48 protein-coding genes and 1 riboswitch (1 of these 49 running past the window's edge) are annotated in these 57,671 nt (G+C 43.3%); of the genes, 23 read left to right on the forward strand and 25 right to left on the reverse strand.

Annotated elements, in window-relative coordinates; genetic code table 11:
* Positions 1 to 39: 39 nt before the first annotated feature.
* A complete protein-coding gene (gene recA / locus F0145_RS02325) occupies positions 40 to 1,071 on the reverse strand; it encodes a recombinase RecA (RefSeq protein ID WP_150086467.1) in 1,032 nt (343 codons plus the stop codon).
* 148 nt (positions 1,072 to 1,219) lie between these two features.
* On the opposite strand from recA, the gene F0145_RS02330 reads away from it, so the two are divergent.
* The gene (locus tag F0145_RS02330) at positions 1,220 to 2,356 is read left to right on the forward strand and encodes a hypothetical protein (protein WP_223815770.1); all 1,137 of its coding nucleotides are present in this window, start codon (positions 1,220 to 1,222) and stop codon (positions 2,354 to 2,356) included.
* 17 nt (positions 2,357 to 2,373) lie between these two features.
* On the opposite strand, the gene F0145_RS02335 is transcribed toward F0145_RS02330, so the two are convergent.
* The 10 genes from F0145_RS02335 to F0145_RS02380 all read right to left on the reverse strand — a co-directional run bounded on the left by F0145_RS02335 (position 2,374) and on the right by F0145_RS02380 (position 14,032).
* A complete protein-coding gene (locus tag F0145_RS02335; RefSeq protein WP_150086469.1) occupies positions 2,374 to 2,949 on the reverse strand; it encodes a GNAT family N-acetyltransferase in 576 nt (191 codons plus the stop codon).
* Between the two features lie 54 nt (positions 2,950 to 3,003).
* Positions 3,004 to 3,432 (reverse strand): hypothetical protein, encoded by a 429-nt coding sequence (locus F0145_RS02340; protein ID WP_150086471.1) that lies wholly within the window; start codon positions 3,430 to 3,432, stop codon positions 3,004 to 3,006.
* Between the two features lie 175 nt (positions 3,433 to 3,607).
* Positions 3,608 to 4,573: an AAA family ATPase gene (locus F0145_RS02345; RefSeq protein WP_150086473.1), complete on the reverse strand. Its 966-nt coding sequence runs from the start codon at positions 4,571 to 4,573 to the stop codon at positions 3,608 to 3,610.
* Between the two features lie 6 nt (positions 4,574 to 4,579).
* Complete coding sequence (locus tag F0145_RS02350) at positions 4,580 to 5,953, reverse strand: peptidylprolyl isomerase (protein ID WP_150086475.1); 1,374 nt, start codon at positions 5,951 to 5,953, stop codon at positions 4,580 to 4,582.
* A 175-nt stretch (positions 5,954 to 6,128) separates the two neighbouring features.
* The gene (locus F0145_RS02355; protein ID WP_150086477.1) at positions 6,129 to 8,402 is read right to left on the reverse strand and encodes a peptidylprolyl isomerase; all 2,274 of its coding nucleotides are present in this window, start codon (positions 8,400 to 8,402) and stop codon (positions 6,129 to 6,131) included.
* 338 nt (positions 8,403 to 8,740) lie between these two features.
* The gene (locus tag F0145_RS02360) at positions 8,741 to 9,160 is read right to left on the reverse strand and encodes an ATP-binding protein (RefSeq protein WP_150086479.1); all 420 of its coding nucleotides are present in this window, start codon (positions 9,158 to 9,160) and stop codon (positions 8,741 to 8,743) included.
* On the reverse strand, positions 9,153 to 9,497 hold the full coding sequence (locus F0145_RS02365) for an STAS domain-containing protein (RefSeq protein ID WP_223815771.1): 345 nt from the start codon (positions 9,495 to 9,497) through the stop codon (positions 9,153 to 9,155). Before F0145_RS02365 ends, F0145_RS02360 begins: the two co-directional genes overlap by 8 nt.
* Before the next feature lie 9 nt (positions 9,498 to 9,506).
* A complete protein-coding gene (locus F0145_RS02370; RefSeq protein ID WP_150086481.1) occupies positions 9,507 to 11,573 on the reverse strand; it encodes a PP2C family protein-serine/threonine phosphatase in 2,067 nt (688 codons plus the stop codon).
* A 199-nt stretch (positions 11,574 to 11,772) separates the two neighbouring features.
* Positions 11,773 to 13,242, reverse strand: a complete 1,470-nt coding sequence (guaB, locus tag F0145_RS02375; protein WP_146894416.1) for an IMP dehydrogenase — start codon at positions 13,240 to 13,242, stop codon at positions 11,773 to 11,775.
* Positions 13,243 to 13,711: 469 nt separating this feature from the next.
* Positions 13,712 to 14,032 carry a rhodanese-like domain-containing protein gene (locus tag F0145_RS02380; RefSeq protein ID WP_223815772.1) on the reverse strand — a complete coding sequence of 107 codons (321 nt, stop codon included), beginning with the start codon at positions 14,030 to 14,032 and terminating at the stop codon, positions 13,712 to 13,714.
* Between the two features lie 65 nt (positions 14,033 to 14,097).
* On the opposite strand from F0145_RS02380, the gene pnuC reads away from it, so the two are divergent.
* Positions 14,098 to 14,670, forward strand: a complete 573-nt coding sequence (pnuC, locus tag F0145_RS02385) for a nicotinamide riboside transporter PnuC (protein WP_150086483.1) — start codon at positions 14,098 to 14,100, stop codon at positions 14,668 to 14,670.
* A gap of 3 nt (positions 14,671 to 14,673) precedes the next feature.
* On the opposite strand, the gene F0145_RS02390 is transcribed toward pnuC, so the two are convergent.
* The 4 genes from F0145_RS02390 to F0145_RS02405 all read right to left on the reverse strand — a co-directional run bounded on the left by F0145_RS02390 (position 14,674) and on the right by F0145_RS02405 (position 21,767).
* Entirely contained in the window at positions 14,674 to 15,339 is a 666-nt protein-coding gene (locus tag F0145_RS02390; protein ID WP_150086845.1) for an ABC transporter ATP-binding protein, read from the reverse strand.
* A gap of 126 nt (positions 15,340 to 15,465) precedes the next feature.
* A complete protein-coding gene (locus F0145_RS02395) occupies positions 15,466 to 16,407 on the reverse strand; it encodes a DUF4097 family beta strand repeat-containing protein (protein WP_150086485.1) in 942 nt (313 codons plus the stop codon).
* Between the two features lie 508 nt (positions 16,408 to 16,915).
* Positions 16,916 to 19,327: an ABC transporter permease gene (locus tag F0145_RS02400; protein WP_150086487.1), complete on the reverse strand. Its 2,412-nt coding sequence runs from the start codon at positions 19,325 to 19,327 to the stop codon at positions 16,916 to 16,918.
* A 61-nt stretch (positions 19,328 to 19,388) separates the two neighbouring features.
* Entirely contained in the window at positions 19,389 to 21,767 is a 2,379-nt protein-coding gene (locus tag F0145_RS02405) for an ABC transporter permease (RefSeq protein WP_150086489.1), read from the reverse strand.
* A 621-nt stretch (positions 21,768 to 22,388) separates the two neighbouring features.
* Here F0145_RS02405 and F0145_RS02410 point away from each other — a divergent pair.
* The 5 genes from F0145_RS02410 (at position 22,389) to F0145_RS02425 (ending at position 25,241) form a co-directional block, all read left to right on the forward strand.
* The gene (locus F0145_RS02410; RefSeq protein WP_150086491.1) at positions 22,389 to 23,507 is read left to right on the forward strand and encodes a fatty acid desaturase family protein; all 1,119 of its coding nucleotides are present in this window, start codon (positions 22,389 to 22,391) and stop codon (positions 23,505 to 23,507) included.
* Positions 23,508 to 23,722: 215 nt separating this feature from the next.
* Positions 23,723 to 23,875, forward strand: a complete 153-nt coding sequence (locus F0145_RS26060; RefSeq protein WP_190277448.1) for a hypothetical protein — start codon at positions 23,723 to 23,725, stop codon at positions 23,873 to 23,875.
* A 195-nt stretch (positions 23,876 to 24,070) separates the two neighbouring features.
* Positions 24,071 to 24,250 (forward strand): DUF2158 domain-containing protein, encoded by a 180-nt coding sequence (locus tag F0145_RS02415; RefSeq protein WP_190277449.1) that lies wholly within the window; start codon positions 24,071 to 24,073, stop codon positions 24,248 to 24,250.
* 56 nt (positions 24,251 to 24,306) lie between these two features.
* Positions 24,307 to 24,564 carry a winged helix-turn-helix domain-containing protein gene (locus tag F0145_RS02420; protein ID WP_150086495.1) on the forward strand — a complete coding sequence of 86 codons (258 nt, stop codon included), beginning with the start codon at positions 24,307 to 24,309 and terminating at the stop codon, positions 24,562 to 24,564.
* A gap of 110 nt (positions 24,565 to 24,674) precedes the next feature.
* A complete protein-coding gene (locus F0145_RS02425) occupies positions 24,675 to 25,241 on the forward strand; it encodes a hypothetical protein (protein WP_150086497.1) in 567 nt (188 codons plus the stop codon).
* Between the two features lie 109 nt (positions 25,242 to 25,350).
* Here the strand turns inward: F0145_RS02425 and F0145_RS02430 are convergent, their stop codons facing one another.
* Entirely contained in the window at positions 25,351 to 25,794 is a 444-nt protein-coding gene (locus F0145_RS02430) for a hypothetical protein (protein WP_150086499.1), read from the reverse strand.
* Positions 25,795 to 26,060: 266 nt separating this feature from the next.
* Here F0145_RS02430 and F0145_RS02435 point away from each other — a divergent pair, with 266 nt between their 5' ends.
* The 4 genes from F0145_RS02435 to F0145_RS02450 all read left to right on the forward strand — a co-directional run bounded on the left by F0145_RS02435 (position 26,061) and on the right by F0145_RS02450 (position 30,447).
* Positions 26,061 to 27,440, forward strand: coding sequence for a sigma-54-dependent transcriptional regulator (locus F0145_RS02435; RefSeq protein WP_150086501.1), 1,380 nt, complete (start codon positions 26,061 to 26,063; stop codon positions 27,438 to 27,440).
* Complete coding sequence (locus tag F0145_RS02440; protein WP_150086503.1) at positions 27,430 to 28,788, forward strand: sensor histidine kinase; 1,359 nt, start codon at positions 27,430 to 27,432, stop codon at positions 28,786 to 28,788. Before F0145_RS02435 ends, F0145_RS02440 begins: the two co-directional genes overlap by 11 nt.
* Before the next feature lie 44 nt (positions 28,789 to 28,832).
* Positions 28,833 to 29,357, forward strand: a complete 525-nt coding sequence (locus tag F0145_RS02445) for an AAA family ATPase (protein WP_223815773.1) — start codon at positions 28,833 to 28,835, stop codon at positions 29,355 to 29,357.
* 217 nt (positions 29,358 to 29,574) lie between these two features.
* Entirely contained in the window at positions 29,575 to 30,447 is an 873-nt protein-coding gene (locus F0145_RS02450) for an aldose 1-epimerase family protein (protein WP_150086505.1), read from the forward strand.
* 165 nt (positions 30,448 to 30,612) lie between these two features.
* Here the strand turns inward: F0145_RS02450 and F0145_RS02455 are convergent, their stop codons facing one another.
* Positions 30,613 to 30,867, reverse strand: coding sequence for a hypothetical protein (locus F0145_RS02455; protein WP_150086506.1), 255 nt, complete (start codon positions 30,865 to 30,867; stop codon positions 30,613 to 30,615).
* 216 nt (positions 30,868 to 31,083) lie between these two features.
* A riboswitch (TPP riboswitch) is annotated at positions 31,084 to 31,180 on the forward strand.
* 58 nt (positions 31,181 to 31,238) lie between these two features.
* Here F0145_RS02455 and F0145_RS02460 point away from each other — a divergent pair.
* The 4 genes from F0145_RS02460 (at position 31,239) to queG (ending at position 37,225) form a co-directional block, all read left to right on the forward strand.
* Positions 31,239 to 33,650, forward strand: a complete 2,412-nt coding sequence (locus F0145_RS02460; RefSeq protein ID WP_150086507.1) for a TonB-dependent receptor — start codon at positions 31,239 to 31,241, stop codon at positions 33,648 to 33,650.
* 121 nt (positions 33,651 to 33,771) lie between these two features.
* The gene (locus tag F0145_RS02465; RefSeq protein ID WP_150086509.1) at positions 33,772 to 34,950 is read left to right on the forward strand and encodes an acyl-CoA dehydrogenase family protein; all 1,179 of its coding nucleotides are present in this window, start codon (positions 33,772 to 33,774) and stop codon (positions 34,948 to 34,950) included.
* A gap of 162 nt (positions 34,951 to 35,112) precedes the next feature.
* Entirely contained in the window at positions 35,113 to 36,150 is a 1,038-nt protein-coding gene (gene ruvB / locus F0145_RS02470; protein ID WP_146894385.1) for a Holliday junction branch migration DNA helicase RuvB, read from the forward strand.
* A gap of 136 nt (positions 36,151 to 36,286) precedes the next feature.
* Positions 36,287 to 37,225, forward strand: a complete 939-nt coding sequence (gene queG, locus F0145_RS02475; protein ID WP_150086511.1) for a tRNA epoxyqueuosine(34) reductase QueG — start codon at positions 36,287 to 36,289, stop codon at positions 37,223 to 37,225.
* Here the strand turns inward: queG and F0145_RS02480 are convergent.
* The 3 genes from F0145_RS02480 to F0145_RS02490 form a co-directional block, all read right to left on the reverse strand.
* Positions 37,222 to 37,413, reverse strand: a complete 192-nt coding sequence (locus tag F0145_RS02480) for a hypothetical protein (RefSeq protein ID WP_150086513.1) — start codon at positions 37,411 to 37,413, stop codon at positions 37,222 to 37,224. The two genes, queG and F0145_RS02480, sit on opposite strands and share 4 nt — an antisense overlap.
* 230 nt (positions 37,414 to 37,643) lie before the next feature.
* Complete coding sequence (locus tag F0145_RS02485; RefSeq protein ID WP_150086515.1) at positions 37,644 to 38,471, reverse strand: ferritin-like domain-containing protein; 828 nt, start codon at positions 38,469 to 38,471, stop codon at positions 37,644 to 37,646.
* Positions 38,472 to 38,489: 18 nt separating this feature from the next.
* On the reverse strand, positions 38,490 to 39,224 hold the full coding sequence (locus F0145_RS02490; RefSeq protein ID WP_150086517.1) for a ferritin-like domain-containing protein: 735 nt from the start codon (positions 39,222 to 39,224) through the stop codon (positions 38,490 to 38,492).
* A 398-nt stretch (positions 39,225 to 39,622) separates the two neighbouring features.
* On the opposite strand from F0145_RS02490, the gene F0145_RS02495 reads away from it, so the two are divergent.
* From F0145_RS02495 to F0145_RS02505, 3 genes are all read left to right on the forward strand, one after another.
* Positions 39,623 to 41,071 carry a BatD family protein gene (locus tag F0145_RS02495; protein WP_223815774.1) on the forward strand — a complete coding sequence of 483 codons (1,449 nt, stop codon included), beginning with the start codon at positions 39,623 to 39,625 and terminating at the stop codon, positions 41,069 to 41,071.
* Positions 41,072 to 42,148: a chorismate synthase gene (aroC, locus tag F0145_RS02500; RefSeq protein WP_150086521.1), complete on the forward strand. Its 1,077-nt coding sequence runs from the start codon at positions 41,072 to 41,074 to the stop codon at positions 42,146 to 42,148. It begins immediately after the preceding gene.
* Between the two features lie 111 nt (positions 42,149 to 42,259).
* On the forward strand, positions 42,260 to 43,237 hold the full coding sequence (locus F0145_RS02505) for a YitT family protein (protein WP_190277450.1): 978 nt from the start codon (positions 42,260 to 42,262) through the stop codon (positions 43,235 to 43,237).
* Positions 43,238 to 43,476: 239 nt separating this feature from the next.
* Here the strand turns inward: F0145_RS02505 and F0145_RS02510 are convergent, their stop codons facing one another.
* Positions 43,477 to 44,820: a sodium:proton antiporter gene (locus F0145_RS02510; RefSeq protein WP_223815775.1), complete on the reverse strand. Its 1,344-nt coding sequence runs from the start codon at positions 44,818 to 44,820 to the stop codon at positions 43,477 to 43,479.
* 248 nt (positions 44,821 to 45,068) lie between these two features.
* On the opposite strand from F0145_RS02510, the gene F0145_RS02515 reads away from it, so the two are divergent.
* The 5 genes from F0145_RS02515 to F0145_RS02535 all read left to right on the forward strand — a co-directional run bounded on the left by F0145_RS02515 (position 45,069) and on the right by F0145_RS02535 (position 52,688).
* Complete coding sequence (locus tag F0145_RS02515) at positions 45,069 to 45,692, forward strand: NifU family protein (protein WP_150086525.1); 624 nt, start codon at positions 45,069 to 45,071, stop codon at positions 45,690 to 45,692.
* Positions 45,693 to 45,933: 241 nt separating this feature from the next.
* Positions 45,934 to 46,302, forward strand: coding sequence for a hypothetical protein (locus F0145_RS02520; protein WP_150086527.1), 369 nt, complete (start codon positions 45,934 to 45,936; stop codon positions 46,300 to 46,302).
* Between the two features lie 212 nt (positions 46,303 to 46,514).
* Entirely contained in the window at positions 46,515 to 48,089 is a 1,575-nt protein-coding gene (locus F0145_RS02525; protein ID WP_150086529.1) for an amino acid permease, read from the forward strand.
* A 95-nt stretch (positions 48,090 to 48,184) separates the two neighbouring features.
* Positions 48,185 to 49,720: an aldehyde dehydrogenase family protein gene (locus tag F0145_RS02530; RefSeq protein WP_150086531.1), complete on the forward strand. Its 1,536-nt coding sequence runs from the start codon at positions 48,185 to 48,187 to the stop codon at positions 49,718 to 49,720.
* A gap of 736 nt (positions 49,721 to 50,456) precedes the next feature.
* Positions 50,457 to 52,688, forward strand: a complete 2,232-nt coding sequence (locus F0145_RS02535; protein ID WP_150086533.1) for a cation:proton antiporter — start codon at positions 50,457 to 50,459, stop codon at positions 52,686 to 52,688.
* 619 nt (positions 52,689 to 53,307) lie between these two features.
* Here the strand turns inward: F0145_RS02535 and secDF are convergent.
* The 4 genes from secDF to F0145_RS02555 form a co-directional block, all read right to left on the reverse strand.
* The gene (gene secDF, locus F0145_RS02540; protein WP_150086535.1) at positions 53,308 to 56,331 is read right to left on the reverse strand and encodes a protein translocase subunit SecDF; all 3,024 of its coding nucleotides are present in this window, start codon (positions 56,329 to 56,331) and stop codon (positions 53,308 to 53,310) included.
* A 129-nt stretch (positions 56,332 to 56,460) separates the two neighbouring features.
* A complete protein-coding gene (locus tag F0145_RS02545; RefSeq protein WP_150086537.1) occupies positions 56,461 to 56,829 on the reverse strand; it encodes a hypothetical protein in 369 nt (122 codons plus the stop codon).
* A 49-nt stretch (positions 56,830 to 56,878) separates the two neighbouring features.
* Positions 56,879 to 57,517: a uridine kinase family protein gene (locus tag F0145_RS02550; RefSeq protein ID WP_150086539.1), complete on the reverse strand. Its 639-nt coding sequence runs from the start codon at positions 57,515 to 57,517 to the stop codon at positions 56,879 to 56,881.
* 90 nt (positions 57,518 to 57,607) lie between these two features.
* Positions 57,608 to 57,671 carry the end of a non-canonical purine NTP diphosphatase gene (locus tag F0145_RS02555; protein WP_150086541.1) on the reverse strand. The gene runs 521 nt beyond the window's last position, so only the last 64 of its 585 coding nucleotides appear in the window; its start codon lies off the right edge, out of view; its stop codon occupies positions 57,608 to 57,610.

A 57,671-nucleotide genomic window follows, 5' to 3' on the forward strand; every position in this document is an offset into this window, starting at 1 on the left:
CAGAGCACCTTTTAGTTTTTACCTAAATGTAATATTTAATTATTCATCGTTTAAAGCAGCGGCTACTTTTTCGGGCTCGCCTTTTACAATAGCCCGGATTTTACCTTCAATTTCTTCCATTAAGCCTTCATTGTCCAGCAACAGTTGTTTTACCGCATCGCGGCCCTGGCCTAATTTATCGCCGTTGTAAGAGAACCACGAACCTGATTTCTGAATAATACTTAATTCTACCCCTAAGTCCAGGATTTCACCTACTTTAGAAATACCTTCGCCGTACATAATATCGAACTCTACTACTTTAAACGGAGGCGCTACTTTGTTTTTCACCACCTTCACTTTGGTACGGTTACCGGTTACATTATCGGCACCTTCTTTAATCTGACCAATCCGGCGAATATCTAAACGTACCGAAGCGTAGAATTTAAGCGCGTTACCACCGGTAGTAGTTTCGGGGTTACCAAACATTACCCCAATTTTCTCGCGCAACTGGTTAATGAAAATACACAAACAGTTGGTTTTATTAATGGTACCGGTAAGTTTACGCAAAGCCTGCGACATTAAACGGGCCTGTAAACCCATTTTGCTATCGCCCATATCGCCTTCCAGTTCACCTTTAGGAACCAAAGCCGCTACAGAGTCGATTACAATAATATCAATAGCGCCGGAGCTAATCAGGTGGTCGGCAATTTCTAAGGCCTGCTCCCCGTTGTCTGGCTGCGAGATTAATAAGTTAGTGGTATCAATACCTAATTTTTCGGCGTAAACCCGGTCGAAAGCGTGCTCGGCATCAATAAAAGCGGCCAGGCCACCTTTTTTCTGCGCCTCAGCAATACAATGCAAGGTTAAAGTTGTTTTACCAGACGATTCCGGACCATAAATTTCAACCACCCGGCCTCTTGGAAGGCCGCCTACACCCAGTGCAATATCAAGCCCCAAAGAACCGGTGGATATAGCAGGAACTTCTTCCACTTTGTTATCGCTCAGTCTCATAACAGTGCCTTTGCCGTAGGCCTTGTCGAGTTTATCCATGGTTAACTGGAGAGCTTTTAATTTTTCGTTGTTTGCACTCATTTTTATCTTTTTATATTGCTTAATTTCAGGCCTAAATTACAATTTTTTACACTAATTTCCAAGCTTCGCCGTGCTAAGAAACCGCGGTAATTGAGGCTCATTTTTAACATACACGAGGGCTTTTTCGTGCCATACAGACCGCAATTTTATGAAGATATTTTATTCTTTTTTTCTCTTGATTTTAACCTTTTCGGGTAGAGTAGTTTATGCCCAGCTAGACAATTCGGCCCTTGAAAAAAAGCTTACCGTAAAGCCCGAGTACGACCAGGATTTCCGGATTGGGCTGGATGCTTTCGGCTTTTCGAAGAACAACGAATATTTTAATGACATTGCCGATGGTTATACTTTATTTGGTTATCACCTGAACCCCAAGCTGGTTTATTTTCCGGCCAGTTTTATTCGGGTAGAGGCGGGCGCCTTGCTTTGGCAGGATTTTGGAACTAATAACTTTAACCAGGTGCGGCCAACGTTTACCATAAAAATTCAGAAACCAAATTACCAACTCTTGTTCGGAAATTTGCAAGCCAACGTGAGCCACCGCTACATTGAGCCGCTGTACGATTTAGAAAAAGTAATAAACGACCCGCTCGAAAACGGCATTCAGTTTATCTGGCACCGCGACAAACTCTGGCTCGACTCCTGGATAGACTGGGAAAAAATGATTTATAAAGGCGATCCGTTCCGGGAAGAAATTGCCGGCGGCATTAGCGCGGAACAGCGCTTGTGGCAAGACGAGGTGCGGGGCTGGCGGCTAAGTTTACCGGTACAGTTTACCGCTCAGCACAAAGGCGGCCAGATAGATGCTTCTCCTTTACCGCTGGTAACGCTGTTTAATGGTGCCGCTGGGTTTAAACTCCGAAAAAATATTGATGGCAATTTCTGGAAAGCCTGGCACACTGAAAATTATTTGGTAGGGTTCAAAGATTTTTCTAATGTGTACCAATATCCTTATACCAGCGGAACGGGCATTTACTTAAACGCCGGCATTGATACGCGGGTGCAAAACGTGATGCTGAGTTACTGGCGGGGCAATGGCTACCTGGCCGAGCAGGGCGGACGATTATTCCAGTCGGCTTCGTCTACGTTTAAAAAACCTGATTATTTAGAAAAACACCGGGAGCTCCTGATATTAAGGTTTAGCCACGATATTAAATTAATTGACGATATGTTTTTGACTATCCGGCTGGAGCCGCTTTACGATTTTAACGAACCACAACTAGAGTTTTCTAACTCGTTTTACATTAGGTTTAATACCGATTTTTTTGTGGCTAAACGACAGAAGTAATTGACGTGTATAAATATTTAATACAAGGCGTTAAAATCGCTCCGGGTAAGGCCGTAATAATAAACATCAATTAATTGCCGGCTGTTGTCCCGGAAATCCTGCCGGATTAAGCCTTCGCGCCGGAAACCGCAACGCTCGGCTAACTCGTAGCTGCGGTTGTTTTGCAGCGAGCAACGGATGTATAATTTATTTATGCCGAGTTTACCGAATGCGAAAGTTACAACGGCGCGCAAGGCCTCAGTGCCGTAACCGCTGCCTTCCGATGAACCCGCCAAATAATAACCTACCTCGGCCTTAGGTACTGAATGATCGAAGTTTTTTAACGAAATATCGCCAATATATTGGTTTTGTTCTTTGCGCCAGATACCAAAGGCGTATACCTGCCCTAATTGCCAATCTACCCGGAACCGCTTTATTAAACGCAGGGCTTCTTCGTACCGGTTGGTTACCCGCACCCGGCTGGGAAAGGAGGGCGCTAAACGAATTTTATTTTCCTGAATTAAATCTAAAAAAGCTTTTGTATCTGGTTCCTGGTAAGCCCGTAACCGCAGGCGATCGGTTATTAACTCTGTTTCTACTGCTATTTCGGCCATACCGGTGAAAAAAGAAGTTAAACAAATAACCGATTTTTGCCCATCGGTGCCAGATTATTTTTTGGTTCCGGTATAGTTATATTGCAAAGGGCTGCCCAACGTTTTTTGGGTGGCCATTACATTCAGTACCCGGGCGGCTTCGTTAAAATATTCTAAGCGCCGAATCAGCAGTTCTTTAACCAGTACGGTACCTTCGGGCGTTTTCATGTAAGAGCGTTTGTCGTTCAGAATTTTTTGCATAGCCCGTGAGGCGTGGTCTTTCTGGTGAACGTACAAGTCATGAAACTCGCTTACAGCATTTAAATCATCGGCTTTTACCCCAAAATTTTCGCCGGTGGTGTTAAGCACGGTGCACAAAATTTTAATCTCAAGGGGCAACGATGTCTGAAACGGTGTGCGCTGTATTTCTACATCGCCGCGCAGAACTTCTAATATGATATTCAGGTTTTGTTCAAATAATTCGTAAAGGGCTTTGGCTTCCATGCTTCTTTTAAAAGAATGTATATATTATTAATACCGCTGATTTGGGGGTAAAGTTAGCCAAAAGCCATTTACTTTTTAAACAATGTTACAGCTACTTAAAACCAAAAGCTTGAAAAGTAAAAAAGCCTGTTTAATATTAAATTAAACAGGCCCATGCAATATTTTATAAAGGAGCTTACAGCAAGTTCTTGATAATGCTATCAACCGTAATGCCTTCGGCTTCGGCTTTAAAGTTCCGCACAATCCGGTGCCGCAGAATAGGATAAGCTACAGCTTGTACATCTTCTATATCCGGCGAATATTTGCCGTTGAGCAAGGCATTGCACTTAGCGCCCACAATTAAATGCTGTGAAGCCCGCGGGCCAGCGCCCCATTCTAAATATTGGCTGGCTTGCGGCGCACCCATTGGGGTATTGGGCCGGGTTTTATGCACTAAGCGCACAGCATAATCAACCACGTTATCTACTACCGGTACCCGCCTAACTAAGTGCTGATAGGCCATAATATCATCGCCGTGTAACACATTTTCGATGGTATTTCTGAGATCTGAGGTGGTGTTTTTTACAATCTGCAGCTCCGATTCAAAACTGGGATAATCCAGGTTGATGTTAAACATAAACCGGTCTAATTGGGCTTCCGGCAACGGATAAGTACCTTCCTGCTCAATGGGGTTTTGGGTAGCCAACACAAAGAAAGGCCGCTGCAAATCGTAACGCCGGCCAGCTACCGTAACCGAATATTCCTGCATCGATTCGAGCAAGGCCGCCTGGGTTTTTGGCGGAGTCCGGTTAATTTCATCGGCCAGAATAATATTGGCAAATACCGGTCCTTTTACAAACTGGAAGTTCCGGTTCTGATCCATGGTTTCGGAACCCACAATATCCGAAGGCATTAAATCGGGCGTAAACTGGATGCGGTTAAACGAAAGATCCAGCGACGACGCAATGGTTTGAATGAGTAGGGTTTTAGCCAAACCGGGCACACCTACCAACAAACAATGTCCTTGCGAGAAAATGGCGGTTAGTACTAAGCGTACCACCTCATCCTGCCCAATAATAATTTTAGAAATTTCTTTATTAAGGCCCAAGTAGGCCTGGTGCAGCGAATCGGCTGCTTCTTTGTCCGAATTAAATTTCCTCATGCGGCTTTAAAAGAGATTGCCTTGCAAGATATCACAATTATTAAATTCTGGATCGATATCGATGTAAACCGTGTTTTTATTTTTTTCGAACCAATCCGATAAGGCTTTTCTTCTTTTCTCATTTAAAGCATAAGTTGCCAGTTTCTGGTAATCGTCTTTTAGGTTTGCCTGATGTGGAGGCGTATTAGATTTCAGGTAAATAATGCGCATGGCCTGTTTGCCGTCTTCGGTGCGGTACTCCAATGGTTTGGTAATGCTGCCTACCTTCATGGTATCAATAATAAAGAAAATAGACGGATCTACCTGATCCAGGGGAATAAATGTACTCCGGTCGCGGGGGCTCATCATTAAACCACCGTTGTCTTTAGTAACTTTGTCATCCGAAAAATCCTTAGCTGCTTTCGAGAAAGAAATGCTATCGCTCTGGATACGGGCGCGGAGCTTATTTAGTTCGGCCGCAGTGGCTTCCATGTCAATATTGGTGCTGTTGGGCTTCAGCAAAATGTGCCGTGTATTGTATTCTTCGCCCCGACGTTCGATTAATTGAATCAGGTGGAAACCAAATTGTGATTCTATTACATCGGTTAACTGACCGGGTTCTAATTTAAGAGCGGCTGCTTCGTACTCCGGTACTAATTCGCGCTTCTTAAAAAAGCCCAGTTCGCCGCCTTTGGCCGCCGAACCCGGGTCTTCGGAATATTGCGTGGCTAAAGTGGCAAAGCTTTCACCAGCCTGAATGCGTTTTTTTAGTTCGAGTAAGCGGTTGCGTACTTCGTCTTTCTGCGTTTTACTTACGCCAGCTAACTTCACAATCTGACCAATTTCTACTTCGGTAGAAAAATATGGCAAGCTGTCCTGCGGAATTTTATTGAAGAATTTTTTTACATCGTTAGGCGTAACCGAAAGCTTCTGGGTAATTTCTCCCTGCATTTTTTCGGCGATTAACTGCTCTTTTATGGGTTTGCGCAAATCGTCTTTTATTTGCTTAATGCTTTTGTTGTAGTACTCTTCCAGTTTTTGTTCGCTACCAATCTGCGAAACAAAGTAAGCCATCCGTTGGTCCAGGGTACCTTCAATGGTTTCCTGGTCTACTACCACCGAGTCTATTTCGGCGCGGGCTACTAATAATTTTTGCTGCACCAGCGCCCGCAAAATATCACAACGGTCCTGATCGCTGAGTTTTTTCTGCGCTTGGGCTTCTTCCTGGGCAACTGCCGTTTGCAAATCGGAGCGCAAAATAATCTGGTTATTAACTTTTACAATAATGCCATCCAGGGCTTTGCTGCGTTGCTGCGCCCAGGCAACTGAAGTTACTAAAAGTAGAACCAGCGAAAAAAAAGTGTGTTTACTTAATATTTGTAAACCTGATTTAAATATCATCGGAATTAAATAAATATTTGGTAGCAGCTAAGCTTTTAATTTAAGCTAAAATCTACTGATATGTAACGTTTTATTTAAGAGAAAAATTTTATTTCCGTCAGAAAAGCAAAGGTACCTAAATATAAGCACAAAATAAAAACGCTGCGGATTAGGCAGCGTTTTAACATCCAGCTATTTATTTTTTTACTAATTTATCTACTTCGGCCTGGTTTACTTTTACCGGATAACGCTGGCGCAGTTCTGTTACCCATTGTTTTTCCAGGTAATTCTGGTAATCGGAGGTAGCTATGCCGCGGGTTTCGTTCAGGTTTTTGTAGCCCGGTGGCAATATTTTATGAACCTGCACCAGGTAAAACCGGCCATCTTGCTCCAGGGTATAGGTGCCTTCCTGCCAATTAACCTTATCCAGAATCTTACTTTCGCCTTTTCCAAAACGCCGGTTTGTTACCTGCAGCGCCAGCGGGTTGTTTTCGTTAAATACTTGTTCCAGCACTTTTACATCTTTAGAGTATAAATCTAAGGTAACGGCGCGTTGGCGATTACCGGCGGGCGTATTATTTATACTAACCTGCGCTGCCGGTACGCCTTTATTAAGTAAGTAGCTGCTTACTTGGCTGGCGCGCTGCTGCACCAAGGTATTTTTGCGGGTAGCTTCGCGGGCATCTGCCTGGCCGGTTAATATTACCGATAAATTTGGGTCGGCGGTTAACCGGTTGGCGAGTTCATCGAGTTGGGCAGTGGCTCTGGCCGAAAGCGTGGTGGCATTAGCTGCAAATAAAACAGGGGCTGGTTTATTTTTACGTGCCTCGTAGCGGCCAGCGTTCAGTAACGGTTGCGCCTTTTCCAGAATTTGTTTATTTGCGGCACTTAAAATAGTGGCTTCGGCCCGGGTATCCCATTTATAATTTTCCCGGTTCTGATCAAAAAATGTTTTTAGGCCAACCGTATCCTCAATGGCTTTAGACCAAACTTTTTCATCCATCAACTGAAAAAGTAAAATGCCTTCGCGGTATTCCTGTACCAGCATTTTATAATCTAGGTGTTTGTTTTCGAGGTTTTCTTTTTCGTAGTTCAGCAACGATTGTTCGGCAAAGCCATCGTAAAGCAATTGCATGGCGTGGGCCGGCGAAGTTTTAGGCTTTGGTTTCTGGTTTTGCTCGGCGTAATCGAAAAAATCTTTTACCCGGAAGTTTTTACCCTGAATGCTAAACAAAGGCGTATTGGTTTCTTTCTCCGGAAAGCGGTTTTTCCAGGAACCTTTTACCAAAGAAGAATCGGCTTTGCCCAGTGCATATTGTTTGGCTGCCGGTATTTCCAGAAAATTATTTTCGGTTTTAATGCGCTTAATAAAAGCGGCTTTGTTTAGTTCCGAACGCGAATCTTTGGCTACGCGGTTGCGCAAAGAAGTTTCCATGTCGTCGTAAGAAGGCAGGCTGCGCCGTTCAACCAGTTTAATAATATGCCATCCGTAGGGCGTTTGTACTGGTTTTGAGATATCGCCGGGTTTGGCTAGTTTAAAAGCTACTTCCTCAAAGCTAGGTAACATGCGGCCCGTACCAAACCAAGGCAGTTCGCCGCCGTTCTGGTTAGAGCTTACATCTTCCGAAAATTGCGCTACCAACCGGTCCCAGTTTTCTTTACGGACCACGCGGGTATATATTTCGTCAATTTTTCTTTTAGCAGCTACTGAATCAGCTTTGGGCATACCCGGTGTGGCCCGCACCATTATATGCGATACTTTTACTTCGCCCTGGGCCGGCCGTACGTTGTTTACTTTAATTAAATGGTAGCCAAAACGGGTGCGAACCGGGTTAGAAAGTTGCCCAACCGGCGTTTTATAAGCAGCATCCTCGAAAGGATAAACCATTTGCAGCGCCGTGAAATAACCCAGGGTGCCGTGGTTTTCTTTTGCAGATGGATCTTCGGAATAGGTTTGCGCGAGTTTATTAAAATCTTCGCCGGCCAGAATGCGTTTGCGCAGGTCTAATATTTTGTTGTAAGCCGCTAGCGTGTCTTTGGGTTCGGCATCGGGGGGCACGTTAATTAAAATATGCGAAGCATTAATTTCCTGCTTCATCCGGTCGTATGCTTCCCGGATTAATTTTTCGGTTACGCTTTTTTCGGTAAGGTAGGGCTGTGCCAGTTGCTGCTTGTACCCGTCCAGTTCCCGCCGGAAGGCCAGGGTGGTATCGAGCCCCCGGCTTTCGGCATCCATTACTTTTAGTTTAAAGTTGGTATAAAGGTCTAAATATTCCTGCACACTGGCCTGGGTGTAGGCGTTTTCGGCGCTCCCATTGTTTTTGTTATAAACGTATTGGAATTCCGAGGTATATACCGGTCGGTCGCCGAGGGTAAGAATAACAGGTTCTTTGCTGGCTTGCGGTTGCGCACCTTTACAACCCACCAGAAGCAACGCGGCAGCGCCAAAATAAAAAAAGCTTTTACGCATAGAAAGAAAAGGATACCCGATAAGCTGGGATAAATTAACAGAAAATAATGCTGACTGCAATTTTACTAAATATTTAATTATTATAAGTAATTAGAGTAGTGGTTAATGCCAGATAGGTAACGAAAAAATTAATGGAAAATTTAAATTTAATTGGCGTAGGAGTGAGTGGTAATATTTCTGACGGAAAGGTACTGAATTGTTTGGGGTAAATTAAATTATTGAGGTATAAAAAAATCCTTAAGCAAGCCCAACAAAAATATTGGTGTTTAAGGATATTTGTGAAAATGGTAAAGTATAGTGTAGAGAATTTTAATCAGTGGCAAGCTTACCTTTAAAATTTAAATAGTATAACTAACTTTTTTGTACAGCCGGCAAATATTGCTGGTGCCCTGGGTGGTAAATTCTACCTTATCCATTATTCTTTTAACCAAAGCTACCCCCATTCCGCCTTTGCCTCCTTCCGAAATAATTTTTTTTAAATCGGGTTCTTTGTAGTTTTTTTGGTTAAACGAGTGGCCATTATCTGATAACTCAAATAAAAAGGTATCTCCGGTCTGAAATATAGCCAGCTTTACGTACTTACTTTCGTCCTCCTTGTTGGCATGAATAATTAAATTGGCTGTAATTTCGTCTACAGCCAAAATAATCTGGTTTAATTCTTTTTCCGTCAGGGTATAAGGACTAAGGTAGTTTGTTACAAAATCTCTAACTACTTTCAGGTTACTCTTATTACTTTTAATCCTGATCGAGTTATTCATTCGAAACGGTCATGGCTTCGTCGTAGGTCGAGACAATGGTCATTAGCAGGTCGAGCCCCAGGATCTCGAAAACGTTTTTAACTTTTTCCTGCATGTTAAAGAAAATGAGTTTGATCTGCGCGTCTTCGAAACGCTGCAAATGAGAGATGAATACGCCCAAACCGGCCGAAGAAATGTAATTAAGATGCTCACAATCAACGAGTACCTTGTTGAAGAGCATGATTTCTGGTTTTGATAATTCTTCGTCTAATAATACAGAAGAACTTGCATCTAATTCACCGTTTAAGCTAATGGTGATCGTTTTGTCTTTGATTTCTTGTGTTATTTTCATGGCCATTTTATTACGTCAAGCGGAAAAGTTTGGTTGAACATTTCTGAACTTAATTACTAGTAGTGTCTGGTCATCGTGAATGGGCATATCCTGACTAAATTCAGTAACGTCCTGAACAACAGCGTTCTTTATGTCGTCTGCTTCCAGATGATAGGTCTGCGCAAGCATCTCGCGCAAGCGGTCTTCACCGTATTCCTCCTGGTTTTTGTTACGGGCCTCCACAATGCCGTCGGTATAAATTACCATTACATCGCCCGGGTTATAATCGTAGTGCATGTTATGAATGCGCTTGCTGTAGTTCTGATCCCGGATAATGCCCAAGCCCAATCCTTCGGTGTTAAAGTAAAAGGTTTCTTCGGTCATGGAGTTGTAATACAGCGTATGGCAATGACCGGCCCGGGCAAAAAATATTCCTTTTAATTTATAATCAATTATATATAACGAACTGGTAATAAACGAGGTTCTTTCGAGGCAGTGGGTAAGGGCATTATTGGCTTTTACCATAAATTTTACTGGCTCCAGATTATCCTGCATCAGGCCATGAAATATGCCTTTCATTTGGGCCATGTGGAAAGCCGCCGATATTCCTTTACCCGAAACATCGCCAATAATAATAGCAATCCGGCCTTCGCTTAACTGCAGAAAATCGTAAAAATCGCCGCCTACTTCTTTTGCCGCCTGAGAAAAGCAACTAATCTCAAACCAACTGTCGCTGGGGAAGGTTTTGGGAATAAGGCTCTCTTGTACGGTGCTGGCAATTTTAAGCTCTTCTTTGTAACGCTCGGTTTGCAGCGCTTCTTCGGCCAATTGTAAGTTCTCAATAGTAAGGTTGGTTTGGCTTACAAAAGTCCGGATTACATTAATGGTTTCCCGATCAAAGCCTTGCTCCACATCTTTTAGCAAATACAAAACGCCAAAGGTACGTTGCGCTGTGCGGAGCGGTGTTACAAACAAAGATTTATACGGCAAGCGGAGGCGCTTAAACTGGCTGTTATCTAAATTATTATTTACATAATCGAGATTACTGGCCACCGGGCTTTGTACTTCCTGCCGGATTTGGGCAATACTGTTTTCTGCTATGTTAAAGGTTTCTACAATTTCTACTTCTTCTTCGTGCAACAATTCCAGCCAGCCCGCATCGGTGTCGGAGGCGTTAACGGCGCTTTCAAAAAATGTTTTAAAAACCTGGGCCTGATCTTCGCCTTGCTGAATAAGTTGGGTTAAGCGCTGAAAGTTTAAGAGATCGGCTCTTTTTTGCTCAAAAACGGATGCCGTAGGTAAGCTAAATATGGCTACCAACAAAGAAAACGCCGGGTACAACACCACAAACAAAGTAATTAACCGGATAAAAGGATTATCCAGGAAAGTATTGTACACGGGTGTATTCAGGTGTAAATCGACGAATATTTTAATGAAAATTAAGGTGCTCGCCAGTATTACCAGCAGCAACAAAATAACCCGCCATTTTTTTGCACCAGGAACGTAAGCTACCCACTTTAAATGAAAGCTCAGGAAAACCACAAAAATGGCCAATAAAGGCTGCAGCGGAATAAAAATAAAATCCAGAAAATCTAACTGAAACAGCGACAGGAGCAGAATAACAAAAAGTGCACCTTCAAAAAGCCGCCACTCAAATACCAAAGCCTTTGTTTTCTGATACAAAAGTAACTCGTGCCAGATGTAAAATGCTTTGGCTATAAAGAATACAAAAAAGCCAAAGTTGAGGGCATATAACGTTGTAGAAAGGTAAAATTCGTAGCCGGTAAAATAATGATGTGCCCACTGGTAGCCAAAGTGCAGCACTGCGCAAACATAGGCAGTTATGCCCCCCCGGAAAAAGAGCTTCCAGAGGTAACCTAGTAAGTCCAGCCCCTTATAGCTATTTACCCGAATGCGCTGCAGCATAAAAACAGCCAGCACAAAAACAGCTTTTATGGCATACGAGAAAGTTTCGGTAAGGCTGGTGGCAGCAGTGCTCTGGCCAATTTTTACCGGATACAATAATGAACTTCCTACCAGCAACCCCCAGCTTAAAACCGCAATAAAAATAAGATATTTTTTAAGCTTTATTTGATCTGGCATGTATTACCGGCTCTTCTTTTTTTTGCGACAATTAAGTTGCTTAATATTTATTTAAAAAATTGAGGACATAAAAAATTATTTTTGGGAAAGGGGCAGTTTTGTAATAACCCAAACCCACCATACAGGAGCAGCCTAGGTAATCCGGAAAACTATCCTTCTCCCAAAAATAAGTCTAAATATATAATAAATTATCTATTTTTTAGCGACTATAATTTGGCGCTTCTCTAATTATCTGAACATCATGCGGATGGCTTTCGCGTAAACCAGCACCGGTAATTTTAACCATTTGGGCTTCCTGGAGTTTATCAATGGTAGCTGCCCCGCAATAGCCCATACCGGCCCGAACGCCGCCTACTAACTGATAAAGCACTTCGGCCACCGCGCCTTTATAGGGTACCCGGCCCACAATACCTTCGGGTACTAGTTTTTTCATGTCGTCTTCGGCATCCTGGAAATAACGGTCTTTCGAGCCATCTTCCATCGCTTCAATCGAGCCCATACCCCGGTAGGTTTTAAACTTACGGCCTTCGAGCAACAGCATTTCGCCGGGAGCTTCTTCGGTACCGGCTAGTAAAGAACCAATCATCACCGTGCTGGCGCCGCCGCCAATTGCTTTTACAATATCACCCGAAAATTTAATACCGCCATCGGCAATTACCGGAACACCAGTACCTTCCAGACCACGGGCCGCTTCCATTACGGCCGATAATTGAGGCACCCCAATACCCGCAATAATACGAGTGGTACAAATACTTCCGGGACCAACGCCAACTTTAACGGCATCGGCTCCGGCATCGGCCAGGGCTTTGGCACCTGCGGCAGTAGCTACGTTACCGGCAATTAAATCTAACTTCGGAAATTGTTTTTTTATTTCTTTTACCGCATCCAGTACGCCTTGCGAATGACCGTGCGCAGTATCTACACTAATTACATCTACGCCGGCTTCTACCAGGGCGGCTACCCGGGCCAGGGTATCGGGAGTTACACCAACAGCAGCGCCAACGCGCAAACGGCCAAACTCGTCTTTACAGGCATTAGGCCGATCTTTTCTTTTCAGGATATCTTTATACGTAATTAATCCTTCCAGTTTACCGTCGCCGTCTACAATCGGTAGCTTCTCAATGCGGTATTGCTGCAATATATCTTCGGCTTCGGTCAGGCTGATTCCTTTTTTTGCGGTAATCAGGTTGTCGCGGGTCATTATTTCGGCAATCGGCTGCGTTTTGTCTTTCTGAAACCGAATATCGCGGTTGGTTATAATGCCTACTAGTTTTCGGTCGCCGTTGGTAACCGGTATACCACCAATATTATATTCCCGCATCAGCTTTAGTGCATCGCCCAGCACCGCTTTTTCATCTAGTATTACCGGGTCCAGGATCATGCCGCTTTCCGAACGTTTTACTTTCCGGACCATGTTGGCCTGTTTTTTAATGGACATGTTTTTATGGATGATGCCGATACCGCCTTCGTGGGCCATTGAAATAGCCAATTCCGCCTCGGTTACCGTATCCATAGCGGCCGAGATTAACGGAATATTTAGCCGGATGTTGCGGGTGAGCGGGGTAGAGGTGTCGCAGTTGCGGGGTAAAACCTGGGAATAAGCCGGGAGCAGAAGCACATCGTCGTAAGTCAGGGCTTCAAAAATTATCTTGGATTGGGAGGAAGACATTGCAAATACGTTTTGTTATTTGCCGTGTAAAGTTACTATAAATTTTGGAATTGGCAGCATTTATGGAATAATAATGTTTGGAATTAAGAAAGTACTGGATTTCTTTTGAAAGATTACACCTTTCAATGTAGAGGTGCTAACTAATATTTACAGGTCTAAGTCGCCTCCTGCCCGGCGGGACCCGTTTGGTCATTCGGGCTGCTCATCTTTCCTTTGCTCGTACCTCGCAATGCTGCGCACCGGAAAGCTGAAAGGCCCTCATCGCCCAAACTGCTGTCAGTTACCCGTAGCCAAAGCTTTTCTCCCTTCAGCTAATACTATATACCTTAAATATTAAGCATAATAAGAAAAGCCAATTCTATAATCCACCGACTGGGCTTAAGCGTTGGCGGAGCTCCCCGCCTATTTTAGGAGGGGCTGGGGGTGGTAAAACCAACAACCAACAACCAACAACCAACAACCAACAACCTCAATACACCGGCATGGTAGGGTCTATTTGTTCGGCCCAGGCGTGGATGCCGCCTTTGAGGTTGAGCAGGTTTTTATAACCAAAACGTTGCTGTAAATATTGCAGGGCCTGGGCACTGCGGAAACCGTGGTGGCAAACCAAAACTACAGTTTTATCCTGGGGAATATTTTCGATATTTTTCGGTATTTCAGCTAATGGAATCAATACAGAAGGTAAGGCACAAATTTCGTACTCAATCGGTTCCCGCACATCTACTAATAAGATATCTTCGCCGGCGACCATTTTTTTACTAAGTTCAGTTACTGTAATTTCGGGCAGCATACTTCAATTATCAGGGAACAGTTAATCAATTAACGTTTAATAATAGGGATTCAATTAATTAGTAAATGAATAATTTCGAAATAGTGGGGGCAATAACCGGACTCTTGTGCGTGTGGTTGGCTGCCCGGCAAAATGTCTGGACGTGGCCTATTGCCCTGATAAGTGTTATTTGCTATTTCATTTTTTTCTACCAAATACAATTGTATGCCGATATGTGGCTGCAGGTATTCTTTTTGGGTTCTAATTTATACGGCTGGTACGAATGGCTTTACGGCGGCAAAAATAAATCGGAGTTGCCGGTTACGCGGCTGCAACCAAAGCAAATTGGATTGGTGGTAATTACCGGAATAATTACGAGTGTATTGCTGGCGCTGTATTTTCAAAGCTTTACCGATGCTTCTTATCCGTGGCTCGATTCAATATTGGCTGCTTTTAGTGTATTAGCCCAAATATTACTTACCCGTAAAAAAATTGAGAACTGGATAATCTGGTTGGTGGTCGATATTTTTTACGTGGGTTTGTACTGGAAAAAGGAAGCCCACCTCACGGCAGGCCTTTATTTTATATTCCTGATTATTGCGGTCCAAGGATTTTGGGAATGGCGGAAGTCGATGCGATCGCCGGCGCCGGTTGTTTAAATATTATGCTTTCACCACGGAGCCATCGAGCAAATCAATAACCCGGGAGCCGTAGGTGGCGTTCTTCTCAGAATGGGTTACCTGAATAATAGTGGTGCCTTCCTGGTTCAGGCGTTGAAAGAGTTCCATTATTTCTTCGCCCTGGCGGGAGTTGAGGTTGCCGGTAGGTTCATCGGCCAAAATCAATTTGGGCGAGGCTACTACTGCCCGGGCAATTCCTACTAATTGCTGCTGTCCGCCCGAAAGCTGCGTGGGAAATAAATCTTTTTTACCAACAATATTAAATTTATCCAGAATATCGGCCACTTTGGCTTTGCGGTCCGAAGATTTTACGTCCTGGTAAAGCAAGGGCGTCTCAATATTTTCGTAAACGGTTAATTCATCAATTAAATGATAACTCTGAAATACAAACCCGATAAAACTTTTGTGGAGTTGGGTGCGCTCTTTTTCCTTAATCTTATGTACCGGCTTGTCTAAGAAATAATATTCGCCGCTGGAGGGCTCTTCCAGCATACCAATAATATTCAGCAGCGTCGATTTTCCGGAACCCGATGGGCCCATAATGGAGATAAATTCGCCTTCCTGTACTTCCAGGTTAATGTTACGGAGCACGTAGGTGCGCGAGAAACCACTGGCGTAATATTTATCGATATCTTTCAGGGTAATCAGCATAGATTTATTTTGGTATATATAGGTAAGCGATGGTAAATTATATTTTCGAAACGGAATAAAAAAATACCCTGACCTAATAATTTTGGAATTTCGGGCCAGGGTATTTTAAATATAAATAGTTATTTACATCCGGTAAGCTAATTCGGTGGTGCCACCCGAAGTGCTTAGTTTTACCGGAATGCCGCCGCCATTTACCCGACCTTTCACCCGGTTGGTTTCGGATTCGCCGTCGAAGTTGGTAAGTGTAGTTTTTACGCGGTTACCGCTTAAATCTAAGTCCAGGCCCTGACCTTTAGGTACGGTAGCATGAACGCTGCCGCCGCTGGTGTGCAGGTTTAAATATTTGCCCAGTTGGGTTACATCGGCGTGAATGCTGCCGCCACTGGTGCGGGCATCAATATCGCCGGCTACTTTTTGCAGTTGAATGCTGCCGCCCGAAGTCCGGGCTTTTAACGTGCCCCGGGCATCCGATAACACAATAGAGCCGCCGCTGGTATTAGCATCCAGGTTGCCCTGGTATTGGTTTAATGTAATACTGCCACCGGAAGTGTTGGCTACCGCATTACCCTTAATATTTTTTAGGGTAATGCTGCCGCCGCTGGTTTTGGCTTCCTGCGAGCCGGTAAGGTTGGCCAGGCTAATGCTGCCGCCGCTGGTGTTTAATTTGGTAGCAATATTTTCGGGTATCTGTATTTCAAAAGAAACATTCAAAGCATCATCGTTATTCCATTTCCAGTTTTTTTCTTTGCGTTCGGCTACAGCGTAAACGGTATTGCCTTCCTGGCGCACATCAAACGTATATTTATCCAAGGCTTCTTTAGAAGGGGCTTCGTTGCGATTGCGCCAATTGGCCGGCCGCACAAACATTTCTACCTTAACCTGGTTGCCCGCACTACCGGTAACTTTAATGCTGCCACCCGAGGTTTTGGTTACCAGGTTGCCGCCGTTGTTTAAACTAAAGTTTTTAACCAGATAAGGTTTTTGTTTATCGTCTTGGGAAAAAGCTAATAGGGTAGTAGATAGTACCGCTGCCACAACAACCAGGGCAAAGATTAATTTTTTCATAGTGATTTATTTATGGTGTAAATATTTTATAAAATATTGTATTTCAGTAATTTATTTGGGAGTTAAGCTAAGTTGATATATTTATGCTCCAAAGTAAAGGCCTATTCATTCTGGTAGATGTACTACTAAGCACTTTGGTTGCCTGCGCAAACAAATATTTCTCCGGAGAGGGTAACCGGCGTTTAAATAAAAAGTAACAGACAACTTTAAAATAAATTATAGGGCTTGCCGATCTGCAATATTTAGTTGCTGGGTTGAACCATAGTTATTAGCTAAGAGAAAAGAATCACTACCTGCACCTTTGTCCAATCGACTGACTTTGCATTGCCCCTGACTTTAGTCAGGGGATACCGAAATAAATCCGGGGCTAAAGCACCCGTGCAATGCAAGGGCACTTTTATAATCTAGCTGAAAATTCTAAGTCAGATGTGCTAAAGTAAAAAAGCGGACTAGAAAATAATTTTCTTTCTGGTCCGCCAGTAAGTTGTTTAGGAGAATAGGTTAATTTTTATTCGGTGCGCAGACTTTTGATGGGGTTGGTAGAGGCGGCCCGGTGCGCCAGGTAACTAACGGTAACCAAAGTAAACAATAACGAAATAAAGCCGGCTAGTAAGAAAATCCAGGGGCTGATGGTAATGCGGTACGGGAAATCTTGTAACCAAGTATGCATGGCGTACCAGGCAATGGGGGTGGCAATTAAGATGGCAATTAGCACCAGTTTGGTAAAATCTTTGGTGAGGAGCAAGGTGATTTGGGCTACCGAAGCACCCATTACTTTCCGGATGCCAATTTCTTTGGTGCGTTGCTGCGCCGAAAAAGCCACTAAGCCCAGCAAACCTAAACAGGCAATAAATATAGCCAGCCCCGCAAAAATGGTAAATACCTGGCTGAGTTTACGTTCCGATTCTACCATTTTCCCAAAATATTCATCCAGAAAATTGTACTCAAAAGGATATTCCGGGGCAAAAGTTTTCCAGGTTTTTTCGAGGTGCGCCAAGGTAGCCGGAATATTACCGGGCCGCATCCGGATAGTTATTTGGTTGAAAGTACCGGGGTAAACGTGCATGATAAACGGCTCTATTTTCTGGTGCAGCGATTTAAAATGAAAATCTTTTACTACCCCCACTACTTTCCCTACTTTCAGTTTGTCCGGCTTCAGCCATTCATCCCAAATAATTTCATTTCCCAAGGCTTTTTCAGGAGTGCCAAAACCTAGCTCTTTTGCCGCAGTTTCGTTTATAATATAGGCTTGCTGTTCATCGGTTTTATAGCTTTTAGAAAACGGCCGGCCGGCTACTATTTGGAGTTTCAGGGTGGAGATATAATCGTAATCTACGGTAAACATGCTGATGGGCCGGTTGTCTTTATCACCCCGCAGCCGGATGCCGTCGCCGGCTACTACGCCGCCGGGTTCGCCGTATGAAGCCGATGCCGCAACAATATTGGGGTTGCGCAAAAGCTCGGTTTTTACTTGTTCGGAGGCTTGCTGCATTTTATCGCCTTGCATATTAAAAACCAATAATTGGTCTTTATCGAACCCCAAATCTTTCTGCTGCAGGTAATTTAATTGCCGGTATACAATAGCCGTAGCGGCAATTAAAGCCACCGATATCACAAACTGGGTAATGACCAGCACTTGCCGTAAAGCCGAAAGCCGAAAACCTTTACCGGTATTGTTACTTTTTAAAACATCGATGGGCAGGAAAGAAGATAAAAAGAAAGCTGGGTATAGGCCGGCCAACAAGCCGACCGGAATACTGCATAACAGCAACCCCGCTACTACCAGAAAATCCTGGCCTAAGTGCAGCCTCAAGGTTTCGCCGGAAAGTTCGTTAAAGTAAGGCAAAGCCAGTTCTACAATAGGAATAGCCAGTAAAAATGCTACCAAGGTCATCAGGATCGATTCGCCTAAATATTGCAGAATAAGCTGGCCTTTGTGGGCGCCGATTACCTTACGCACGCCTACTTCTTTGGCGCGTTTTAAAGAACGGGCCGTAGCTAGATTCATAAAATTAAAGCAGGCAATTACCAGAATAAACAAAGCAATAACGGCAAAGGCATATACAAAATTAATGTTACCCCGGTTAGGCTGGTCGTATTCTAAGTGGCCGGAATGCAGGTAAATATCTTTTACCGGCTGCAAATGGAAAACATCGTTAATTCCGGCTTTAGCTGTAATGGGGGCAACTTCTTTCTCCGTAAAGCGGGCCAATTTTTCTTCGAAGTCAGGGCCCGATGTATTATTTTTTAGGCGGACGTAGGTATAAAACTGGTGCCAGTTCCAGCTTTGCAGCCGTTCCGGAAAAAATTGCCGCGCAAAAGCAAAAGAAAGAATGATATCGGCTTTTAGATGCGTAGGCGTTTTAGGCTTCGCCAGCACCCCAGTTACTTTTAATTTTGTATCGTTGTTCAGGCTAATAATTTTGCCGATCGGGTTTTCCGAACCAAAATATTTTTGGGCAACAACATCCGAAATAATAACCGCATCCGGGGCGTTAAGCGCGGTTCGGGCATCGCCGTGCTGCAGTGGTAAGGTTAATACCTGTAGAATAGAAGAATCGGCGAGGTAAAGATTATCTTCATAAAATTCATGCGCTTTGTATTCTATCAGGTTGCCAGGTAATATTATCAGGCGGGCAGCAGCTTCTACTTCCGGAAAATTTTTGACCAAGGTTGGCGCTACCATGGGCGGTGTTAAGGTGAGCCATTGCTGTTGGTCACTTTTTTTATTTTCGGTTACAACGCGGTAAATATTATCGGCTTCTTTGTGGTGGGTATCGTAACTGAGCGATGTGCGCACGTACAAGAAGATAACCAAACAACAGGCAATGCCAATGGCCAGACCTATAATATTTATGAAAGAATAAAATTTATGACGGAACATGTTCCGGATAGCCAGTTTCAAATAATTCTTCAGCATAATAGTAGCAAATAGGAATTCCTAATTTCTTTTTAGTGGTAGCCTTTGTCTTAGGATTTAATTACTCTACCCGCAAGTTCTTTATGGGATTAGCAACGGCCGCTTTAAAGGTGCGGGCCGCAATGGTAAGCAGCGCCAGCAACAACGTAGCCAAACAGGGCAGCGCAAACAACCACCAGTTCAACGAAATGCGGTAAGGAAAATCTTGCAGCCAGGTATTAATAGCGTAATATCCTACCGGTACCGAGATGAAAAAGGCCAGGGCTACCACCTTTGTAAAATCGGTAGAAAGCATGAGCACAATATCCGAGACGGCCGCGCCAAATACTTTGCGGATGCCAATTTCTTTGGTGCGTTGCTGAATAGCCAAAGTAGCTAACCCGAATAAACCAATGCAGGAAATAAATATCGATAAAACAGCGCCCACGGTTATGAGTTGTTTCCACTTGGCTTCCTGCTCGTAATTTTTTTCGTTCAAGACATTTATAAAATCGAACTCAAAAGGTTTAAAAGGAAGAACTTTGCGGTGTGTTTGGGCCAGTACCTTCAGGGTTTGGGGAATATTTTGGGGCTGCATTTTCACCCAAACATCGCCGGAACCAACTACAAATAGCTGCGGACCAATTTTTTCTTTTAAAGAAGCATAATGATAATCTTTTACCACGCCCACTACGGTCATGGGGTTAGGATTGCCGTTTACGTTGTAGAGCTTTTTACCAACAGGATTACGCCAGCCGGCGGCTTGGGCAAAGGTTTCGTTTATGATAACTGCATTTTCGGCATCGGCCGGGAAATCTGGTGAAAAGTTGCGGCCTTTTACGATTGGAATTTGCAGGGTGGGCAAAAAGTTTTCATCAATCCGGCTAAAAGCAAATTCTATTTCTTTGCCAGCTACTTTAACTACCGTATAATTTTGGCCGGCATCTTTGGTAGCTACCCACTGGATGTTGGGATTCTGGGCTAATTCGTTTTTAAATAATTTAACCTCCTCAGCATGGGGCCCGCGGCCTAAATGAATAACCGCCAGATTTTCGTCGTGGTAGCCTAAATTTTTATGCGTTAAAAAATTAAATTGGTCGTAAACGGCCAAAGTGGCAATCATCAGAAAAGAAGTTACCGCAAACTGAAATATTACCAGACCTTTAGCTAAGTAGCCGTTGCCATTAAATTTATAGCGGTGTTGCAGCACCATGATAGGCTTAAAACTCGATAACACCAGCGCCGGGTAAAAACCTGCCAGAAATCCAGTTAACAGAAATAAACCCAGGTAACCGGCCACCAGTTTAGTATTGAGGAGGTAAGGCAAGCTCAGGCGTTTATTCGCTACTTCGTTAAAAAACGGCAACGATAGTTCTACCAATACCACGGCCAAAGCAAAAGCCAGGAAACACAACAAAAACGATTCGCCTAAAAATTGAAAAGTAAGCTGCAAGCGGTTGCCACCAATTACTTTCCGGATGCCAATTTCTTTGCCGCGTTTAAGCGAATGCGCTACGGTTAGGTTTACAAAATTAATGCAGGCAATAAGCAGCATAAAAATAGCGATACCGGTTAAAATATAAGCATAAACCGGGTTACTGCCGTACTTTAAGCCGTTCCGGACATCGGCATAAGCGGTATCGAGGTGAATTTGCAATAAGGGTTGCAGGCCAAATTGAATGCTGTTTTTAAAATCAAACTTTGCTTTGGCTTCCTGTAACTCTTCCCGGACTTGTTGCAGAAATACCTGGTTTAGTTTGGGTGCCACCTTCTCCGGATTGGCCAAAGGGTTTAAAACCACAAACGTGTTCATGTAAAAGCCTAGCCACGCGTTATCAGGAAAATGGGTTTCGGTATATTTAAAAGGCAGCAACACCTCGAACTGTAGCGATGAGTTTTGGGGCGGATTTTTAGCAATGCCCGTTACTACAAACGGCTTAAAGGTATCGCCCATTTTCAGCTCAAGGGTTTTGCCAATGGCCGTTGCATCACCGAAATATTTTTGGGCGGTTTTTTCGGTAAGCACCAGGGAGTTGAGGTTACTTAAGGCTTTTCTGGGGTTGCCGGCCAGTAGGGGTAAAGAAAAAACAGAGAAAATACTTTCGTCGGCGAATACTACTTCCTGGTTAAAAGTGTTTTCCTGCTGCCGCACAATGTAAAAGTCTTCCTGCATTCGCACAAAGGCTTCTATTTCGGGTATGGCTTGTTTAAACGATGGCCCTACTACCATGTTGGTACTGCCGGTTTTGGTTACTTCGCCTTCGTTAATAATATTGGCTGTTACCCGGTAAATCCGGTCTTTCTTCGCGTGAAAACGGTCGTAGCTGACTTCGTCTTTGATGTACAAAAAAATAAGCATGCAGCACGCCAACCCTAGACTCAGGCCCCCAATATTAATAAAGGAAAAAACTTTGTTTCGCCAAAGGTTGCGAAAAGCCAGTTTAAAGTAGTTGTGTAGCATCGCCTTGTTTTTACAATTTACTTATGCCGATAATCTTCCGGAAATAGTGCTTAAGCCAGTTTAATATTTTACTAAAACGGCCAAACAAGCATACTATCCTATATTAGAAAGCTTGGTCAAGATGGTTTCTTTTAGTCTTAATACTTAGGCCAATTTATATGCCATTAAAATAATTTATTGATTATCAGATATTTATTAAACAAAGCAGCTTGTTGCCTGTTCATAGTTGAACAGTTTGCTGTTCGGGCGTGAACAGGTTTTGTAATAGCTGGAGAAAAGTATTTATTTCTAAGCAGCCAGCGCGCGCTTTAGCAGCCATATTATTTAAATAAAACAAACTTCTTACTTCAAGCGAATTTAAATTACCCATAACTATGAATTAATACGTAGCTTTGCTCGTTACATAAGTAGTATTACGGATAGGGCTTCAGGGCTGGCTGTATTATTGCTTTTTATCCTAATATTCTATCGGTCAAAGATTTAGTTTGTGGCCGCCTGTAAAAAGACCTTCTGTTAATTTAATCTAATTCATTATCTGCTATGCCGGCACGGTAATATTTTTGATAACCTTAGTTGCGGGAATTTCTCTTTTTATTTTTTATTTATTCCCAACTATAGTATATGTCATCAAAAGTAAAATTCATAAACACGCATCAATCTCAATTTTTTGCAACTGTCCGGCAACGGGTCGATAACTATTTTAAAGAAAACAATATTTCGAAGCATGCCAATACGGCCATGTGGGGTAAAGTAATATTTTACTTAACCGGTTTTTTAACGCTTTATCTGCTTATTTTATCTAACCAGTTTAGCCTCTGGACCATGTTTGGGCTGGCTTTGCTGCTGGGCGTTTTTTGTGCCTTTATTGGCTTTAATATTTGCCACGATGCGGTGCACGGCTCTTTTTCTGCTAACCAGAAAGTAAACAAAGTATTTGGTTTTGTATTTAATCTCATTGGGGCTAGTCCGTACGTGTGGAGCATTACGCATAATGTGGTGCATCATACCTATACCAATATTCCGGGCCACGACGAAGATATTGATGTAGCCAAAGGCCTCATTCGGATTTCGGAAGAAGAAAAGGTAAATAAATTGCAGCGGTATCAGCACCTTTACGCTTTTGCCTTGTATAGTTTTGCTTCTATTTCCTGGGTGTTCCGCAAAGACTTTGTCAAGTTTTTTCAGAAAAAAATAGGAGAACATGCCAGCCCGAAGCATCCTAAAAAAGAATATTTTAACCTGTTCTTTTACAAGGCTATTTATTATTTTTTCTTTATCGGGTTGCCGTTGCTGGTGTTAAATATTACCTGGTGGCAGTTTCTGATTGGGTTTATTTGTATGCACCTGGCCGAAGGATTGGTAATGGGATTGGTATTTCAGTTGGCGCACGTAGTAGAAGGTACCGATTTTCCGGTGCCCAATGTACAAGGCAACATGGAAGAAGCCTGGGCCGACCACCAGATGCGGACCACGGCTAATTTCTCAACGCAAAGCAAAATGGCCGGCTTTTTACTTGGTGGCCTGAACCGGCAAATAGAGCATCATCTTTTTCCCAAATATTGTCATATTCATTACCCGGCTATTTCGGTTATATTAAAAAAAACGGCTCTGGAATTTAACTTGCCTTACCTCGAAAGCCCTTCATTTGGAGCCGCCTTGCGATCGCATTACCGGATGCTTAAAAAATTTGGTAAACACGCTTATTCAGAGCGCGAAAAGCAAGCTTTAATGGCTGCGTAGGTTTACCATAACATTCTTAAATTATTAATATTATTCTGGGCTTCGCAGCCGTAAAGTAACCTATTAATAATATTTAATTCCGGGTAGTTTTTTGCCTGGTTAAAGGTTGGCTGAAGCAGATGTTTTAGCCGGCCGGTTTAAAATAAATCTTTTATTTTGAACGAAGTACAGTTAAAAAAAATAGTTAACGTATACCTTAATATAACAACCAGCTTATGAACTTAATATTCTTGTTTTCTTTGTTGATTGTAGCCGGAATGGTTATTAATCTTAAATATATAGCAGAGGCAGTACGCAAATTGCTGGTGCCTCAGCGGCAGTTAGTGCCGCAAACAGCCCCGGTGGGAAATTCCATCGAAAAAAAGTAATAGGCCTTGTGCTTATACAATATTCCTGGTTAGCGAAGAGAATAAATTCTCTTTGCTAACTTTTAGTAATATATAACTTCTGAAACCAGGTACCTGGCTCTTCTAAATATTTCGGCCAGCCTCATGCTGCCTTGCTATTACCTGCCTTCATCTACCGCGCTAAATTTCTTATTAACCAACTTTTATTTTAAAAACATGCCTAAAAATTTCAAAACGGGTGATTCCGTAATTCTTAAATCTGGTAATAAAATGATGACCGTTGATTACCTAACCAAAACCGGCCTTTACAACTGCCGCTGGTACGAAGGCATGGCCTTGAAAGAGGCGACTTTTAACCCCGAAGACTTGTTGCTGAAAAATCGGAAGCATGGTTAAATAACCATTGTTTAGATAATATTTTTTATAATAAATTTTAAATTAAAGTGTAAAGTATGGTAGCGAGTAAAGAAATAATACCCCTGGACGATGTTAAAAAAGAGATGCTGGAGTTTTGTTTAGAACCGCAGAACCAGAAAACCATATTAGAACACATTCAGGTACCGGTTTCTACTGATAATTACAAAAGGTATGTGGCCGTGTTGTTGAAGCAACGATTTATTAAATCGGACCAGGATCGAAACCGGAATTCTATAAAACAACAATACGTAATCACCCAAAAAGGCTTAAACTACCTGAAAGCCATTTCCTGATAAACTACTCTCTCTTTTTTCTTACGCAATAATTTACTGCCGCAATATTTTTGCTTTCAGTAGTAGTTGCGCTGTTACTGCACCGGAACGCCGCCTTTTTTTCAATTCTTATGTCTACTGATTTCGTTAAAAGCCCTATGCAGCTTAAATATGAGCTGGATAAAATTAATATTGAACTTGTTTCGTTGCTGAAAAACTGGAAGAAGAAAAAGAATGAATATTTAGCCCGCCTCGTCGGGTACCGGGCCGAATTAAAAGAATTTAAAGCGGTTTTAGCAGCTACCGAAGAAGGTCATAAATCCTTTCTGGACCTGGTACATCCCATTCTGGAATTATCAATTCTGGAATTATCAAACGCATCTGACAATAACGTAAGTCCTGTTTCCGGTACAGAGCCGCCGGTGCTGGCTAAAGGCGAAACAAATTACCTGCGCCAATTAAAAGAATTTGTTAAGGCGGCTCAGGAAAAAGAAACCGCGCGTATAACGCAGGCCAGGAGCGTTTACAAAACCAACTCGGAGCATATATTGCGTAAAACAAAAGAGATTTATAGGGCTATGGAAGAAGAAAAAGGGCAAGTAGATGCTTATGCCGTTATTCTGACCAACAATTGTAAGGCTACCGAAAAGCAACTAGAGGTTCAATTAAAAACGAGCGGCATTGGTATTGGTTTATAGCCATGCCTAATATTTTATTAATCTTCGGGTAATGTATCGCTAATGTTTAACCAGCTGCTGGTTGCCAAAAAACTTAATATTGCTTACACAGTTGGTTCTGGGTAAAAAATCAGCGTTTAAAAACCTTCTGCATAATAGCAATACCGTCCTGAGTCGGGAAATCTAATTTTATTTCGGTAGAAGTAATTTTTAAGGTGCCGCTATTCCGGAACGTTTTGCCATTCAGTTCCAGCGTGTAATCACCGTTTTGTAAAGCACCTAAATCAATTTTGGCGCGGGCCGGCCCTAAAGCATTCGCGCAATAATTAATTTTATCGATGCCAGAAAAATTAATCCGGAAAAAATTTGGCTGAACTTCCTGCGTGGTAAGCAAATTGAAATTAGAGCAGGTGTACGTTTGTTCGGTAGCGCAGTACAGAAAAATTCTTTTTTCGTTAGCAATATTTACCTCAGCGGGTTCTATCTGAATGGTAGAACTAATGGGGTGCGTAGTTGCTGCTTCTTCGCAGCTCAGGAGCAGCAGCAATCCCAGAATATAGCCTATTTTGCGCATACAGTTAGCTTTATAAAAGTAATGCCTTTATAAAAACAGACCCTAACCTTTGGCGCTTGGTTGCAAGCCAATATTTATTTAATAGCTTGGCAAACCTAAACCAATATTTAAATTCCGCAGGTGTTCAGTTCTGAACACCTGTTTTGTTCACCGCCGAACACTTTTGCGCAATATTTAATACAAAAAAGCCTAAATTAAGCCAGGCAAGCCAATCTTAAACACTGGCATTATTTCGGATAAACAAACGTATATACTCCGGCACAACATTGGAAAATAACTTAGGCAAAATATTAATCATCGACGATAACGAGGACGTTTTGTTTGCGGCCAAAATGCTCCTGAAAAAGCACACGCCTACCATTTTTCTCGAAAAAAATCCCAAACGCATTCCTTTTCTGGTGAGCCAGGAAAAGTTTGATATTATTCTGCTGGATATGAATTTCAGCGAAGATATTTCGAGCGGCAACGAAGGTTTTTTCTGGTTGAAAGAAATATTAAAAATAGACCCCAAAGCGGTAGTAATTATGATTACGGCTTTCGGCAACGTAGAAATGGCCGTGCGCGCCCTGAAAGAAGGTGCTACTGATTTTGTGCTAAAACCCTGGCAAAACGAAAAATTAATTGCCACACTCTCGGCGGCGGCTAAACTAAAAAAATCTTACCAGGAAGTAGAAAGCCTGCAGCAGAAAAACTCGGCCCTCACCGAACTGAATCAGCAACCTTTTACGCTCATTACCGGCCAAAGCCACCGCATGCAATATTTGTTCGGGATGATCGACAAAGTGGCCGATACCGATGCGGATATTTTATTATTAGGCGAAAACGGCACCGGCAAAGAAGTAATTGCCCGCACCATTCACCAAAAATCGTTGCGGGCGCATAAGGTTTTTACCACCGTAGACATGGGCGCCGTCACCGAAACCTTGTTTGAAAGCGAGCTTTTTGGGCATAAAAAAGGCGCTTTTACCGATGCGCGCGAAGACCGCATTGGCCGCTTCGAAATTGCTAACGGCGGTACTTTGTTTTTAGATGAGATTGGTAATTTATCGTTGGCCTTGCAAGCTAAATTATTAACGGTGTTGCAGCGGCGAGAAATTATTAGAGTAGGCACCAATAAACCTATTCCGATTGATGTGCGGTTGATTTGCGCCACCAACATGCCCTTGTACAAAATGGTGCAGGAGCAAAGATTTAGGCAGGATTTATTGTACCGCATTAATACCGTAGAGTTGCAGTTGCCGGCTTTGCGCGAACGCGCCGAAGATATTCCGGCTTTGGTAATGCATTTTTTAGAAGTGTACAGCCAGAAATACAAACGCCCGCTTAAAACCATTTCGCCGGAGGGACTGAAAAAATTGCAGCGTTATACCTGGCCGGGCAATATTCGGGAATTGCAGCACGTAATTGAGCGCGCCACTATTATTAGTACTAACGCCCGACTACAGGCCGAAGATTTTTATTTTCTGGAAGAGCCTGTAAATACCGCTTTAAAAGAAGAACCCGATACCCTGAACCTCGACGAAATGGAAAAAGATACGGTGCGGCGGGCCATGCAAAAGTTTAACGGCAACATTTCGAAAGTAGCAAAAGAACTGGGCTTGTCGCGGGCATCGCTTTACCGGCGTTTAGAAAAATATGAGCTTTAAGAATTTCCGGGTGCAGGTGGTGCTGCGGGTGCTGGCATTGGGTTGCACACTCTGGCTTTTCCTGTACTTAGATTTTCAGGCCCGCTTTACCGGTACGCTTATTTTTCTGAGCGTATTACTATTGCTGCAAATAATATTTCTGATTCGATACCTCGAAAAATCTAACCAGCAGCTAAATAAATTTCTCGATTCTATTCATTACGACGATTTTACCGAGACTTATTCGCCCCGCGGCGAGGGCGAAGTGTTTGATAAACTGCACCTGAAATTTAACCAGGTGCTGCAAAAATTCCGGGAAATACGCGCCGAGAAAGAAGCCGATGCGCATTATTACCGCACGCTGGTGCACCACGTAGGCACCGGCATTATTTCGTATCATAAAAAAAACGGGCAAATTCATTTATTAAACACGGCGGCCAAACGGCTGCTGGGCGTAAACCAGTTGCACAACCTCCACGATTTAAATTTATCGGATGCCAAAGCTACCGAAACGCTGCTGCACCTCCCGCACGGCGAAAAAACTTTGCTTAAACTGGAGCAGGGCGGGCAAATGGTGCAGCTATCGGTAAATGCTATTGAAATAAGGCTGCGGGGCGAGGAATACCGGTTATTGTCGGTACAGAATATTCAGCAGGAACTCGAAGAAAAAGAGATGGAAGCCTGGCAAAACCTGATTAAAATTCTGACCCACGAGATCATGAATTCGGTAACGCCTATTTCGTCGTTGGCGGCGAGTGTAAGCGAAGAGCTAACCGATCACCGGCAGCATCCCGACCAAAACCACCAAATCCGGAAAGAAGACTTGGGTGATATTGAGTTGGCTATGCAAACCATTCAGCGGCGCAGCGAAGGCCTGGTAAAATTTGTACACGATTTTCGCAACCTTACGCAGGTACCCACCCCGCAATTAAATTATATTCACCTAGCCAATTTATTTAACCGGCTGGCCTTATTGCTGAAAACAGAATTAGAAGCAAACCGCATTCTTTTACAGGTTGAGGCACCGCCGCCCGGCATTATTTTAGTAGCCGACGAAAATTTAGTAGAGCAGGTACTTATTAATTTAATCAAGAATGCCGTTCAGGCCATGCAAGACCAACAAAACAAACAAATAAATTTATTGGCTTACCAAAACGAAAAAGGAAGGCTGGTGCTGGAAGTAACCGATAACGGACCGGGCATTAACAAGCAAGCACAGGATAAAATATTTATTCCGTTTTATACCACCAAAAAAACTGGTTCGGGCATTGGCCTGAGCCTCTCCAAACAAATAATGCGGTTACACAACGGCACAATTTCCGTACATTCACCCGAAAATGGCGGCTGCACCTTCCGGTTACAGTTTTAATATTTATTAGCCAAATTTCGGATCTAAAAACCAAAACAAACCGCTTGTCAGTACCTATTTTAAAAGTAGCCATTACCGGACCCGAATCGACGGGTAAATCGACGCTGGCAACGCAACTGGCGGCGCATTACAATACCATTTGGGTACCCGAATTTGCCCGGACTTACATTGCCGAATTGCCGCAGCGCTACACGCCCCAGGATATCGAAAATATTGCCCGCGGGCAACTAACAACCGTACAAGCTGCAGTACCAACCGCCAATAAAATATTATTCGCCGATACTGATTTACTCGTGATAAAAATCTGGTTTACGCACGCATTTGGCTATTGCCCGGCCTGGATTTTGGCAGCCCTGGAAAAGCAGGATTTCGATTTATACCTGCTGATGGATGTGGATTTGCCCTGGCAGGCTGACGAGCAACGGGAACATCCGCATTTGCGGCAATTTTTTTACGACTGGTATAAAAAAGAACTAGAGTTACATGGTTTTCCTTTTGTGCAAATTTCGGGCAGCCAAGACGAGCGGTTACAAAATGCTTTGACGTATATTGAACCGTTAGTTAAGTAATATTTCGATTATAGTTAGATTCAAAGACTTTCACGTTAATGAGAATATTACTCATTTTGCTGGTTCAAGTTTAACGAAGTGTAACTTGGACCTATTTTATAAAGGCCAGTTTTCAACTGGCAAGAAGTTGGAAACTTCCTTTTATTCAAAGTCACAAGTTACGCTTCGCTAAACTTGCGACAGCACATAGTATTTTTTAATTCTAAATTAGTTGCTCATGCTACATTACCTGGAAAACGATAACTATAAAGTAGGGGTGAAAACCGCCGGTGCCGAACTGAGCAGCTTCCGGAATAAACAGACGAACCTGGAATATATCTGGCAAGCCGATCCGCAAATATGGCCCCGCCACGCACCGGTATTATTTCCCGTAGTAGGTAAATTACCCGGTGGTAAATTTAGCTACGGAGGCAAAACCTACGAACTGTCCCAACACGGCTTTGCCCGAGATCTGGATTTTACCCTGGTTAGCCAATCCGGAAAAGAATTAATATTTGAGCTGAAGGATTCCGAACAAACAAAAGCAGTTTATCCATTCCCGTTTCGGTTGCAAATAATTTACCGGCTCGAAGGAAATGCTTTGGAAACAACCTATGCGGTTCAAAATCCGGCCGAGGCAGACCTATATTTTTCGATTGGCGCGCATCCGGCTTTTAACTGTCCGTTGCTGCCCGGCGAATTTTTTGCGGATTATTACCTGGAATTTGACCAGCCGGAAAACCAAGCACATTATTTATTAGAACTGGGTTTGCTGAACGGCAAAACAGAGCCTTTGCTGAAAAACGAAATTAAACTGCCGCTCTCGTACGATTTATTTTTGCACGATGCGCTGGTATTTAAAAATCTTGCTTCCGAAAAAATAGAGCTAAAAAATTTAAAGCATCACCACGGCCTAAGTTTCGAGTTTAAAGGTTTTCCTTATTTCGGCATCTGGACGAAGCAGCCTGGTGCGGGTTTTATTTGCCTGGAGCCTTGGCACGGCATTGCCAGCAGCGTAGGCGATAATGGTGAATTAACGCAAAAAGAAGGTATTAAAAAGTTAGCCGCCGGCGAGGCATTTTCCTGCGCTTATACCATTCGGGTTCATTAAAATTCATCAAAAAAATAGAGGAGCTAAATATTCAGCTCCTCTATTTTAATATTTTATATTCTTAACCAACCTATAAAAGGCCATAAGTCAATATTTTTAGATAAGTATTTGCGCGGACTAAACCCGGAAATTCCTAATTAAACCTAAAGAGGTAGTAGCAGCGGATTACTTCGAAAATACCAGGGCCCCATCCTGATCCACGAAAACCCGCGTTGGCTTTTTGTTGTAATCCGGTTCAAAATCGTTGATGGGTAAACTAATGCCCGGCGGTAAATCCAAATCCGGTAAATCGTAGCCAATTGGTTCGCCGCCATCGTCATCATTTCCTTCGGAAGGCGGATTATTAAATTTCTTTTTGGGCATCACCATAAAGTAAGCCAAAATGGTTAAAACGGCGAAGGTATAAAATAAGCTAATCATATAAATTTCATCCAGAATGAATACCGCGTTTTGTGCCTGAAAATCAACGAAATGGCTAAAGTCATTTGTGAAGGGGCGTAGGTTTAATAACGCAAGGAGCCGGTTTTGGTTTATGATTTTTTATAGTTGTATTAAATTTATTTCAAGAATATTTTTGGACCCAATTTAAAAAAAGAAAGTTATCCTTTTTAATGTTTAAAGAAGCATATACCTTTGATCTTAGTTTAGGGGTGCCTTAATAAAACGGGCTGAGATCATACCCATTGAACCTGATCCGGGTAATGCCGGCGAAGGGAAAACGGTTACTTTCTTCTTCTTTCCTTCTTTTGAGGGGCATTCCTGCGCAACAATATTTTTTAAATTTTAGCAGGATGAAAAAAATTACATTCTTTTGGTTTATTTTTCTGTGTCCGGTATTGGTTTTTGCGCAGTATGCCGTAACCGGTAAAATTACCGATGCTCAAACCCAGCAGCCTTTAATTGGCGCTACCGTGCAGTTGGGCCAATTTGGCACCACCAGCGATGCCCAGGGTTTTTACAGGTTAACTAATATTCCGGGTGGGTCTCAAACCCTGGTAATTTCATACATTGGGTATTCCGTAGATAAACGAACCCTTACGGTAGAACAAGACATCACGCTCGATATAAACTTGCGCCCTACCAGTTACCGCACCGAAGAAGTAATTGTATCGGCAACACGGGCCAACGAAAAAACCGGCACTACTTATACCAACGTAAGCAAAGCGCAGATTCAGGAACAGAATTTTGGCCAGGATTTGCCTTATTTACTCGAACAAACGCCCTCGGTAGTAGTTAATTCCGATGCCGGAGCCGGCGTAGGTTATACCGGTATCCGCATTAGGGGCTCCGATATTACCCGCATTAATGTAACGGTAAATGGTATTCCGGTGAATGATGCCGAATCGCATGGTACTTTTTTCGTGAATATGCCCGATTTGGCGTCTTCGGTGCAGGACATACAGGTGCAGCGGGGGGTAGGTACTTCTACCAACGGGGCCGCCGCTTTCGGGGCGAGCTTAAATATTCGGACGCTGGGTTTTAACCAGGAAGCTTACGCCGAAGCCATTAATTCTATTGGTTCTTTCGATACCCGCCGTCATTCGGTTAGTTTTGGTACCGGGCTGATTAAAGACAAATTTACGTTTGATGGGCGGCTGTCTAAAATATCTTCCGATGGTTACATCGACCGGGCTTTCTCTGATCTGAAGTCTTATTATTTTTCGGCGGGTTATTTAGGTAAAACCGGTATGCTGCGCTTTGTTTCGTTCTCGGGTAAAGAAAAAACTTACCAGGCCTGGAACGGCGTACCCGAAGATAAATTAGAAACCGACCGTACCTATAATTCGCTAACCTACGACAACGAAACTGATAACTACCAGCAGGATCATTACCAGTTACACTTCTCTAAAAACCTGGCTAAATATTTCGATTTGGGTGGCGCTTTCCACCTTACCCGCGGCCGGGGTTATTACGAGCAGTATAAGAACAATCAGAAATTAGCCAACTATAATTTGCCGGCAGTCGTGTTAGGCGATACCACCATTAGCCGCACCGACCTGATTCGGCAGAAATGGCTCGACAATTATTTTTACGGTGTTACTTACGCCCTGAATTATAATCCGCAGAACGATCGCTTTACTGCTACTTTGGGCGGTGCCTGGAATAAATACGACGGAGACCATTTTGGCGAAGTAATTTGGGCGCGGTTCGCCTCCAATAGTGAAATCCGGCAGCGGTATTACGAAGGCACCGCTTTAAAAACCGACTTTAATATTTACGGCAAAGTAAATTATCAGCTAACCGATAAGTTAGGCTTGTTCGGCGATTTGCAATACCGCACCATTAATTATGAACTCGACGGTACCGACGACAACCAACGCGATGTAACCCAACAAGCAAATTTTAATTTCTTCAACCCGAAAGGCGGCATTACTTATGCTTTATCGCCTAACCAGACTTTGTATGCTTCTTATGCCGTGGGCAACCGCGAGCCCGTGCGCAGCGATTTCGTAGACCGGAAGGGAGCGGGTTCGCCCCAAGCCGAAACCATGTATAACCTGGAAGCTGGTTACCGCCTGCGGGGCAATAACCCCCAAATAACCGGCCGCCGGATTGGGTACAGCCTCGATGCGAATTATTATTACATGGATTACAAAAACCAGTTGGTACTTACCGGACAATTAAACGATGTCGGCTCGCCGCTGCGCACCAATATAAAGGAAAGCTACCGCACCGGCGTGGAGTTAGCCGGCTTATTAAACCTGTATAATCGGGTAGAAATAAGCAGTTCGGTAAGCTTAAGCCGGAATAAAATACAGAACTACACCGAAACCGTTTACATTTACGATGCCGACTACAACCCCGAAGGCACCGTAGAAAACAACTACACCGAAACCGATATTTCTTTCTCACCGAACTTTGTATCGACCCACAAACTGGAAGTGCAGCCGCTGAAAGGTTTGAAAGCAGCATTGCTTTACAAAACCGTAAGCAAGCAATATTTAGATAATACCGCCAGCGAAACCCGTAAAATAAACGGTTACCAGGTTGCCGATTTGCGTTTGCGCTACGTGGTAAAGCCTTCTTTTATGCGCGAGCTGGAAGTAGGTTTGCTGCTGAATAATTTATTTAATGCCAAGTACGAAGCCAACGGCTACACTTTCAGCGAACAATATTCCGGCGACGCTACCCGCTACGATTATAATTATTATTTCCCGCAAGCCACCCGCAATTACCTGCTCACGCTGGGTCTGCGCTTCTAAATAATACTGGGTTATCTTTTACAAAAGACCTGCTTTACTTTTAAGGCAGGTCTTTTTTGTATAACTTAACCTAAACTTTACCGGTAATTATTACTCCGGAGAAATAAAGAGTAAAGCGCTTATGACTGCAGAAACCACTGGCACCGTCGATTATTTTAATATTGATGATTTACTGACTGAAGAACACAAACTGGTGCGGCACACCATGCGCGATTTTGTGCGGCGGGAAATATTACCCGATATTGAGCGCTGGGCCCAGGAGGCTTATTTCCCGAAAGAGATTGTGCAGAAGTTTGGCGAAGTGGGCGCTTTTGGTCCAACCATTCCGGAAGCGTACGGCGGCGGTGGATTAGATTATATTTCTTACGGTATTATTATGCAGGAAATTGAGCGCGGCGATTCCGGCATGCGTTCCACTGCCTCGGTACAAGGTTCCTTGGTAATGTACCCGATTTACGAATACGGATCGGAGGAACAGCGAAACAAATATTTGCCCAAACTGGCCAGCGGCGAGTTGTTAGGTTGTTTTGGTTTAACCGAACCGGATTTTGGTTCTAACCCGGCCGGCATGCTTACCAATATTAAAGACAAAGGCGATTATTATTTGCTGAACGGCTCTAAAATGTGGATCTCGAATTCGCCGGCTTGTGATTTGGCTATTGTGTGGGCCAAAAATGAAGAAGGCCGGATTAAAGGTTTAATTGTAGAGCGGGGCATGGAAGGTTTTAGTACGCCCGAAATTCATAATAAATGGAGCTTACGCGCCAGCACTACCGGCGAACTGGTGTTTGAAGACGTGCGGGTACCTAAAGAAAACTTATTGCCCAACGTGGAAGGCTTGCGCGGCCCGCTGGGTTGCCTCGATTCAGCCCGGTACGGCATTGCCTGGGGCGCTATTGGGGCGGCTATCGATTGCTACGAATCGGCCCGCAGCTATGCTTTGCAGCGCATCCAGTTCGATAAACCCATTGCTTCGTTTCAGTTAATTCAGAAGAAACTGGCTGAAATGCTGACTGAAATAACCAAAGCCCAGTTAATGGTTTGGCGCTTAGGCGTGTTAAAAAACGAAGGTAGAGCGAGCACCCAGCAAATCTCGATGGCCAAGCGCAACAGCGTAGAAATAGCGCTAAATATTGCCCGCGAAGCCCGCCAGATCCACGGGGGCATGGGCATCACCGGCGAGTACCCCATTATGCGACACATGATGAACCTCGAATCGGTAATAACCTACGAAGGAACCCACGATATTCACTTACTCATTACCGGTGCCGATATTACCGGTATTCCGGCTTTTAAATAAAGAGGCAATAAATATTGGTTGCTGCTAATTAATTTAGTAAAATTCTGAATAAAGTAAAATATTTAGTTTTAAGCTAATTTATCTGCACCTTTTTGACCGTTTTATTAGCCGAAAGTGTTAACTTTATAAGCTCAAAATTTATTTACTTGCATTTATTTAATTATGCGTGAAGAATATCTAACCGGTTCTGACGAACAAATGTCGCCGGCCGAAAAGGAAATTGACAAGGCGCTTCGGCCTTTAAGTTTCCGCGATTTTACCGGCCAGGACAAGATTGTTGAGAACCTCAAAATATTTGTGGCCGCCGCCCGCCGCCGGGGCGAGGCACTGGACCATGTGCTGCTGCACGGCCCCCCGGGCTTGGGTAAAACAACGCTGTCGCATATTATTGCTTCGGAGCTAGATGCCAATATTAAAATGACTTCGGGCCCGGTACTGGATAAGCCCAGCGATTTAGCCGGTTTGCTTACCAACCTGGAGCAGAACGATGTATTGTTTATCGACGAGATTCACCGGCTGAACCCCATTGTGGAAGAATATTTGTACTCGGCCATGGAAGACTATAAAATCGATATTATGCTCGATTCCGGTCCGAATGCCCGTACCGTACAAATTAGCCTGAACCCGTTTACCTTAATTGGCGCTACTACCCGTTCGGGTTTGTTAACTTCGCCGTTGCGGGCCCGTTTTGGTATTAACTCCCGCTTAGAATACTACGATTCGGAACTGCTTACCACTATTGTAAAACGGTCAGCTGATATTTTAGGATCGCCTATTCACGAAGATGCTGCCTACGAGATTGCCCGCCGGAGCCGCGGAACGCCCCGTATTGCGAATAATTTGCTGCGCCGGACCCGCGATTTTGCCCAGATAAAAGGCAATGGCACCATTACCGTAGATATTGCCCAGTTTGCCTTGAATGCCCTGGATGTAGACCACAATGGTTTAGACGAAATGGACAACCGCATTCTGAATACCATTATCGATAAGTTTAAAGGTGGTCCGGTTGGTTTGAGTACCATTGCTACAGCTTGCGGCGAAGAAGCCGAAACCATCGAAGAGGTGTACGAGCCATTTCTGATTCAGGAAGGTTACCTGAAGCGTACCGCCCGCGGTCGCGAAGCTACCGAATTAGCCTACGTACATTTAGGTAAAATTCCGCCGCAAAAAATTGGTACGTTGTTCGATACTTCCGGCTAAACCGCTATTTAATTAAGTTTTTAAATCTGCTGAATACCCGAAACGCCATGTGCTTAGTGCATGGCGTTTTTTCGTTTGCCACAAGGATTTATTTTCCGGTACTTTTGTTACAAAGCTAATCAGGCGTAAATATATTTTGTCAGTAAAACAGCAATTTACCAATCTTATTAAGCAAAAAGCCACCGAACTGGGCTTTATGTACTGCGGTATTTCCAAAGCGGATTTTCTGGAAGAAGAAGCACCGCGCCTGGAAAACTGGCTGAACAAGCAAATGCACGGCCAGATGCACTACATGGAAAACCACTTCGATAAACGCCTGGACCCGCGCTTGCTGATGCCCGGTGCCAAATCGGTGGTGTCGCTGCTGTTGAATTACTACCCCCCCGAAACGTTACCCGCCGATACTTTACAAATTTCCAAATACGCTTACGGTCAGGATTACCATTTTGTAATAAAAGACAAACTAAAATCGCTGCTAACTTATATCCGGGAAAATATTGGCGAGGTAGATGGCCGGGCTTTTGTCGATTCGGCGCCGGTACTGGATAAGGCCTGGGCAAAAAAAAGCGGTCTGGGCTGGATTGGTAAAAACAGCAATTTAATTACACCCCAGGTCGGCAGCTTTTACTTTATTGCCGAACTAATTATTGATTTGGAACTGGCGTACGATGGCCCAATAAAAGATTATTGCGGTACCTGCACCAAATGCCTGGATGCTTGCCCTACGGGTGCCATTACCGAGCCCTACGTGGTAGACGGCAGCAAATGCATTTCGTATTTTACCATTGAGCTGAAAGATAAAATTCCGGATGAAGTAGGAGGTAAATTTGGTAACTGGGTGTTTGGGTGCGATATCTGCCAGGATGTTTGCCCCTGGAACCGTTTTGCTAAACCGCACCAGGAACCGGCATTTACGTTAGAACCGGCTTTACAACATTTAGCTAAAAACGATTGGCGGGAACTGACCGAAGAAGTGTTTCGGCAGGTGTTTCGTAAATCGGCCGTTAAACGAACGGGGTTTAACGGCCTTTTACGTAATATTAAATTTGTAGAGGAACAAAAGGAAAATAATTAGATAGCAGCTTTCGCAAATACCCGCTTAATAATACGGCGGTAAATTCCCGAAAATTTTTCATAACACCAGGTTCTTAGTAGTACTAGTTCCTGTTTAGCCAGCATTTTCAGGCCTTTGCGGAGCTCTTTCTCAAATAAACGGACATCAAAACTAACTTTAACAAGAATGGTTTTTACATACTCCAGCATTTTTTATACTCCTTAATTTTAAAAGGTGAACTGATATAGTATACGAAAATTTGAGCCGTCAGTTAGTAATTGTAAAAATTACAAATATCCTTTTCGAAAGGGAGCTTAAGTTACATATTTTCTAAATAAATTAAAAGGGTAAGGGCTAATTAGTTTCTTATTTCTTCCTGAAAAAATAAAGGCCTGTTTATACAGGCCTTTATTCTAGGAAAATATACTTGGGAAAAATATTACCGTAAAAATGGCGTTACAATAGCGGTTACCTGGGCGGTATCCAAAGGTTCATCAAAAGCTTCGGAAGCCGCATTAGCTGAAACACTACCCGTGGCAATATTTACGCCGGCCTGGGTTGTAATTTCTTCGCCATCATAAATAGGTTGTACCAGAGCCGGTAAGCCGCCGCGGTCTTTTAAAGTAATCCAGGGTTTCTGGTTAGCCGGGCTGCTGGCCAAATCGCGGCGCATGCGGCGGATGTGGGCTGCATGGCGCGCTTCAATAGAATGTATTTGTAAGGCTGCTTCCAGTACCGCGTTGTTGCTAATCAGGAATTGCGCCTGACCTTTGTACGCCCGCACGCCAGTATCTTCAAAAGCCTGGGCTACGGCCAGCATGGTGCCGTAATCGGTAAAAGTATTGGGTAAATTGCCTTTAGCCGAAAAATCGAAACTGTTGGCTGTATAATTGGTGGGCGTACCGCTGGCGCCGGTTATGGCCGACCGTAAAAAAGCTACGTGGGCTACTTCGTGGTCTCTTATGGTTTCGAAAGCCATTTTGGCGGGTGCCGCCGGAAATAAACTGGTAGCAGCCGCTTGTTTGTAAAATTCAGCTTCCAGGTTTTCGAGTAACAGGGCAAATTGCAACACCTCCATTACGCTGCGGGTGGCAGTTTGGCCGTAAGCTTTGTTTAGCATAGAACCAAAAGCCAATGGTACGGCCGCTACTGCTAATTTTTTGCCAAAACCACCAAAGTGTTTAAACACGGCGCGGCGCGAATCTAACCGACCGTAAACTTCCGGATCTGCCTTTTCAATTTCGGTTAATAAATTAAATATATTCATGATTAATTTCCTCCTGGCTTAAGTGGTTGGCAGATTACTGAAATTGATTTTTTCTTTGATAAAGGGCTGGGCCGCCGCGAGTACATCTCTAGGCATTAAAGCCCGGTCCATGCCCATATTGTTTATTTCGGGGCCGCTGGCAAAGGTGCCGTTCGAAATAATATCCCGGATTTCGGCCGCGTGGCGCGCTTCTACCGAAACAATTTTGCCGGCCAGGGTTAAAAAGGTGGCACTGGTAAGTAATTTGCCGGCTCCGTTATAAGCAGCTACTCCTAAATCTTCGAAAGTTTTGGCAGTAGCCAGTACCGCATTGCGGTCGTTAAAATTTACCGCCGAAAAATCTGGTGTTAAGCCCGGAATAATATCGTTGGGAGCAGCACTGGTAATGGCGGCTTTAAAAAACTCCCGGTGTGCCACTTCATGATCCCGGATATCGGTTAAAATCATTCTTTCCATGGCATTGGAAAACGTAGTGTTAAAGGCCGTAGCAGCAACCACCTGGGTATAAAAAGCCGCTTCCAGTTGCTCCAGGGCATAAGCATAATTTAATATTCCTACATCGCCGGAACCCAGGTTTACCCCATCGCCGGGCATGTTATTCATGTCATCGTCATTGTCGCAGCCCATTATAAAGAGCGTTGAAAGAGCCGCACCAACCCCGGCATATTTCAGAAACGACCGCCGCTGAATAGGACTGGTAACCTTTTTAGTTAATCCGGCCTGGGTTTCCTGCGGATTTGTATTTTTTGCCATAGTTTTAATATTTGAAGTGAAACAATCATCTTTGTTCCGGATTACAGCAATCGCCGCCGGCTGACGATTACCTTTTAAAATCCGGAAAGATGACGAGACCTACGGAGTGGATGGCAAAACTGGATTTAATAAAAACGCCGTAAATAGAAATATTTTTGTATTTGGGCTTTTGGGTTGATATAACTAAATGATAATTAATTGGTTGTGGTATGGGGCTTTGGTAAATTTCTGATGAACTTTGCCGGGTTAACTTAATGCTCCTGAAAAAGCATAATACCTTTTGTAACAAACCGTTAATATTTTATTCTGATTTATCTGTATTGATTAAAAACTGGTAGCATGCAGGCTTTAAATTTATTTTTAATAGTAGGTAATATGCTGGGGAAGGCTTGGCTGCTTTGATTAATGATTGCTTAAAGAAAATTGTTTTTTTATCTCTGTTCCTGTTGTGCCTGGTTTGCAGCAGCCAGGTAACTTATGCCCAGGAAGTAATAATTGTTTTGGGCCCGAATAAAATTCCGATTAATGAATATTTTACTATTTCGGTAACCTTACGCAACCAACCGCTGCAAAATTTGGGCGATTTTCCGGAGATAGAAGGCTTCAAAAAAAGTACCCGCACCAATACTACGTCGCGTATTGGGTTGGGCAACAAAACTATTATTGAGCAAACCATTACGCAGAATTATGCGGCCCTGGACGAAGGAAAATTTACTTTAAAGCCTTTTGGCATATTGGTAAATGGTAAACGAATTGCATCTAAAGGCACGCTTATTACTATTTTGCCCATGGCAGCGGAACCAACAGAAACCACAACGCCCCCGGTAAAAGAAGAACCCATAGAAATTGGTCCGCCCGAAAGTAAACCTTTAGCAAGCCAATCTTTTTTTTCGCTGGAAACCGATAAAGATGAAATTTATGTAGGAGAGGGCTTATTTGTGCGGTTGGCTTTTTACTTGCATGAGGCGGAACAAGGCCTGTTAGATTTTTACGACTTTGGCCAGCAATATCCGGAATTCTTAAAAAAATTAAGACAAAAAAATGCCTGGGAAGAAGCTTTTGAACCGGTAACCGAAATTAAACCCGATACCATTATTATCCGGGGAAAAACCTTTCTGAAATTTAACCTTTTCCGGAAACTGCTTTATCCGCTTAGTGCCAACCCTTTAATATTTCCGGAAGTACCGCTAACCATGAATCAGCAACCGGAACCCCTAACCTTTGCTGCGCCGGCTGCACCTATTAATTTAATAACGTTTACCTCGCGGCCCAAAACGGTAACGGTAAAACCTTTGCCGCCCCATCCGCTAAGCAATGTGGTACCAGTGGGCCAGTATAAATTAAAAGAAAGTTTAACTAAATTAACTTACCGCACCGGCCAGAGCTTTTCGTACGCGTTTGCAATAGAAGGCGAAGGCAATCTGGGCGCTATTCTGCCGCCGGTTCCGCCGGCTTTTAGTGGCCTGGAAATATATCCGCCCGAAACCAAGCTTATCCGCAATAAAATTAGTGGGGCGCAGCAAGGAACAAAGCGTTTCCGGTACAACTTACTGGCCCGGCAACCCGGCCAATATTATTTGGGCAACCTGTTCCGGTTTATTTATTTTAATCCGGTAACCAGCCGCTACGATACTTTGCGGTCTGAATTAGTAGTTAAAGTAAGTGGCACCGAAAACCAGCAAGCAGCCTTTCACCCCGAAGAGTCAGACCCTTTTTATAAACTTATCCGGGAAGAGGAAAATAATCTTATTAGTTTAAATCAGTTTAACGAGATAAAGTTGTATACGAATGTGGTCATTTTGTTCTTACTTTGTGTCTCGTTGTTTTTGTTCTTTAAAAAAAGATAAATGAGTAATTCATACGGTAAACTTTTTAGAATAACCACTTTCGGAGAGTCGCACGGTTTGTCGGTGGGGGTAGTGGTAGATGGTTGCCCGGCTGGGCTGGAAATAACGGCCGAAGAAATTCAGCGGGAACTGGAACGCCGGCGGCCCGGACAGTCTAATATTACTACGCAGCGCAAAGAAGAAGACGAAATTATTATTCTTTCGGGCTTATACGAAAATAAAACCACCGGCACCCCAATTGCCATGATGGTTAACAATAAAAACCAGGCTGGTAAAGATTATTCGCACTTAGAGCACGCTTTCCGGCCTTCGCACGCCGATTATACTTATACCACCAAGTACGGCTTGCGCGACCACCGGGGCGGCGGCCGTAGTTCCGCCCGCGAAACGTTGGCCCGGGTAGCAGCTGGTGCCATTGCGAATAAATATTTAAAACAGCAAAATATTCAGATTGCTTCTTACGTGTCGGCGGTGGGTCCCATAAAGCTAAAAGAAGGTTACGAAGCGTTAGATTTAAACCTGATCGACAGCAATAAAATCCGTTGTCCGGAGCCGACTACTGCCGAGGCCATGATTAAACTGGTGGAAGAAACCCGCAAAAATCGTGATACGGTAGGTGGTGTTATTACCTGCGTTATAAAAGGTGTGCCGGTAGGTTTAGGTGAACCCGCTTTCGATAAATTGCACGCCGAATTGGGTAAAGCCATGCTGAGCATTAACGCGGTAAAAGGTTTTGAGTACGGTAGCGGTTTTGAAGGTACCAAAATGTTTGGCTCCGAACACAACGACGAGTTTTACACCGATGAAAACGGCAAAATCAGAACCCGCACCAACCACTCGGGCGGTATTCAGGGCGGTATTTCTAACGGCGAAGATATTTATTTTAAAGTAGCCTTTAAGCCAGTAGCCACCATTCTGCAACCCCAAACCAGCATTAACGATGCCGGTGAAACCATTACTTTAGAAGGCAAAGGCCGCCATGATCCTTGTGTTTTGCCCCGCGCTGTACCCATTGTAGATGCCATGGCTGCCCTGGTACTCATCGATTTTTTAATGCGGCAGAAGGCTATTCAATAAGTAACTTTTTTAACCAAACAAGCATCTTTTACTAACCCATTAGGTAAACAAAATTAAGCTTTTAGGCGCAGGCGGGTATGCCTGCGCCAAGGCTATTTTCAGGAATATTTTATGAACCCGCCCTTTCAGCAGTTTGTCGTTAACAGGTTTCGGCAACGGAAAAAACAAGATGATTTTCCGGCTATAAGCAAGTACGGACAGGCAAAAGAATTTCTGCGCCTGAAGGTTACGGTTTGGCACCTGGTTAAAGATATCCTGTTTATTTCTATTGGCATTATTTCGGCGGGTTTTGGCCTGAAAAGCTTTTTACTGCCCAATTCCTTTATTGACGGCGGTGTAACGGGTATTTCGCTTTTAACCAACCACCTGACGGCTTATTCTTTGCCGCTGCTGATTATAATATTTAATATTCCTTTCCTGATTTTAGGATTTACCCAAATAGGGAAAGGTTTTGCGGTTAAAAGTATCCTGGCTATTTGTGGTTTGGCTTTGGCCCTCTTAACCATTACCTATCCGGTTATTACCTCCGATAAATTATTGGTGGCAACGTTTGGTGGTTTTTTTCTGGGAGCTGGTATTGGCTTATCGGTAAGGGGCGGAGCTGTACTGGATGGCACCGAAATATTGGCCATTACGCTCAGCCGCAAAACCGGCCTTACTATCGGCGATATTATCTTAATATTTAATGTGGGTATATTTTCGGTGGCCGCTTATTTGCTTTCCATCGAAGTAGCTTTATATTCCATTCTCACGTATCTGGCGGCCTCCAAAACCATCGATTTTATTATTGAAGGGGTAGAAGAATATACCGGCGTTACTATTATTTCGGCGCACAGCAACGAAATAAGGCTTATGCTAACCGAGCAAATGGGCCGGGGCGTAACCATTTATAATGGCAAACGCGGCTACGGCAAACAAAGCGAACAATTAGGTTCCGTTGATATTGTTTTTACCGTTATTACCCGCCTCGAAATTGCCCGCCTGCAAACCGAAGTAGAGAAGATTGACCGGAACGCCTTTATTGTGATGAACAGCATTAAAGATACCAAAGGCGGCATGATTAAGAAGCGGCCTTTAAAAGGAAAGTAAACAGTTGTCAGTTATCAGTTACCAGTTATCAGTAAACAGTTGTCAGTTAACAGTTATCAATTAGCAGTTATCAGTAATCAATTAACAGTTCTCAAAAAAAGGTAAGTTAGGCTAAGTAGCAGTGAGCGTTGCTACTTTTCTTATAACCAAAAAAGTTAAAATTCTATTTTTAGCTTTTTACTAACTACTGTTTACTGATAATTGATTACTGATAACTGTTTACTGCTAACTGTTAACTGTCACCGCACTACTACCAGCCAAATTAAAAACAGAACGGGTAACAGAAACGGGATTGAATAAGATAGAATATATTTAAAGAAAGAAGGCATTTTAATACCGGCACTTTCGGCAATGGCTTTAACCATAAAATTGGGCCCGTTGCCAATATAAGAAAAGGCACCAAAGAATACCGAACCTAGCGAAATGGCTTCCAGCAAATGATAGGTTTCGGGTGAGCCGGTTAAGCCCGTCGCAAAATTATGCACATCCTGCACGTTGCTGTAACTCAGGTTGTATTTAGCCATGCTCAGCGATAGAAAATTGGCGTAGGTAGGCGCATTATCTAAAAAGCCAGATAAGGAGCCGGCGGCCCAGTAAACCGTATCGGGGTTGAGCAAACTGCTGAAAGCCGGCGAAGCGGCCAAACGGGAAGCCATTTGTAAAGCCGGCATCATGGTAAAGAATATACCGAAAAATAAGAATACTACTTCCAGAATAGGCCCGAAAGAAAAGTGGTTACCGTTAAGCGCGGTTTTGCTCGAATACCGGTAGCAGAAGAAAGCAGCCGTTAGCTGAATTATTTCCCGGATAAAAGAAAATTTCATGTCGCCGACCGTGATGGCGGGTAGCCCCGGCACTACGTTAGGGTCCAGGAAAATAGCGCCAATAATTATGGCTAGCCACACCAAGTTGCGCTTGCCGGTAAAGTAAAACTCAATGCGCTGATCTATTTTTTGTTTTACTTCGGATTTAGGCGCGTAATCTTCGGCCCGGTTTTTCCAATCGAAATAATAAAAAATGGCGCATAAGCTGGTTACGCCAATAAACCAGGGCAATACTAAGTGCTGCAAGGTCCAGAAAAAAGGAACGCCTTTTAAGAAACCAATAAACAAGGGCGGGTCGCCGAGCGGCGTAAGTAAACCGCCGGCATTGCTAACAATAAATATAAAAAAGATGATCTGGTAAGGTTTTATCCGGTGAATATTTAGCCGTATAAAAGGCCGGATAAGCAAAAGCGAAGCCCCGGTAGTACCAATAATATTGGCCAGACAAGCTCCGGAAAATAGCACAATAATATTTATTAACGGTGTAGCCCGGGCATTAGCGTTTATATAAATACCACCGGCCGCAATATATAAGGAACTCAGCAATACGGCAAAAGAAGTATAATCGGCCAGGGTTTCGGCGGGCATGTGGTGGTCGTGGAGCACCAGTAAATAATAGCCCAGCACTAGCAAACCCAGCGTAACAGCTACATAGCGGTAATTATGTTCCCAAAAATGCGGAAATAATACCGGACCGGAAGCAATCATGCCTAATAACAGCAGGAATGGAATAATCAGGAACCCAGGCAAGGCCGGCATTGTTTCAGTAAGGAGAAGGAAAAGAGGAACCATGCAAATTAAATCTGTACTTAAACTTTAAAGGCGGTAAAGTTACGTGTTCTGGTTTAATATACTACCGTAATAAAAAGCAAAGAATGTAAGAATTGCCCTGACGCAATGGCAGGTTGTTTACAGAAAATGCGTATCTTATACGGTATTTTGATTTTATGTTTAACTTTGGATCAATAATAGCAGTTATTATATTTACCTGTTAACCTCAGAATATTATGATAGAAAATAAAGAAAAATCGGTTTCGGTATACGCCGAGGCCAATCCTAACCCGGAGTCGATGAAATTTGTGCTAAGCACAACCCTGGCTCCCGATAGCGTTAGTGTAGATTACCCAAACCTGGAAAGTGCTTCCAACTCGCCGCTGGCCCAGGAATTATTTAATTTTGATTATGTATCGCGGGTATTTATTGCCAGCAACTTTGTAACGGTTACCAAAAACACCGATATTCAGTGGGTGCAATTAATTCCGGAACTGCGTAATTTTATTAAATCTTACGTAGAAGCGGGCGGACCAATATTTTTACAGGACCCAGCCGCCGAACAGGTGCAAGCCAATAACAATGCTACCGCCGAGTTAACCGGTGAAGATGCTGTTATTTCGCAAAAAGTAATTGATTTACTGGAAAATTATGTACGCCCGGCCGTAGAGCAAGATGGTGGTAATATTACTTTTAAATCGTATAACCAGGGAGTAGTTACTGTGAATCTGCAAGGTTCGTGCAGCGGCTGTCCATCGGCTACTATTACCTTAAAATCAGGTATCGAAAATTTATTAAAGCGGATGGTACCCGAAGTAACCGAAGTTGTTGCCGAAGGCGTAACCGATTTTGGTTATTAATTTACCAAAAGAATTCTGTTAAGGAATATTTATAAAAGCAAAAGCCCGGTTCAATTGAGCCGGGCTTTTGCTTTTTACAAGCTTTTACCTACCGCTTTAAACACGCCTTAATTATTACGTTGCATTGTTGCCGGATAAATGCGCTCTCCATTATTAGCGAGAGATAAATGCCGCTAGATTTTTTCTGAATATTTTAAGCGCCAATAAAGTCAATTCGGGTTATCTGTTATCTTTGCTACGCATGCAAATTAAGCGTAAAATATCGGTTAGGACTCGGGTGACATTATCTGGCTTAGTCTTGTTTTATTTGCTCGCAACTGCTTTAAGGTTTTACACGCCATTCAAACCAATTAATTCCCCTGAGGTCAGTTCAAAATGGGTTGCAGCGCGTGGGTTGCCGGCAAAACAGCCTTTGCTTTTGCAGGAAGCTGCTATCGCAAACACTATTATTTTCGGAATTAATTCGGTAAATGAAACTTGGGGGCTGCCGGCAATATTTTCTGCTAAAATATTGCCGTTTATTTCCAGGCCAATATTCTTGCATAAAGTTAATTTCTTTTTAGCCAGCCGGTTGCTATTTCGGGCGCGGGAATTACCTAATGGCCCCTAATTTTTCCTGACAGATGTTACAGCCAGGTACGCTATCTGTTTTAATTTTAAGCTTTAACTAAGCAAAATTCAGGAAATAATTCTTTTTCTTTTAATTCAGATGCAATCCCGCTTTATTTGTTATTGGCTGCAATATTTTAGTCATAATTAATCTTAAAAAGCTCTTAATTTAACTTGTTTCTACTATCAAATTAACATTTACAACACACACGAATGGCTTCTAAACTATTTGCCAGAAAATCGATTACAAAACTAATACAGGAAGCCGAAGGGGGCATGACCGACGGCCACGGTGGGCATACCCTTAAACGCACCTTATCGGCAACTAACCTGGTTATGCTGGGAATTGGGGCCATTATTGGTACCGGCATTTTTGTGCTAACTGGCAGTGCCGCGGCCCAGTTTGCTGGTCCGGGCTTGGTGCTTTCCTTTATTATTGCGGGTATTGGTTGCGCCTTTGCCGGCTTATGCTACGCCGAATTTGCTTCTATGATTCCGATTGCCGGTTCGGCTTATACTTACGGCTATGCTACGCTGGGCGAGCTGGTGGCCTGGATTATTGGCTGGGATTTAATTCTGGAATATATGTTTGGTGCCGCTACCGTGGCTGTAGGCTGGAGTGGTTACGTGGTAAGTTTTCTGCGCGATTTAGGTATTAATATTCCGCCCATGTGGTGGAATGCGCCCGGTATAGAATTAGTGCAGGACCCTAAATCGCAGGCCTGGTTGCAGGTTTCGGATCAGCTTGCCCAAACGTACAGCAGCCAGGGCCTGGATATTGCTACTTTGCCCCATGCTACCGGCGTTTTTAACCTGGTGGCCGCCGGCGCTATCCTGGTTATAACGGTTATTTTAATAATTGGAATTCAGGAATCGGCTAAGTTTAACAACTTTATTGTTTTCATTAAATTATTTGTAGTGCTGGCCTTTATTTTGGCGGGTGGCTATTTTATTTTCCGGAACCCAGGTTTGGCTGCCGATAACTGGACACCATTTGTGCCGGAAAATACCGGCGAATTTGGCCATTACGGCTGGAGCGGTATCTTAAGGGCCGCCGGGGTTATTTTCTTTGCTTACATTGGTTTTGATGCGGTAAGTACAGCCGCCCAGGAAGCTAAAAATCCGCAGCGCGATATGCCCATTGGTATTTTGGGTTCGCTGGTACTTTGCACCGTTTTGTATATTCTGGTGTCGGGCATTTTAACCGGTTTGGTAGATTACCGCAAACTAAACGTGGCGGAACCTATTGCCCTGGGCATTGAAGCAACCGGCTATAATATTTTAAGCGATTTAATTAAAATTGGCGCTATTGCGGGCTTAAGTTCGGTTATGCTGGTTATGTTATTAGGGCAGCCGCGTATTTTCTTCTCTATGTCGCGCGACGGCTTAATTCCACCGTTTTTTGGTAAAGTGCATCCCCGTTTTAAAACGCCTTATATCAGTTCTATTTTAATTGGCGTTGTGTGTGCCATTACGGCGGGCGCGTTGCCCATTGCCCAATTAGGCGAAATGACTTCTATTGGTACCTTGCTGGCTTTTGTAATTGTGTGCGGTGGTGTGTGGTACATGCGGGTACACGAACCAGACCGGCCCCGACCTTTCCGGACACCTTTGGTGCCTTTGGTGCCAATTTTAGGTATTGTGGTTTGTCTGGCTATGATGGCCGGTTTAAATATTCATACCTGGTACCGGTTACTGGGCTGGTTGGCCATTGGTTTGGTAGTTTACTTCGTGTACAGCCGGCACCATAGTAAGTTAAACAAGAAAGAAGATACCAAAGTCCTTTAGGCATCCATCACAAAACAATTATCTGGGCGGGTTTAACTTAACTGTTAACCTGCTTCTGAATATTTTGCTTAAGCATTAAACTAAAATGAATTATAATGGCGAAAGTTATTTTACCCGAAGCCGAATGGCAGGTTTTGCTGAACAAAGCTAAAAGTGTTACGCCCGAAATATTTGACAACGAAGGTCGGGTTTTAAATTTAATTGCCGGCGAATGGAAAAATCATGGCCGGGGAAAACCTTATTTTTCGAGTATTGATGGTACCGAGTTAGGTAAATTACCCATGCTTAGCCTGCACGAGGGCTACCAGGCCGTAAAAGCGGCTGCCGCCGAGTACGATGCCTGGCAAAAAGTAAGTTTAGATAACCGCAAAGATAAAGTAAAAGCCTGTCTGGATTTATTAAGGGAAAACAGCCAGTTACTGGCTTACCTGCTAACCTGGGAAATTGGCAAGCCCTTTCACCAATCTATGGTAAGCGTAGACCGCTGCATTACCGGGGTAGAGTGGTATTTAGAAAATATTGATGAAATGCTGAACGGCCGCAAACCTTTGGGCTTAATCAGCAATATTGCTTCCTGGAATTACCCCATGAGCGTATTGATGCACGCCATGCTGGTACAAGCCTTAGCGGGTAATTCGGTTATTGCTAAAACACCAACCGATGGCGGATTGTTTTCTTTGTCGGTGGCGTGTGCTTTGGCCCGGCGCTCCGGTATTCCGGTTTCGTTAATCAGTGGTTCGGGTGGAGAACTCAGCGATGCCCTGATTCATTGCCAGGAAGTAGCGGCGCTTTCTTACGTAGGTGGTAAAAGCCACGGCCGCGGTATAGCTTTAAGTTTATTAGATACCCACAAACGGCACATGCTGGAAATGGAAGGCGTTAACGCCTACGGTATCTGGGATTATGATAACTGGCAGGATTTAGCCGGACAAATTAAAAAAGGATTTGAGTACGGTAAGCAACGTTGTACCGCTTATGTGCGTTGGGTGGTGCAGCGCGAATTATTTCCGAAATTTCTGGATACGTACATCCCGGTTATGAAATCGTTGAAAGTAGGTAACCCCTTGCTGGTAGAAGAAGGCCAAACCGAGTTGCCGAAACTGGATATTGGCCCATTAATTAATACCGCTAAAGTAGAGGAACTCCGTGGTTATTACGGCGATGCCTTGAGTAAAGGCGCTATTGGGTTATACAAAGGTGAACTCGACGAAAACATGTTTACGCCCAACCAGGATATTTCGGCGTATTTTGCCCCAGCCACCTTGCTTAATGTTTCCAGGGGCAGCCACCTGTACTATAATGAACCTTTCGGACCTTTAGATACTATTCAGGTAGTAGACAGTGTAGACGAAATGATTGCCGAAATGAATGTTTCTAACGGTAACCTGGTGTCTTCGATTGCTACCGATAACAAAGTAGTAGCCGATCGGATGGCTTCGGAGTTGCGCTCGTTTAAAGTAGGTATAAATAAAGTAAGAAGCCGGGGCGATAAAGAAGAAACTTTTGGCGGCTTAGGCCAAAGCTGGAAAGGCTGCTTTGTAGGAGGTAAATATTTGGTTTATGCCGTTACCCAAGGTCCTGCGCATGAAAAATTACCAGGCAATTTCCCGGATTATACATTACTGCCTTAATATTTATCAGGTAAAAATTTAAATAATTGGCAGGCAAGAAATTTAATTCTTGCCTGCCTTTTTTCTTTAAAATAAAGGAAATTTACCGGCATAGCTGGCTAAAGTAACAGACCGAAGGGTTTATCCCTTTTTATTTTTTAGGTAAAAAAATTATCTTTGTTGTAATAATGCCTGATGCCTAAAAAAACTACAATAACTATATTTGGACTCTCCCGACACCTTGCCTTAGTTGTAGTTATTCTTTGTACGCTTTTATTTTCTTTAAACAAGGCGTGGGCCTTTTCGGCACAAACTCCTGGTTGCGCCACTGCTGCTAACTGCTTTAAAAAGCCGGCTGTTCCTGGTAAAGCAAAAGGTGTAAAAGGTAAAACTACGTTTGCAAAAGTTCTTCAAAAACGAATAGCCTTAGAAGGTATCATTCCTTCTATTCACATAACTTTTCAGCACCAAATAACTGCCTGGCAGGAATTTAATTTACTCTACTTTTTTGTTCCGCAAAAGCAGCTGATTTCGGGTTATTTAGCCCGGTCGCCCGGTTTAAGTTTTATTTTCCGTATTTTTCCAGTCAGCATTCAGCCGAACGCTCCTTAGTATGCGCGCCTTCTATTTATTTAAATATTCTGCCTAACCTTATCTGTCAGTATTAGTACTTTTGGCAGGTAGCTGTTTAGGGATTATCAGGGGTAAATTTTATAAAAATATTACTCCGGTAATCACCAATAATTAATTTTTATTTATGACACATGTTCCTCAACTTATAATTGATCTGGCCTTTATACTGGGAGCGGCGGGGGTTACTACCTTGCTGTTTAAATGGTTAAAGCAACCTTTGGTTTTAGGTTATATTATTGCGGGCTTACTCGTTGGGCCAAACTTTCCTTTTATTCCTTCTATTGCCGAAGTAGAATCTATCCAGATTTGGGCCGAGATTGGTGTTATTTTCCTGCTTTTTAGTCTGGGTCTGGAATTTAGTTTTAAAAAATTAGCCAAAGTAGGTGGTACCGCCTCCATTACCGCTATTACCGAAGTGGTGGGTATGTTATTGCTGGGCTATGTAACGGGGCAAATATTAGGCTGGTCCTTTATGGATAGTATTTTTCTGGGCGGTATTCTGTCTATTTCGTCTACTACCATTATTATCCGGGCCTTTGATGAGTTAGGGGTTAAAAGCCAGAAGTTTGCCGGTATTGTATTTGGTATTCTGGTAGTAGAAGATTTGGTAGCCATTTTGTTGTTGGTATTATTAACTACCGTTGCGGTTAGCCAGCAATTTGGCGGTGCTGCCATGTTAACTTCGGTTGTTAAACTGGCGTTTTTTCTTTCGGTCTGGTTTTTAGGCGGTATTTACCTGATTCCTACATTTCTGCGGAAATCTAAAAAATTAATGAATGAAGAAACGTTGCTGGTGGTATCAGTAGCCCTTTGTTTGCTAATGGTAGTGCTGGCAACCAATGCCGGTTTTTCACCGGCTTTAGGAGCTTTTATTATGGGTTCTATTTTGGCCGAAACTGTTTATGCCGAAAAAATTGAGCATTTAACCAAATCGGTGAAAGAGCTTTTTGGCGCGGTATTTTTTGTGTCGGTTGGTATGCTAATCGATCCGAAAATGTTAGTAGAATATGCCGGCCCCGTATTTTTAATTACGTTTATTACTATTTTTGGCAAAGCTGTTACCAGTAGCGTAGGTGCGTTGGTTTCGGGGCAACCTTTAAAGCAATCTATTCAAACGGGGCTTAGCCTGGCCCAAATCGGCGAATTTTCTTTTATTATAGCTACGTTGGGGGTAACCCTAAAAGTAACCAGCGACTTTTTATATCCTATTGCCGTAGCGGTTTCGGCTCTTACTACTTTTACCACGCCTTTCCTGATTCGTTTTTCTGAACCTTTTTATTATTGGCTGGAAAAACGTCTGCCCGAAAGCTGGCGAAAATTCTTAACCAATTATTCTTCCGGGGCCCAAACCATTAGCAACGTTAGTGATTGGCAGGTAGTTTTGCGCTCTTTTGCGCAGCCTATTATTACCAACTCGGTGGTGTTAATCAGTATTTTGCTTGTTAGTACTCGGTTCTTATACCCTTTTATAGCCGAAACCATTGAGGCGGAACGTTGGGCACGGGTGTTAACTGCTTTTATTTCTTTAACCTTCATGGCGCCGTTTATTTATGCTTTAGCCATAAAAAGAGTTAAGAACCGGGCTTACTCCCGGCTATGGCAAAATAAAAAATATACCCGCGGGCCTTTATTGGCCTTAGAAATCGGACGTATTTTACTGGCTTTATTTTCTGTGCTTTTCCTGCTGGATTATCTGTTCTCGTACCAGATAGCCCTTGTTTTTGCGGTTGTTGTAATTGGCGTTATATTCCCGTTATTCCGGAAACGCATCCGGAATGCCTATGAACGAATTGAACACAGGTTTATGACCAACCTTAATGCCCGCGAAGCCGACAGTCCGGCTAAAAAACTTTTGCCCTGGGATGCGCATTTAGCCCATTTTCAGGTTAGTCCGGAGTCTGAGTATATTGGTAAAACTTTAGCCGAATTAGGTATCCGGGAAAAATTTGGGGTGAGTATTGCCCAAATAGAAAGAGGCCGCCTGACCATACCGGTTCCGCGGGGCGAGGAAAGATTATATCCGACAGATAAAATTACCGTAATTGGCACCGATGAACAGCTCAGTAGCTTTAAGCCTTTTATTGAAGTAGCTAATCCGGAAGCAATTATTGCCGCTGCGCAGTCCGAAGTAGGGTTGCGGCAAGTTGTAGTGGATGCTAAATTTCCTTATTTGGGCAACACCATTCGGGCATCTGGTATCCGGGAAAAAACCAATGGATTAATTGTGGGTATTGAGCGGAACGGCGAAAGAATTTTAAACCCAGATCCGGCAACTATCTTCGAAATTGGGGATATTGTGTGGCTGGCCGGTGAAAAACGGTTAATTCGCCAGGTAGAGCAGCCAACAGTAGTTTAAAAGCTTAGCAGCTGCTTATGCTAAAAGCAAGAACAGGTATTAAATTCTCGCAAGTTAATACCCCATAATAAATATTGTGTTCCATAGCAGCCTAGCAAATAATATTTCCAACCCGTCTTTCTATAGAATTCGAAGAATTCCTAAAGAATCTTCTGCATAAGTTAAATAAACAGGTAATAAACCTCGTCTGAAATTTACCTGTTTATCCAGTTCATGCAGAAGATTCCTGTGGAATGACAGGAATAGGCTAGAATGATTTAAGTTCTCTCTATGGGTGCCCTTTTATACTATTTAATTACCATCTTCCATAATCATAATATAAAAGTCTCCTGATTGCCATGCTGAAAGCATCTATTGTTTAGAAAGTAAGAGAGGTAATTTCCGCATTACTGTCTTTTACCTGTAAGAACTTTTATGCAATAGATCTTTTCAAGATGACAACTAGAAAGAATTATTATGGTAGATAAACAATACTATTCGATATGATACAATTTGTATAACTCTTAAACCCAAACTCGGAACGTAATAATATATCAACTCTCTTGAACAAAAAAAGCCACCGAAACTAAGTTTCGGCGGCTTTTTATTTAGCCTTTAATTAATAAAGTTTAACTAAGGTTTATGAACGTACGCTCTCGGTTGAGGCCAATTTAGGCGTTACCGAGGTAGGCGCTAATGGTTTATTGGCTTCATCGTTGGTAGTATCTAATAAAATAGGAGTGGCAATATACAGGGTAGAATAAATACCCGAAATTACCCCCACCAACATGGCAAAAGAGAAACCACGCAACGTTTCGCCACCGAAGATGAACAATATAACAACCACAAATAATACCGTTAAAGAGGTAATAATGGTACGGCTTAAGGTATCGTTCAAAGCCGGATTAATTACATCTTTCATTTTCATGCGTGGGTTGTTGCCTAAATATTCCCGAATACGGTCGTAAATAACTACGGTATCGTTAATAGAGAAACCAATAATGGTTAAGATAGAAGCAATAAATACCTGGTCCATCTCGTAGCTTAAACCAAATATGCGGGCAATAGCAAAGAAAGCAATAACCATTAAGGCATCGTGAATCAAGGCAATTACACCACCTAAGCTGTACTGCCATTTCCGGAAACGCAGCATAACGTACAGGAATATACCGGCAAACGATAATAGAATAGCAATTATAGCGGTATTCTGAATATCATCGGCTACAGTTGCCCCAACTTTAGAAGAGCTTAATATTTTCGGGTTAAGCAAAGCGTATTCTTTTAATCCGGCTTCCAAAGCACTTTGTACGGTTACATCAGCTTCAGTGGCTTCATCTTCGGCCAGATAACTGGTGGTTACTTTCAAACGGTTTGTAGCACCGTAAGTTTTTACTTCGGTACCAGCATCTTTAAATTCATCGTTTAAGGCTGCTCTTACATCTGAAGCCGGAATTGCTTTATCGAACTGCACTACATAAGAACGGCCACCTTTAAAGTCAACGCCCAGGTTAGGACCACCTTGCATAGCCATGGCTACAAAACCCAGCGTAATAACAACAGCAGAGCCAATGTAAGCTATTTTACGGTACTTAATAAAATCGAAATTAAAGTTTTTGAATAAGCCCTTAGAGATGCCAGTAGTAAAGCTCATGTTTTCGCCGCTTTTGTTGCTGGAAATCCACCATTCAATAATTAAACGGGAAATATATACGGCAGTAAAGAACGAAGTAGCAATACCAATCATCAGGGTTATGGCAAAACCTTTAACCGGACCAGAACCAAAGAAGTACAGAATAATACCGGCCAGTAAGGTAGTAACGTTGGAGTCGAAGATAGAGCTGAATGCCCGCTCATAACCTTTATTAATGGCATCTCTTACCGATAAGCCACGGGCCATCTCTTCCCGGATACGTTCAAATATAAGTACGTTCGCATCTACCGACATACCAATGGTTAACACAATACCCGCAATACCCGGTAAGGTTAGCGCCGCACTAAACTGGGCCAGAATACCCAGAATAAAGAAAATGTTGAATAATAAAGCTAAGTTGGCAACTACGCCGCCTTTGCTGTAATAACCCACCATAAATATTACTACCAGCACTAAACCGGCCAGTGTAGAAAGCAAGCCTTGGCTAATTGCTTCTTTACCCAGCGAAGGACCAACAATGGCTTCTTCCACAATACGCGTTGGAGCCGGCATTTTACCAGCTTTCAGAATATTAGCTAAATCCTGGGCTTCTTCTACGGTAAAATTGCCCGAGATAGAAGAGTTACCACCGGCAATTTCTGATTGTACTACTGGGGCAGAATATACATAATCGTCGAGTACGATGGCTACCTGGCGGCCAATATTGGCGCCGGTTAAACGCTGCCAGCTTCGGGCACCAGTTGTGTTCATAGCCATAGTTACCTCGGGCTTACCGGTTTGGTCAAAATCCTGGCGGGCATCGCTAATGTACTCACCAGTTACCGGTGCTTTGCCGTCGCGGCCTTTTTTAACCGCATAAAGCTCTAAATATTCTTTACCATCCGGGCTTTGAATTGGCTTAACTGCCCATAAAAACTTCAGGTTTGGCGGGAAAATAGCTTTTACATCGGCCCGGTTAAATAAAGCATTAACCCGGGCGGTATCGCGCAGGTTAGCACCTAAACCACCGGGTAGCGGTACAAACAAACGCGCCAGCAGGCTGCTTTGGTTAGCGCCCAGCGAATCGGCTTGGGTAGAGTCGGCGGGGGTAGCAGTAGCGGCAGTGGCACCAGAATCGGCTACGGGTTTGCCGGTAAGCGGATCGATAGTTGGGGTTTTGGTAGCAGCAGTTCCGGTTAAAGCACTGGCAGATTTTTTGGCCGGCGCATTTAATTTATCTGCAGCTTCCTGCTTGGCCAGGTACGTGTTTAACTGTCCAAAATACGGCGAAAACTCTTCGGGACTCCATACTTCCCAGAATTCCAGCTTGGCCATTCCTTGTAATAATTTCCGAACGCGGGTAGCATCGGTTACACCGGGTAATTCTATCTGAATACGGCCGGTACCTTTTAAACGCTGAATATTAGGTTGGTTAACGCCAAATTTATCAATACGGGTACGTAAGATGTTGAAAGAACGGTCGATAGCGCTTTCTACCTCATCGTTAATTACCGAAATAACCTGGTCGTTGGTAGAGGCGTAAGAAATACGGCCTTTGTTAGAGGCATTGGCAAAAATGGCGCTTAACTTACCATTGGGGTTAATTTCGCGGTAAGCCTGGGCAAATAAATTGGTAAAGCTTTGCTGGCTGTTGCGCTGTAATTGCTGTGCGCGCTCTAAAGCTTTTATAAAGCTCGGGTCTTTAGAATTACCCGCCATCGATTTAATAATTTCTACCGGCGAAACTTCCAGGGTTACGTGCATCCCGCCTTTCAGGTCGAGGCCTAAACCCAGTTCACTTTCCTGAACTTCTTCGTAGGTGTATTGTACGCCTAATATGTTCAGAACGGGCTCTTTCCGGATAGAATCGAGGTAAGCATTTTTTTTGTTGATATCGACGTTGCCATTGGCGGCGGTAGCAAAAGCTTCGGCTTTTTGCTGCACATTACGCGACACCAAACTAAATGACAAATAATAAAGGCAGAGCGCTGCCACTATTACCGTCAGGACAAGAATTACGGTTTTGTTACGCATTATTTCGTACTAAAATATAATATAAATGAATTGATGATTTCTGATTAGAACTCTGTTAAGCAGAGCTACCGGCCGCCAAAAACACGAAACAATATTTCGGGCGGTGTAATTCCTTAAAGTGCAAAAAAATCAGGGGGCGTTTACCTGAATAGTGGTAGAAAGGAGCGTTTTGAAATAATTAAGTACAATACCGGCGGGGTATTGCGGCGTTAAATACCGATAAACCGGGGCAGTAAAGTTAAAATTTGATAATTTGGGAACGGCGGCCGCCAGTTGTAAAACCACGTAAGAGGAAGTGGCTTCGAAAGAAACCTTCTGCTTAACTGTGCCATTGCGGTCGGCAGCGTCCGATTTATTTACCTTGTGTCCGGTTTTAGTGGCCGGGGCCGCAGCATAAGTCGTTACCTCACGGTTATTTAACCCTACCATTAAAAGAAGGGTAATGGCCGTAAGTACCACGCGCAACTGTTTCGCTATATTAACCGGAAAAAGCATCAAGCTGTAAAGGTATGTATTTTAATAAATCTGTAAAAGAAAAATCCTGTTCTTAAACTGTTTGTTTCCGATAACGCTGAACTTTCCCTTCCAAAAACGAAACCAACACTTCTAAACCCCGCTCAAACTGCTGGTTATTCGGAATAATTAAATCGGCATCGTCTTTATAGGGCTTAATATATTTTTCGTAAGTAGGTGCCACGTGGTTCAGGTAACGGTATAATACATCATCTAAATCGTAGCCCCGTTCTACTTTGTCGCGCATAATGCGGCGGTGCAATTTTACGTGTTCTTTGGCATCAATATATACTTTCAAATCCAGTTGCCGGGCTACCTCTTCAAAATAAAATACAAAAATGCCTTCTACAATAACCACCGGTGCCGGGTTAAAAACTAACTCTTGCGGAACAATATTGGGGTTGTTAAAGGTATATTCCTGGCGGGTAAAGCCCTGGCCCTGGCTAATTTTAAAAACATCCTGTGCGTAACTATGGGCATCTATACAAGAAGGTAAATCAAAATTAATAACGCCTTGCTCGTCTTGTAGCTGATTTTCCCGTGGAAGGTAATAATTGTCCTGCGAAATAAGGCAAATATCTTCGGGCGCAAAAGAACTAATGAGTTTGCGTAAAAACGTGGTTTTGCCGGAGGCGCTGCCACCCGTAATGCCTACCAGATAGGGCTTCTGCATGTATTAGTTAATAATTAAAATACAAAAGTAATGGTTTGTACCCGGGCAACATGATTTTGGGTGAAATAATTTGATGAGTGCTGCCTTTTTTTACTGAGTGTTATAATTTTTCAGGAAAGCGGCTAATGCTTGCAGGGCCCGGCCCCGGTGGCTA

This window comes from Adhaeribacter rhizoryzae (assembly GCF_008629685.1).
GTDB lineage: Bacteria > Bacteroidota > Bacteroidia > Cytophagales > Hymenobacteraceae > Adhaeribacter > Adhaeribacter rhizoryzae.

Excerpts from the sequence above, each read along its gene's own strand:
- F0145_RS02410 (WP_150086491.1), top strand. The coding sequence starts at position 22,389 with ATGTCATCAAAAGTAAAATTCATAAACACGCATCAATCTCAATTTTTT.
- recA (WP_150086467.1), bottom strand. The coding sequence starts at position 1,071 with ATGAGTGCAAACAACGAAAAATTAAAAGCTCTCCAGTTAACCATGGAT.
- pnuC (WP_150086483.1), top strand. The coding sequence starts at position 14,098 with ATGAATAATTTCGAAATAGTGGGGGCAATAACCGGACTCTTGTGCGTG.
- secDF (WP_150086535.1), bottom strand. The coding sequence starts at position 56,331 with ATGCGTAACAAAACCGTAATTCTTGTCCTGACGGTAATAGTGGCAGCG.
- F0145_RS02340 (WP_150086471.1), bottom strand. The coding sequence starts at position 3,432 with ATGGAAGCCAAAGCCCTTTACGAATTATTTGAACAAAACCTGAATATC.
- F0145_RS02550 (WP_150086539.1), bottom strand. The coding sequence starts at position 57,517 with ATGCAGAAGCCCTATCTGGTAGGCATTACGGGTGGCAGCGCCTCCGGC.
- F0145_RS02485 (WP_150086515.1), bottom strand. The coding sequence starts at position 38,471 with ATGAATATATTTAATTTATTAACCGAAATTGAAAAGGCAGATCCGGAA.
- F0145_RS02360 (WP_150086479.1), bottom strand. The coding sequence starts at position 9,160 with ATGAATAACTCGATCAGGATTAAAAGTAATAAGAGTAACCTGAAAGTA.
- guaB (WP_146894416.1), bottom strand. The coding sequence starts at position 13,242 with ATGTCTTCCTCCCAATCCAAGATAATTTTTGAAGCCCTGACTTACGAC.
- F0145_RS02460 (WP_150086507.1), top strand. The coding sequence starts at position 31,239 with ATGAAAAAAATTACATTCTTTTGGTTTATTTTTCTGTGTCCGGTATTG.
- F0145_RS02535 (WP_150086533.1), top strand. The coding sequence starts at position 50,457 with ATGACACATGTTCCTCAACTTATAATTGATCTGGCCTTTATACTGGGA.
- F0145_RS02530 (WP_150086531.1), top strand. The coding sequence starts at position 48,185 with ATGGCGAAAGTTATTTTACCCGAAGCCGAATGGCAGGTTTTGCTGAAC.
- F0145_RS02405 (WP_150086489.1), bottom strand. The coding sequence starts at position 21,767 with ATGCTACACAACTACTTTAAACTGGCTTTTCGCAACCTTTGGCGAAAC.
- F0145_RS02515 (WP_150086525.1), top strand. The coding sequence starts at position 45,069 with ATGATAGAAAATAAAGAAAAATCGGTTTCGGTATACGCCGAGGCCAAT.
- F0145_RS02425 (WP_150086497.1), top strand. The coding sequence starts at position 24,675 with ATGTCTACTGATTTCGTTAAAAGCCCTATGCAGCTTAAATATGAGCTG.
- F0145_RS02395 (WP_150086485.1), bottom strand. The coding sequence starts at position 16,407 with ATGAAAAAATTAATCTTTGCCCTGGTTGTTGTGGCAGCGGTACTATCT.
- F0145_RS02465 (WP_150086509.1), top strand. The coding sequence starts at position 33,772 with ATGACTGCAGAAACCACTGGCACCGTCGATTATTTTAATATTGATGAT.
- F0145_RS02430 (WP_150086499.1), bottom strand. The coding sequence starts at position 25,794 with ATGCGCAAAATAGGCTATATTCTGGGATTGCTGCTGCTCCTGAGCTGC.
- F0145_RS02420 (WP_150086495.1), top strand. The coding sequence starts at position 24,307 with ATGGTAGCGAGTAAAGAAATAATACCCCTGGACGATGTTAAAAAAGAG.
- F0145_RS02355 (WP_150086477.1), bottom strand. The coding sequence starts at position 8,402 with ATGCGTAAAAGCTTTTTTTATTTTGGCGCTGCCGCGTTGCTTCTGGTG.
- aroC (WP_150086521.1), top strand. The coding sequence starts at position 41,072 with ATGAGTAATTCATACGGTAAACTTTTTAGAATAACCACTTTCGGAGAG.
- F0145_RS02490 (WP_150086517.1), bottom strand. The coding sequence starts at position 39,224 with ATGGCAAAAAATACAAATCCGCAGGAAACCCAGGCCGGATTAACTAAA.
- F0145_RS02525 (WP_150086529.1), top strand. The coding sequence starts at position 46,515 with ATGGCTTCTAAACTATTTGCCAGAAAATCGATTACAAAACTAATACAG.
- F0145_RS02415 (WP_190277449.1), top strand. The coding sequence starts at position 24,071 with ATGCCTAAAAATTTCAAAACGGGTGATTCCGTAATTCTTAAATCTGGT.
- F0145_RS26060 (WP_190277448.1), top strand. The coding sequence starts at position 23,723 with ATGAACTTAATATTCTTGTTTTCTTTGTTGATTGTAGCCGGAATGGTT.
- F0145_RS02330 (WP_223815770.1), top strand. The coding sequence starts at position 1,220 with ATGAAGATATTTTATTCTTTTTTTCTCTTGATTTTAACCTTTTCGGGT.
- F0145_RS02480 (WP_150086513.1), bottom strand. The coding sequence starts at position 37,413 with ATGCTGGAGTATGTAAAAACCATTCTTGTTAAAGTTAGTTTTGATGTC.
- F0145_RS02440 (WP_150086503.1), top strand. The coding sequence starts at position 27,430 with ATGAGCTTTAAGAATTTCCGGGTGCAGGTGGTGCTGCGGGTGCTGGCA.
- F0145_RS02345 (WP_150086473.1), bottom strand. The coding sequence starts at position 4,573 with ATGAGGAAATTTAATTCGGACAAAGAAGCAGCCGATTCGCTGCACCAG.
- F0145_RS02365 (WP_223815771.1), bottom strand. The coding sequence starts at position 9,497 with ATGGCCATGAAAATAACACAAGAAATCAAAGACAAAACGATCACCATT.
- F0145_RS02350 (WP_150086475.1), bottom strand. The coding sequence starts at position 5,953 with ATGATATTTAAATCAGGTTTACAAATATTAAGTAAACACACTTTTTTT.
- F0145_RS02455 (WP_150086506.1), bottom strand. The coding sequence starts at position 30,867 with ATGATTAGCTTATTTTATACCTTCGCCGTTTTAACCATTTTGGCTTAC.
- F0145_RS02450 (WP_150086505.1), top strand. The coding sequence starts at position 29,575 with ATGCTACATTACCTGGAAAACGATAACTATAAAGTAGGGGTGAAAACC.
- F0145_RS02335 (WP_150086469.1), bottom strand. The coding sequence starts at position 2,949 with ATGGCCGAAATAGCAGTAGAAACAGAGTTAATAACCGATCGCCTGCGG.
- F0145_RS02400 (WP_150086487.1), bottom strand. The coding sequence starts at position 19,327 with ATGCTGAAGAATTATTTGAAACTGGCTATCCGGAACATGTTCCGTCAT.
- F0145_RS02505 (WP_190277450.1), top strand. The coding sequence starts at position 42,260 with ATGAACCCGCCCTTTCAGCAGTTTGTCGTTAACAGGTTTCGGCAACGG.
- ruvB (WP_146894385.1), top strand. The coding sequence starts at position 35,113 with ATGCGTGAAGAATATCTAACCGGTTCTGACGAACAAATGTCGCCGGCC.
- F0145_RS02380 (WP_223815772.1), bottom strand. The coding sequence starts at position 14,032 with ATGCTGCCCGAAATTACAGTAACTGAACTTAGTAAAAAAATGGTCGCC.
- F0145_RS02520 (WP_150086527.1), top strand. The coding sequence starts at position 45,934 with ATGCAAATTAAGCGTAAAATATCGGTTAGGACTCGGGTGACATTATCT.
- F0145_RS02370 (WP_150086481.1), bottom strand. The coding sequence starts at position 11,573 with ATGCCAGATCAAATAAAGCTTAAAAAATATCTTATTTTTATTGCGGTT.
- F0145_RS02510 (WP_223815775.1), bottom strand. The coding sequence starts at position 44,820 with ATGCCGGCCTTGCCTGGGTTCCTGATTATTCCATTCCTGCTGTTATTA.